The sequence below is a fragment of the Bartonella sp. MR100HLJHH genome (genome assembly GCF_042194215.1).
Lineage (GTDB): Bacteria > Pseudomonadota > Alphaproteobacteria > Rhizobiales > Rhizobiaceae > Bartonella > Bartonella grahamii.
Window position 1 is genome coordinate 57672 of sequence record NZ_JBHIMR010000010.1, and the last position, 47136, is coordinate 104807.

The following is a 47136-nucleotide window of genomic DNA, read 5'->3' on the forward strand; positions in this document are numbered from 1 at the left end:
GAGGAACCTTCGTTTTCTTGTTTACACACTGTGCTTCAGTACTCGAATGTTCTGCATTTTCAGAGACTCTGCTTAAAGACCAAATTGTAGCACTACCACTAGAACTAGCACACCTTTCTCTCTTCAGCAATTGATACTGATAGGTTCCACCATCGACAACTGTAATGTTCTTGCCCAAAAAATCTGCCAGAGTAAAATTAGCCCCTCCATCTTGGCTTCTATCGGTAATTAATGGAAGTTCAGTAACTAAACTATTCCTTTTTGAGAGAGAGCCTGTGATTTCAGCACCAGAATCTGCAACGCTTATTTTGTGATTACCTGTGCCCTCATCAACCGACAAGTAATCACTCGAATCCCCCGTAGCACTAATATTGAATCGAAAATGTAAATTCCCTGAAAGTTTCTCAACATGAAGTGAAATATGTCGTGGATCATACGGAATAGAAGTAAAAATAACAGTTCCATTATGCCCTCCTAAATCTTCAATTTCAATCTGAGGTTTTTCTCCTATATTTCGTTCACCAACCTCAAATATTATTTCATCAACTCTTGCCTCTATAGGAATCTTTTTCTTAGTGATATGGTTTGTCCTATCACCAGCGAATAAATAAAGTTCTCCGCCACCATTAATCCTTACTTCTCCAACGACTTCTTGTACACCAACATGGAACCACGATTTAGCAAAACTGTTAACTGTCAGACCATCCACCAACCCTTCAGGATATACAACTTGAATAGCATGATCTTTCAAATTAGTAGCATAAGATTCTCCTAACGCTAAGACGTGCTGTCTCCCATTCCCAGAGATCTCAGCATACATTGATTTTCCCCCCTCTTTTCTTTCTCCCGAATAAAGATTTTGTTCTCCGTTATCTCCTACTTTCGTATACCAAACCCACGCTCCATCATACACATTCTGCTGTCCCACTACTCCACCATCCCCTGAAACTGTAGAATTATATGCACTACTTTTTCTCTCCACGCTTGTAAGATCAAGATCTTTTTCTTCATGAATAAACTGCTTACCACCAAGGATTTCGGTACCTATCGCAGTTCCTCCGCGTGTAACTATTTGCATTCCCCCTTTTTTAATAGTGGAACCTATAGAAGTTGCTCCATTTTCAACAATTTCAACACCGCCATCTCCAATTTTACTCTTACTACTGGGAAAATTATTTGTAATCAGTGCTGAACCTTTTGGTATCTCTGCTCGATTTCCTACATGTTCTACTATTGTTAGCTCTCCATTCCTGTTTTCAACTGCATTTGCAACTTGTACAAGACAACTACTGATCATCAATACTGAAAAACTTAACTTATGTTTATACTGCATTATCGACACTCCACTCTCAATTATTTAGAAAAATATCCCACGGCTACGTAGGTAACCCGTCTTAGATTGTATCGTAATGTGTTTTATTTATGTTTAAAAACACTTTTAAAGTGTATTTTTTAATATAAACAACTTTAAGTTGTGCATCTATAAGCAGCTAGAAAGTTCTAACTTAAGGCAGAAAGTCTGAATAAAATTCAAACTGTTTACTTGAGTTCAAGGAACAATTTTCAATATTTGAAGTTATAGATGAAAAAAACGCTCGTGCCTTCAAAGGAGAGTATAAAGATATCCTTACTGTTTGAGAAGATCTCTACACTCTCGAGAAGATAAAATCGAGCGTTATCTGTTTAAGCTTGCAAAATAATTACATTCATAAAGTTAATCAAAATAATTACATTCATAAAGTTAATCAGCCGCGTACACACATATTTAGAAACTATAGCGTAATCCTAAAATAGCTTGAAGAGCATTCTTAATCTTATGTCCTTTTAGATAATGTGCTTCCGCATAAAGTGTCAGTTTATCATTGACCGAACCGTTTACACCAATTCCCAATTTACCTGCATTACCCGATAAGTCTGTAATAAATTTATGCTGGTTATTAATTGTCGTATAATTATCATTTACATTCTCACGCAACCAAGCTGCCATAATGTAAGCTGTTAATGAAGTTTCTGAATTCACAAAGAATTCATGTCCTGCAGTTAATCCAACTTCACTGCGGAATGAAACCAATGGGCTTAGATCACCTATCATTCCATTTGAAAGTTTTATTTTTTTACCTTCAACCTGCAAACCTGTTAGCTTGATATAAGGCTGCATCCAAGTATTCTGTGCCGGTGTAAAATAACAACCAATTTCAAATGACCCACCTATCGCCCACTGATTGTAATGACTTTGAATAGCTAAACCATGCGTGGAGATAGCTTTCAAATTATCTCGGTAATAATTATATTTCAAAACACCATCCATATACCATCCGCGATGATCAAAATAAGTTGCATAAGTTCCAATGCTATAAGAACTCAGATCACTATTACCACCTCGTGCATGAGAAATACGTGCTTGATCATAACTACCGAAACCACCAACATACAACTCTCCATGCCTTAATTCACTCAACTGATCAGCACCAAAGACTAAACCTGTCTGCCCAAGCTTAAAGTGTGTATGTCCTGTCGCAATACGTTCTCTGCTCTTAATCGCATAAGTCCATAGTTCGATATCTTTCCTATTTCTGTTCCAAATTTTTCTACCATTCCTTACAATTTGCAACTCATTGTTAAAAACAAGTCCAGGAACTACGGACAACGTTAACACTGCATCTGTAGAGGGTGTTGTTGATGTCTCACCAGGAACAAAAGGATTTGCCGGATCTGGAATAGAGGTTTCTGGTCCACTGAGGCGGTCTGCAGATAAAAACCACACTTTTCCATTTTCATCCTTTCTTTCTTTCAAGTCATACATATAAGTTCCACCATCAATGGCGTTAATTTTGTCACCCTTAAGATCTGTCAGCGTAAAATGTGCGCCACCACTTTGATCCATAATTAAATCACGCTTATTTGAAAAAGGATCCGTGATTTCAACTCCAGAATCAGCAACACTTATCGTATGATTCCCAGCACCTTTCTCAACAAAGAGATAATCACCACGGTTATGGGCAATCGTAGTATTGAACGCGAAATGTAAATTTCCTGAAAGATTATTCACATGAAGCTGAGAATAATATGGATCAGAACCTGTAAACGAAAAAATAACACTCCCTTCACCACTTAATTTTTGTATCAAAGAACTTTTTCCATCAAACTCATCAGTAATAGAGTACAGTTTTGTATTTTTTCCATTTAAAATAATATCTTCTACTATGGTACGATGTTGATCATTCCCAGCATAAAGATGAATCTGCCCAGAATGATTTACCTGTGTCTTGCCTTCTAATGTTGCCCCGGCATGCACCCATGATTTTGTTTCATCATTCATTGTTAGATTTTTTACAGATCCATCAGCATATATTTCCTGAATAGCGCTCTCATTTAAAGTAACTCCAATAGCCTTACCGCCTTTTAAGATACGCTGTTTACCACCGCTAAAAATTTCTGTGTCAAATGCAAAACCACCATTTTTAGCACTTTGAGATTTTTTTCCAACCTCTTGTACGCCCCCTCGCATAACTTTCGTATCCCAAACTTTTCCGCCATCATATACTTTTTGTTGTCCTAGTGTTTCATCTTGACCATAAATGACAATATGAGAAGCACTACTCCCTTTAACCTCTCCTCCAACATCCCCCTCCCCGAAAACAAGTTGCTCCCCACCATAAATTTTAGTCCCCTCTACTTTTCCTCCATTTCCAACACTTTGTTGTCCACCTTCTTTAACGACAGCATTTTTCGAAAAGCCTTGTTTTCCATTTAAAGCCTCAACATTTTCAGTTCCACCATGTTCAATTTTACTATTCTCACTGAGACCTCCTGCATACACATAAAGCTCTGCACCATTCCTTACAGTGTTATTAATGGACCGCCCTGGGCTATCACTCTCGCCATCATTTGAAATGTATGCTTTACCTTCATTATCAAGGACATAATTTTCTAACAGTGCCCCATCTTTAATGAAGATAAGTTCAGGTTTTTTAAGAAACGCAATATTTTGTTCTTGTACATTATATCCGACATTGTCACGACGACTGCTGTCAAGCTCCTGTTGACTCGCAAACACTCTAGCGCCCTTATCCTCAGTAAAATCGCTAGGCTTTTTTAACAAGTCTAATTCATTGCGCGTCCTTATAACAACATCATTAGATGCTCCAAGTATGCATCTTCCTGTTTTCATATCCTCATTGTATTGACCCTGAAATTTTTTGCCATTTTCATAACTTGAAGATTGACAAAAAAGTGGTACTCCCCCCTCATTTGCAGCAGCAGCTTGCACAAAACAGCTGCTCAACATGAGTATCCAACAATGTCGTTTCCATTTATATTGTAGAGCCATATCCTCCCCCCCTTCACGCCTGCATAGACACTAAACGTAATTAGCTCTACAAAACATATTTTCAACCTTAGATTACAAACAATCCTTCTTAAAAATCCTTCTTATCTCATAAAAAACTGTTCTTTACAGTTTTTTTAATACTTTTTTGATTAAGAATATAAGGGCGTTTTTATAGTGCTTCTTTAGCATTTCCTCGGAGTTTTCTTATCAAAGAAAAAGTAATGCATAATAAAGTATATAAGGGTATACAGCTACCATGAAAAGCGAAGCGGCATGCTCTGAAAAATTGTTCTCTGAACCTTCATTAAAGACCTTTAAAGACAATCATATATTTAAAGATAACTAAAAAATAACCATATGATTAGAAACTATAGCGTACACCTAAAATACCCTGAAGGGACTGTTTTGTTTTACGTCCTTTAACATAATGTGCCTCACCATATAACTTTAACTTCTCACTCACTAAACTGCTCAAACCGATTCCTAACTTACCTGCATTACCCGATAAGTCAGTGGTAAATGAATGCCGTTGATTAATCAATGTATGGTTGTCATTTTTATTCTCACGCAACCATGCTGCTGTAATATACGCAAGTGATGAGGAATCCACGCGAGAACCAAATTCATATCCTAAAGTTAAGCCAACCTCACTGCGTAATGAAGTGAATGGACGCATGTTACCTGTCATGTCATTCGATAACTTGATTTCTTTACCCTCAACTTGCAACCATGTAAATTGTCCATAAGGCTGCAACCAACTGCTCTTTGACGTCTTAAGTCGATAACCTGCTTCAAAGGAGGTGCCCACCGCCCATTGCCTATAACTTCCTTCAATCCCTAAACCATTCGTTGAAACTGCCTTTAGAGTATTCTGATAATGATTATATTTTAAAATACCATCTAAATACCATCCACTATGATCCAAATAAGTGACATAAGCGCCAATGCCATAAGCATTGATACCGCTCATACCACCCCGTGCATGCGCAATGCGTGCGCGGTCATAACTGCCAAAACCACCTATATAAAATTCTCCATTTTCCCACTCCCTTAAACTATTGATCCCTAAAACAATACCTGTCTGATCCAACTTAAAATCTATATGCTCTGTAGCAATACTCTCTTTAGACTTGATCGCATAGGTCCATAAAGCTGCATTCTTTTTACTTTTATCTAAAATTCCTCTTCCCGCACGCACGGTTTGCATTTCATTGTGAAAAACCATCGCTGGAACCACAGACATAGACAATACCGCATCTGTAGAGGGAGTGGTTAAAAAGTGAGAAACTGAAAGCGTCTCACTCAATTGTGGAGAAGGTTGTTCTTTATGAACTGGACGCAAAATCATCTGATCGGCTAAAGATTGTGAAGATTCTGAAACAATAGCCTGTTGCTTTCCGTCAGAAAAATGAAGAGAACTTGCTGGATATGCCCCTTCAATAATTTGACTTCCAAGAGTTGAAACAGTTAGAGATACAGAAGCTGGAGATTTTTGCCTTAAGTTTTGGCGGTTTTCTCTTCGATGTAGCAACTTAATAGCATGCTCTTTTGTAACTGTAATAGTTGAAAGAGAAGAAGCTGATTGATTTTGATTTAAATGCCACGTAGATCTACTCCTACTACGTGGCAAACTGTTGAGAAATGAAACATTATCAATAAATACCGCAGATAAATACCAAACTTTTTCACCCCCATCCTCATCAATTCTCTGTTTTAAACCATACATATAGGTTCCGCCATCAATAGTTTTAACATTTGCACCAGAAAAGCTTCTCAGAGTAAAATGTGCTCCTCCACTTTGATCAACAATTAAATCAAGTTCTGTTGAAGAAGGATCAACAATTTCAATACCGGAATCTACAATACTTATTGTGTGAGAACCACGGCCATTCTTGATAAAGAGATAATCACCCTCTCCTTCTGCAAGGCTGACATTAAAATCGAAATGTAGACTCCCAAAAAGATTATCAATATAAAGCTTAGAGTAATGTAAATTGGATTCTGTAGAAGTAAAAATAATATTTCCCACACCGCTTAGCTTCTTAATATAGGTTTCTGTGTTTCCATATCCAGTAGAAATAGAGTATAATTTAGCGTTTTCTCCCTCTAAATTAATATCGTCTACTGTTGTCTGATAATTTTTATATTCAGTATAAAAGCTATTATTTCCAGCATAAAGATGGACTTGTCCAAAATCATGAATCTTTATTTTTCCTTCCAACATCGCACCAGCAAAAACCCATGAATTGGCTCCTTCTTTAATTGTTAGATTTTTTACAATGCTACCAGCATGAACTTCTTGAGCAGCATGGCGGTGTAAAGTCACAATATCCGCCTCTCCCCCTGCTAATACCCGCTGTACCCCACCCGCGAAAACCTCAGTATTCACGGCTAAGCCACCACTTTTTTGTACAAAATCATCATCATCTGCGAACCATTTAGCAAGAGTTTGTATTCCTCCACTCATCACTTTTGTTCCCACAGCCATCCCATCATCATATACATTCTGCTGTCCCAGCGTGTCACCTTGACCATAAAGTGTCGTGTTATAAGTGCTGCTCCCCACAATTTCACCATTTACATAACCCTCTCCGAAAACAAGCTGCTCCCCACCATAAATTTCAGCTCTCAATGCGGATCCTCCTCCCTCCACTCTTTGTTTTCCACCCTCGTAAATAATCGTAAATTCTGAGATCCCCTGTTCCCCTACAATCTCTGAACCACCATTTTCAATTGTTGTATTCTTACTAAAACCACCAGTCTCAACATAGAGTGTTGCAGTTTCTGGAACTGTATTATTAATGGATAATTTAAAATCATCCGTTTCTCCATCACCAGCAATATAAACTATGCTATTGTCACCAAGTATGGAGTTTTGTAAAATTTTTTCACCTAGACCAGTAATGAAATCCTCTGCATAAAAATTGAAATCACCTGTATAAGAATCGGCTATAGAATCTTCCGAAGGAGAAACAGTATTTTCTTGCTCAAAAGAGTTATCTATAGGCAACTCCGTATGAGATGGAGAAAAGATAGGAGTAGAAATTTTTTCCGATGTAGATGATGTCGATAAAGACCAAATCTTTCCACCGTTATGATCTTTTTTCTTTAGAGCGTACATGTAGACTCCATTATCAACAGTAGCTATCTCTTCACCCCCAAAATCTATCAGAGTAAAATGCGCATTTCCGCTTTGATCATGAATTAAATCAAGCTCCAAAACTAAGTTCTGATTTTGTAGAAGAGAATTGGTCATTTCAGCACCAGAATCGATAACGCTGATGGTGTGATGACCTGCTCCTTTTTTTATAAGAAGATAATCACCGCGCTGTTCTGCAAAATTAGTATTAAACCTAAAATGTAAATTACCTGAAAGATTACCGACCTCAAGTTTAGAGTAATGTGGATTAAACACGGTAGAAGTAAAAACAACGCGTCCATCCCCGCTTAGATCCTCAATCAGAGAGCTTTCACCATCCATCTTGGAAGCAATAGAGTATAATGTGGTATCTTTACCATTTAAAACAATTTTTTCTACTTCAGTATGAGATTGCTCAGCACCAGCATAAAGATAAATCCGTCCAGAATCATGAATCATGGTGTTTCCTTCTAATGTTGCACCAGAATGCAACCACGATTGTGCTTGATCCTTAATCGTTAAATCTTTTACATAGCCTCCTAAATCTATTGCTTGAAAAGCATTCCCTTGTAAGAGAACACCAATCGCGATTCCTCCTGCTAAAACGTGTTGTTCTCCACCAGAAAAGATCTTCGTATCAAATGCAAAACTGCTATAATGGTCTAGATCTTTTTCCACAAAAAGATTTTGTACCCCTCCTTCCATGATCTTTGTGCTAAAAACCTCTCCATCATCATACACATTCTGGTATCCTAGCACTCCATTTTTACCAGAAACGACAGTGTTATAGGCGCTACTCCTTACCATCTCACCTTTGATATCAAACTTTCCTGAAACAAACTGCTCACCACCGTAAATTTGAGCCCCTTCAGCTTTCCCCCCATCTTCAACCTTTTGTTTTCCCCCTCTCTTAACTGTACTATCCTGTGAAAGACCCTGTGTTCTAATAAGTTCAGTACCGCCTCTTTGAATTGTCGTATACAGGCTAAAACCACCGTTATAAACCGAAAGCTTTCCAGCATCTTTAACTATATTACTAATTGAAGTCTCTCCATTGCTATCAACTTTCTCACTGTTACTATCAAAGCTAGGATCAGCAATCGTAACAATCATTCCCTTTTCAATTGTGCGTTCTGTGAGATCATTCGATAATGAAGCCATCGCAGATGGTTGCAAGTTAAAATCAGAAAATAAAGAGGTATTTTCCTCATCAAGAGCATAATTCGCATCTAAATACCAAATTTTACCATTGCTCTTATTTTTTCTATGTTTCAAACTGTACATGTAGGTTCCGGCATCAATAGCTCTGATTTTTTCACCAAAAGTATTTGTCAGAGTAAAATGAGCGTTTCCACTATGATCAGAAATTAATTTAAGCTTTTTGTGGGAAGGGGTTGTAACCTCACCTCCAGAATCAGTAACACTTATTGTATGATAACCTGAACCACTTTTTTTAATAACAAGATAATCACTAAGATGCTTGGCAAAGTTGACATTAAACTCAAAATGTAAAGAACCTGATAGATCATCAATATTAAGCTTAGAGTAATGCTTATCAGCCCCAAAAGATGTAAAAATAACTCTGCCACTTCCAGTTAAATTCTGGATATTAACCTGAGAGAGAGTAGCGTTATTTTTAGTTGCAATAGAGTATAACTTGGCATCTTCTCCATTTAAAATAAGATTTTCTACTTCCGTAACAGCTTCACCATTCCCAGCATAAAGATAGAGGTTGCCAAAATCATTAACATTTGTATCCTTATCTAATATTGCACCAGCAAAAACCCATGATTGTGCTTGGTGATTAATTGTTAGATTATCCGCGTATCCAGAATCATATATCTTCTGAGTAGCTCTATCATATAAAGTAACTTCGCTCGCATTCCCTCCTGCTAAGATATTCTGCGCACCATTTTTAAAAAGTTCGGTACTAAGTGCAAAAGCCCCCTCATTGATTGTAAAATCCTCATTTTCTGTATCAGCTGTATCAGTATCTTCTGAGAATCCATTATTAAAATTCTCTTTACCATCAAGATTCTGGACACCTCCTTTCATAACCTTTGTGTCAACAACCATCCCCCCACTATAGACACTTTGTAGTCCTAGGATTCCATCTTCAGCATAAATTTCGGTGTTATAAGCACTACTTTCCTTATCTTTACGCAACAAACCAGTTCCAAGAACCCCCTTACCAAAAATAATCTGCTCACCACCATAGATTTTAGCCCCCTCAGCATTTGCACCACTCTCAACAATTTGTTTACCACCTTTTTTAACAGTGGCATATTCTGAACTGCTCAGATTTTGGACGAATTCAATACCACCACTCTCAATTGTCGTATCCCTGCTAACACTTGCTGCATCAATGTAGAGTTTTCCACCTTCTTGAACCGTATTATTGATGGAATAGCCTGCATCTTCATATTTAAAGCTATTTATTTCAGAATCTTCAGAATCTTGATTAGTAATATAGATAGTAGCACCATCACTTATTATTGAATTTGTGAGTACTTCAAAGAATAGGTTTTCTAATCTCTCCCTTTCCTCTTCTGAAGACTTGCTTCCTTCTACTATCTGTTTATTCTCTATCCTTTTTGATCCCCTTTTTTTTTCTTTTAATCCCCTCACTTCCAATAACAATTTTTTTGTCTCTTCTAGATGTTCACTGATACTTACTGGTGTTAATAACTTTTCTTTTGGTGTCGCTACTCCATCTGCACTCGCAATCTTGACAAAAAAACCACTGGTCATTAATGCACAAAAACTTAATTTCAATTTGCGTTGCATTATTCACACTCCATAATTTCAAATTTAAATTCCCCCATTTAGAAAAAAGTGCATAGACCAAAACAACTCAATGCAATTGCTCAACCTCATGTTTTTTAAGATAATAAAGCATTCGATGGACTACACTCTGACAGATCAAATATACACCCTGTGTTTTAAAATGCATGCACAACTAAAAGGTTTAATTTCTTTTTGATACGCTTAAAAAGTGTTATAATTACATCTATGGAAAAATATTTTTGAGATACCAAAGGCTGGTCTATAAATAAGATTGATCCCTCAATAGATAAAAATGGCATTAAACATTAAAGGAAACAGTAATGTTATGAGAGCGGCCTTTATATCCACATATTTCTTCCTCTACAGCATTTAAAACAGTGTCTTTATTCTACTTAACTTGGGTAATCTAAAGAACACTTATTCATGCTCATCAAGCCATAATCATTGTTCTAATATATAAGAAACGTCATAATATCGACTCGACAGTGATTTGAAATTTTTATAATTATAGTCAGTTAACTCATCATTTGATTTGTCATATACTGAAAGGGACATTCTATTCATGTCTATAAACTTAGAAATGCAAGGTACAAGAAACAGAAATTCCCCTCGTCGCATTTTGTTTGCAAGCCTTATTGGCCCAACAATTGAATTCTTTGATTTCTATGTCTTTGCCACTGCCGCAGCTCTCATATTTCCTCATGTGTTTTTTCCAACACAAAATGATCAGATTGCCATTTTACAATCTTTCCTGATCTTTGGAGCAGCCTTTTTTGCCCGCCCCTTTGGATCAATTGTTTTTGGACATTTTGGAGATAAAATTGGAAGGAAAGCAACACTTATCGCTTCTCTTCTCACAATGGGTCTTTCAACAGTCATTATTGGTTTTCTTCCTACTTATGAAACCGCTGGGTGGTTTGCCCCTTTCCTCTTAACCTTGTGCCGTATTGGACAGGGAATGGGATTAGGAGGAGAATGGGGAGGTGCTGTTTTGCTCGCAACAGAAAATGCCCCTCCAGAAAAGCGCGGCTGGTATGCGATGTTCCCCCAATTGGGCGTTCCAATCGGTTTATTTTTATCTATTGCTGTTTATTTAGGTCTGTTGCATTTCCTTGATCATGAGGAACTTTTAGCTTGGGGATGGCGCATTCCTTTTATTGCTTCAGTTGTTTTTATGATTATAGGATTATGGGTCCGTCTTTCAATCAATGAAACTGTTCAATTCAAAAAAACTCTTGAAAGTAAAGAACGTGTCAAAGTTCCTATCATCGATGTCTTTTTAAAATGTCCACGAATCCTATTTCTTGGAATATTTTCTGGTATGGCAACATTTGTTTTGTTTTACTTGGTCACTGCATATTTGTTAAGCTACTCAACAAACCATCTGCAATTGCCATTTTATCAAGCTCTTCAAGTCGAAATTGTTGGTGCTATTTTCTGTGGAATTTTTACTGTCATCACTGGAAAACTCGCTGATCGTATTAGACGTAGAACTTTGATGATTTGGGTTACAATCATCACCGGTATCTATTCTTTTGCAATTCCTTATTTCTTAAATTCTGGAGTTATAGGAGTCCTTGCAATGTCTGTTATCGGTTTGTCTATCATGGGGATGATATACAGTCCTCTTGGTGCTGTTTTGGCTTCACCATACCCAACAGCAATTCGATATACTGGTTCTTCTATTACTTTCAACTTATCGGGTATCGTAGGAGCCTCTCTTGCGCCTTATATTGCAGAATATCTGGTACAACATTTTGATACATCTTATATCGGCTATTATTTGCTTCTTGCTTCTTTTATTTCACTGATTTGCTTCGTCGGATTTACAGATGATGAAATATCCAACTAAAATATAATAAAGAAGAATAAAATAAGTACTGGCAGCAAAAATGCTGCCAGTTTCGTTTTTAAAGACATGGGTTGCGGTATTTTCCACCACAATATTCCTGCGAACAAGGCACTCAAAAAGAAAAATAAAAAATCTGCAATATTGCTTATATAAGCAACAGTAAACATTCCTGATAGGATATGTGTTGTTCCCAACCACGAAACGCAAAAAAAAGCCAATATCACAGCCCATAAAACAAGCAAAATTCGATCAATTATCATGATGCCGTTTCATTTTTTTAATTGTAGGCCATATCTTTAATATGCCTAAAAGAAAAATCACAATAAAAACCCAACGCCCTCCCCCTGATCCTTTCGCAATAAAAAGCGCTGGATTTACTATTCCTATCAATCCTATAAAAATCAGAACAACAGAGATGAGACGCATTAAACCTGTTTTTCCCAACAACGATCTTCAGTCTGTTGCCAATACGTTAAATTATGATTTTCCATTTTATATTTTTTCCACTGTGCACGAACAAGACTCAACTGCTCATCATCTCTACCATCAAATATCACAACAAGCCGTTGATAAGTATCAATATTCGAACATACGGCTCCCTCTATGAGAAAACGAATCTTTGAATCATTCGGATTTTCTTGTCCTGTCGTCAAAAATACAGGCTGAAAGTTTGAATATTGATCACACTCAGTTCCATGTCCAATAAATGATTCATCCGCATAAACCCATAAATGCATATCTATAGAATCGCGTTGTTCTTCACTTACACATTGTATTGTTACCTTCCCAAAACGAGCCAATGCACGCTCTACAAGCGTTGGCAAAATATCTTTCAGCGTTGACTGCGTCAAATGATAGAATAGAATATCCAACCTCTTAAGCCCTTATCACCCTTTATAAAAAGCTAACATCTTTTTTAGAGAAACTTCCATACCCACAGTATAAAAGGAAACGGTTCAAGATATAACCCCTCTTTTTTGATTGAGATGCATTATCTTTTTGCACGTGTCTTTAAAAGACAAAAAATTTTAATTTCAACGTTAATAAAAAATTTTTTTAAGTTATTTTCTAGATTCTTTGTAGACTATAGTTGAAAATAAAATATAATGTACGGAAAATTTAAAGAGGACCTCATAGGCAATTTTATATTATTTATTTGGTTAAAATATCCAATTCATAGAAGGATATTTTTTCGAACTTTATTACATTTTAACCGAAAGCAGTAAAATATTTGCTATCGAATTAAAGACTGAGGATTTTCCCCAATTTATGCGTATTATTGAGTTCTACATCCTGAAACGTGTCCTTGTTTTGTTTAGTTCTGTTATGATTGCAGCAGTGGGCGTTAGTTGGACAGTACAAATTCTCGCACGGATAAACTTTCTCACAACAAGTAAACAAACACTCCTCACAGTCTTACAATTTTCACTCTCATTGGTCCCTTCTGTTGTTTTTCTTGTCATTCCATTTGCATTAGTAATCGCAATTACAACCATCCTTTCAGCAATGCATCAAGACTCAGAACTTGCTGTCATCAATGCCTCTGGTTTTCCTAAAAGTACTGTTTGGAAACCTATTCTTCTTCTTGCTATTGTTGCATCCTGTATCTCCTTTTCTATAGCTAATTTTGTTGTTCCTCAAGCGCGTCTTCATATGCGACAAATGCTAGCAAGCGCTCATTTTGATCTTATTAATCTATTCATTAGTGAAGGAAGCTTCCAAAAACTCGCTAATAACCTTTACATAGAAATTGGCGAACGAAATCCAAATGGAGCACTTAAACGCCTTTTCATTGCCGACCAGCGTGATCCTAAGACTGATCTTTTTTATTATGCAACAGACGCATCCATTGTGAGCAATAAAAACGGCAGTTTTCTGGTTCTCAATAACGGTGAAATAGAAAGAGTTAACCATCAAAATAACAGTGTTTCAATCGTTCAATTTAGCTCATATACTTTTAGCCTAGGGGAGTTTATCCCCAGTGATAAAGCACCTACTCTTTATCCAAAAGATCGGTCTCTTTCTTATTTACAAAATCCTGATCCAAAAGATCCCTACTATCAACGAAAACCACTCCAATATAAAGCTGAGTTTCACCGCAGATTAACCCAATGGCTCTACCCTATTGTTTTTTCACTTATTGCATTAGCAGCGGCAGGGGATGTATGCTCCCATCGACAAGCTCGTCATTCCGCAAATTTCTCGGCAATTACCCTTTCTTTTCTGGTGTATTGGATAGGATATTTTTTTGCAGAAAAAGCAAAGAACGATCTTGCATACGTTCCTCTCCTTTATATTATGCCCATAGGGACAAGTGCATTTGTTTTTTTTATGCTTTTAACGAATCATAAAATTGGGCTCCCCACAAAAGTTAATGAGATTATTCAAATCGCTTTTCAAAAAGTAATGAACAAATTTGAACATCGAAAATCTCAAGATTCCTCGGATGAAATATCATGATTGGGTGGACACTTGGACGATACTTTTTTATACGTTATCTTAAAATAACTTGTTATTTCTGGGGAAGCATTTTTGTCCTTGCTCTTTTAATCGATTTCACAGAGAACTCCGGTAGGCTGTCCTCCATTCCGCATCATACAGCAAAAGATGCATTTTTCCTCTCTGTTTTACGCATCCCTTTTATCATGCAACAACTTATCCCTTTCATTGCACTCTTTTCTGCAATGGCAACGCTTATCTCGCTCAACAAAAAACTTGAACTTGTGGTGACTCGTTCAATCGGTGTTTCTGCATGGCAATTTCTTATGCCAGCTTGTTTGGGAGCTTTTCTTTTGGGATTATTTTCAGTTCTTCTCATTAATCCACTTGCTGCATGGGGATTTTCTCAAGCAGAAAAAAAGATGACTGAATGGCGCAATAACAATATACTAACACCTCTTCATAATACAGGTATCCACTGGTTAACACAACGTACAAATTTAGGCAGAACAACCATTGGTGCTAAATTTATCACCGACCAAGGACTTTCTCTTATCGATGCAACCTTTGTACAATACAATGACAACGCAACCGTCAAAAATTGGATTAACACCCCAAAAGCAACCTTGAGTAATGGATCTTGGCTATTAACAAATGGAACAATCTATAAAATAGGGCATCCTCCTGAAAAAATTACCGTGTTGCAAATAAAAACCAATCTAAAACCTGAATTTTTAACGGAACGTTTAGCGAATCCCGCGACTATTCCATTTTACCAATTGCCAAAAAAAATTATGATTGCACGTTCATTTGGCTATTCTGCTAATAATTTTGATATGTATTTCCAATCTTTAATTGCATTACCGGCATTACTTGTGGCAATGACCCTCATTGCAGCAACTGTATCTTTAAATTTTACGCGTTTTGGGCAATCTAGAACGTTGATTCTTGGTGGAGTAATAGCTGGGTTTACGCTTTATGTTATTTCCGTACTCGTTCAAGCTTTTGGTAATGCTGGATATATTCCACCAATTATTGCAGCTTGGACACCCGTTGTTATTGCGTTATTCTTAGGAATCTCTTTTTTACTTCATAAAGAGGATGGCTAAGTGAAAGCATTAACACTTAAAAAAATTATTTTAACAAAATTAAGTGCTCTCGCTTTTACAAGTGTTATGGGGGTTATTTTAGGAGGCGCTTTGTCTTATTGTGCGCACGCTCAAAGCCTTATGTCTCCTTCCCAAAGTCGCATTCGAAATCCGGAACGTCCTCTTTTGCTCTCTGCGGATGAACTCATCTACAATCGTGATGAAAACACTGTTTCTGCACAAGGTAATGTCCAAATCGAATATGATGGCAATAAAGTTGTCGCTCAAAAAATTATTTACAATCAAAAAACAGGACGGCTTATAGCACAAGGGAACGTTGAAATTACTGAAAAGGATGGTAATAAAATCTATTCCAACCAAATTGATATGACCAAAGATCTTGGCGAGGGTTTTGTAAACGCCTTACGTATTGATACAGCCAACAATGTTCACTTTTCAGCCCAAAATGCTACACGCAAAAACAATCACATAACAGTCTTTGAAAATGCAACCTATACAGCCTGTGAACCTTGCTCTTATAAACCAGATAGAGACGTCCTATGGAAAATTAAAGCAAGAAAGATCATATGGAATAATAGCATCAAAAAAATTCGGTTTGAAAATAGCAGTTTTGAAGTTTTTGGTGTACCGATTATAAAATTTCCAAATTTTGAGATCTATGATCCAACTGTCAGGCGTGCTAGCGGTCTGCTTACTCCTCATTTTTTTTATACTGATTATCTCGGTATGGGGATAAAGAATTCTTATTTTTGGAATCTCGCCCCTCACTATGATTTTACCCTTTCTTCTACTGTTTATACCCAACAAGGGCTTTTAACCGAAGGGGAATGGCGTCAACGTTTTAAAATGGGCAGTTATAATATTCGCTTTGCTCATATATACCAAATGAAACGGCATAGATTTGATAATGATACGATTGATGCACAGCATAAAAACCGTTATATGCTGTCAACAAAAGGGGACTTTCGTATTAATTCACACTGGACTTATGGATGGGATATCCTTGCACAATCAGATCGGCATTTTAGTCGTGCCTATAAACTTGAAAACTATAGCAATCCTACACAACTTTCTCAGATCTATCTGAATGGTCTTGCAGGAAAAAATTATTTTGATATGCGTTTTTATCATTTTAAAGTTCAAGATTCAATATTGAATGATCCTCATTATGAACGTCACTCTCGGCAAGCTTGGGTCCTACCGCGCATCGATTATTTTTTCACACCAGATGAACCCATTTATAATGGAGAGCTTACCTTCCATAGTAATATGCAATCAATTTATCGTCGTCATACTGACTTCAGTTCTACCGACCAGAACGGAACCCCTCTCAACATAGTAAGACTTTCTGGTATGGCTGGAAATAGTTTGCGTTTAACAAACGAGCTTCAGTGGAAAAAGCGCTTCAACACGCACAACGGACTCATCTTAACCCCCCTTCTCTCTCTACGAGCTGATATCATTACAACCAATGCAAGCGAAAATTATACAGCTTCTACAGAAAAAAATTCCTCATCCGCAATTCATGGTTCAACAATTCGTGGCATGGCAACAGCAGGGTTGGAACTACGCTATCCCTTCCTTATTACAGCGGATCATTCTACACATATTATAGAACCAACCGCACAAATTTTTATACGCAATAATGAACAATATATTGGACAAATTCCTAATGAAGATGCTCAAAGCTTTGTCTTTGATGCAACCACTCTCTTTCAACGAGACAAATTTTCTGGTTATGATCGTGTAGAAGGTGGCACAAGAGCCAATATAGGTCTAAGATATTCTGGAAGCTTTAATGACAATTGGTCTCTTTATGGTCTTGTTGGACAATCCTTTCATCTAGCAGGAAAGAATTCTTTTGCAGAAAAGGACTTTGTCAATGTAGGTATTCATTCTAGCTTAGAGGCAAAACGTTCAGACTATGTTGCAATGTTTGGTGCAACCCATAAAAGTGGTTTTTCCTTAGAAACGCGTGGACGCTTTGACAAAAAGACAGGAAAAATCCGCCGTAGTGAAATCGAAGCATCACAAAAATGGCAAAATTTTTGGGCGGCTCTACAATATGCCTATATCGCAAAGCAACCAGATTATGAATATCCTCAAGAGCGCCAAGAAATTTCTTTTCAAACAGGACTTAAACTAGCAGATTATTGGTCTATTAATAGCAACACCGGTTATGATTTAGTATCTGGTACATTTGTAAAGCGAGGAATTAGCTTGAATTATACAGATGAATGTTTCGGGTTAACATTCGGTTATCAACAGGTAACGAATCCAGGCAGGAAAACACCCTTGCAAAACTTTAATTTCTCTCTTTCATTGCGTACGATTGCAGATATCGGAAAAAAGATAGATTAATTTATAAAGAGAATGTATCAGTCATTTAACTTATCATTGTTTTTATGAAAGAAAGAGTATATTTTAAGTTGTTGATGAGAATTAATAAACAATGCGAAAGCCTATTCACATGAATAAATTGAAAAAGCGTGTTCTTGCTTTATTTTATATTACGTCTTTGAGCGTAAGCAGCCTGCTAATAAATGGATTTTTGATTCCGACAGTCTTTGCGCAGACTTCTATTGTTGTTACAGTTAATGGCAACCCCATCACAAATTATGATATACAAAGGCGCCTTGCTTTTCTCAGATTACAACAAAAGCAAGGCAATTTGGTGGCACAGGCTAAAAAAGAGCTTATCGATGAAAAGCTAAAAAATATTGAAATAAAACGTCGTAATATTGAAGTAAGCAATGATGAAGTTGATAGAGCTTTTGAGAATTTTGCGACACAAAATAATATGACGATTGATCAGCTCAACCAGATTCTGATCCAAACTGAGATCACTGTGCAACACTTTAAAGATTACATCCGTGGACAAATAGGATGGGGGCGTCTTGTTAGCGCACGCTATCAAGCTGAAACAGGTATGATTAGCGAACAAGAAGCTGTACGCAGGATATTAAAAAATGGTGGTGTAAAACCTTCAACCAATGAATATACATTACAGCGAATTGTTTTTGTCATTCCTGCACATCGTCGTTCAGAAATTTTTGAAAGACGTCAAAGAGAAGCAAGCAATTTTCGTGCACATTTCCGTGGATGTGCCAATGCTCACAATCAAGCAAGAGGTATTTTAGACGTTACTATCCGCCACTTAGGAAAGTTTCTGGAGCCCCAACTTCCCAATGCATGGGAACAAGCTATTCTTGCAACGCCTGCTGGAAAAATGACAAAATTACAAGAAACATCTGATGGAATCGAAGCAATTGCTGTCTGCAAAATAAAAAGAGTTTCTGATGATTATGTCGCTCGACTAATATTTTCTCTTCAAGATAGTAAAAAAAGAAGCCCGCAAAAACTTGAAGAATTAAGCGACAAATATTTAGGAGAACTGCGGCGAGTGGCGCGCATTAAAAATTCATAATGGCTGCTCTTATTGTTAGCGGTGGTGATCCTGCCGGAATTGGTCCTGAAATAGTACTAAAAGCGTGGAGTTTGCGTGTTACGCGCCAAATTCCACCTTTTGTGCTTCTTGCTGATCCAGATGTTATTCGTTCGCGCGCTCGTTTTTTACAGATTGATGTTGAGGTGCAATCTGTTTTAATCAATAATTCCGCAAAAAATTTTCAAAACGCTCTTCCTATCATACCGTTAAAAAACAAACAAAGTGATCAATTAGGTATACCTTCATCGAATAATGCCGCTGGAATCATTGAAGCAATTCAACGCTGTGTTCAATTGATTCAAAATGGCCATGCATGTGCACTTATCACTTGTCCTATTGCAAAAAAGAATCTTTATGATGCCGGTTTTCAATTTCCAGGTCATACAGAATTTTTAGCCGATTTAGCCCATAAAGCTTTTCATAAATGTTATCATCCAGTTATGATGTTAGCAGGACCTCGATTAAAAACAGTACCAATAACTGTTCATATTCCATTTAAAAATGTTCCTTCACAGCTTACCCGTGATTTAATTGTTCAAACGGTACTTATTACTGAATGTGACTTAAAAACACGGTTTAAAATAACGTCACCCCGACTAGCTGTTGCTGGTCTTAATCCTCATGCTGGAGAAGGAGGTGCAATGGGAAAAGAAGATATTGAAGTTATCACTCCTGCTATTGAATATCTTAAAAAGAAAGGACTCAATATTGCAGGACCGCTGCCTGCCGACACAATGTTCCATGAATGCGCAAGAAAGGCATATGACGTTGCCATTTGTATGTATCATGATCAAGCCCTTATCCCTGTTAAAACATTAGACTTTGATAGCACTGTTAATGTCACGTTAGGTCTCCCTTTTATTCGCACGTCTCCAGATCACGGAACTGCTTTTGACATTGCTGATAAAGGGATAGCCTCTCCCGAAAGCTTTATTGCTGCTCTTAAACTTGCAAATCAACTTGCCGAAAATAGTTTAATACCATGCCAATAGATAATCTCCCTCCTCTACGTGAGGTCATTGATATATATGGATTACAAGCGCATAAATCTTTGGGGCAAAATTTTCTTTTTGATCTTAATTTAACATCTAAAATTGCTCATCACGCAGGTAATATAGAAGGAAAACCTGTTCTTGAAATTGGTCCTGGTCCTGGAGGTCTCACACGTGCCTTGCTAGCAAAGGGTGCCATTGTAACAGCAATAGAACGCGATGAACGCTGCATACCAGCTCTCTTAGAAATAGAAAAACACTATCCTAAAAAATTAAAAATTATTTGTAATGATGCACTGAAGCAAGACTTCTCAAAACTCTTTGAAACAAGCCCCGAAAAACCTCGCATTATTGCAAATCTTCCCTATAATATTGGGACACAACTCTTATTAAATTGGCTTTTGACTGAACCATGGCCTCCTTTTTATGAATCAATGACATTGATGTTTCAACGTGAAGTTGCCAAACGGATTACAGCTAAACCCCAATCTACTCATTATGGACGTCTTAGTGTCTTAACTGGCTGGCGTACCACTGCTAAAATTGCTTTTGATGTGCCCCCTCAAGCCTTCATACCAATACCTAAAGTAACTTCTTCCGTTGTTCATATTATTCCGCGAATACAACCTCTTGCCTGCTCTGCACAAAAACTAAGCCTCGTCACAAAAACCGCCTTTGGACAAAGACGAAAAATGCTTCGTCAAAATCTCAAAACACTTGGAGGTGAAGTGCTATTAGAAAAAGCTGGAATTGATGGAACACGCCGTGCTGAAACGCTCTCGGTTTCAGAATTTGTAACTTTAGCGCATCTAGTGCTCTAAAAAATTGCACTTTTTGTTATGCAACCTTTTTTAATCAAGACATTTATCGATCTTTTCAGCAATAAGCCCATCAACAAAAGAGTCAAGATAAGAACAGCGCTCGCGTTTTACGGTTTCAGCTAAATAAATTGATTTAATAAAAGATAAAGACTGATCTAAATCTTCGTTAATCACAACATAATCATAAGAACGCCAATGCTTTAACTCCGTTCGTGCATTTTCCAATCGTAAATTGATGATATCTTGACTATCTTCTGCTCGACGATGTAAACGCGAAACAAGCTCTTTCATTGATGGTGGAAGGATAAAAACAGATACAGTGTCTCCTAGCATCTTTTTTTGCAGCTGCTCGGTACCTTGATAATCAATATCAAATAACATATCACGGCCAGTACTCAATGCGTTCTCAACAGTTTCACGTAAAGTGCCATAATAATTCCCGTGAACTTCTGCCCATTCAATAAATTCATCTCTATCACGCTTATATTCAAACTCTTCCTTTGAAATAAAGTGATAATGCAGTCCATCTACTTCACTAGGACGCCTTTTCCTTGTGGTCATACTTACGGAAAGCTCTAATTTTCCATCTTTTAGAAGTAATCGAGAAATTGTTGATTTACCAGCACCTGAAGGAGAAGAGAGAATAAATAAAAAACCGCGGCGTTGATTTATTTTTATAGCACTCAATTTACTTTCGAAGACTGTCATTACATCACTCTACTTTGTTCATAAATGTTTCTCCAAAATTTGAATTATACATTATCTCAACCTTTCCCCTAATCAATGTGTTTTCTTAGCAGTTATCAATGTTATTCTGCTCTTTTTTGAGATAAGTTATTAGCAGTGTATTCACTGCTTTCTTAAATATTTTTATCCATACGCTAATCCCACTTGTGACAGACAAGAAAATGATTTTTTATCATTCTCATAAAAAGTTTAAAGAGAAAAATTTTACTATATTTTGCATTCTCATTTACGATGCAAAAAGATGTATTATCATTATAAATTCAATGTCTTGCCTTTAATTCTCGCCACTTGCGAACATTCACATTATGTTCCTCTAAAGTTCGAGAAAAAACATGCCCTCCTGAACCATCAGCAACAAAATAAAGTGCATCACTGCTTGGTGGATGTGCCACCGCTTTCAAAGAATCTCGACCTGGATTTGCAATAGCTGTTGGAGGCAAACCATTAATTTTATAAGTATTATATGGTGTTTGCTTCTCAAGATCTGAACGATAAATTGCACGACCTGATGGTTTTCCTTTTCCTCCAAAGAGACCATAAATAACTGTTGGATCCGATTGAAGACGCATATGCTTTGTAAGGCGGTTATAAAATACCGCGGCAACCATTGGTCTTTCTGCTGCAATTCCCGTTTCTTTCTCAACAATTGAGGCTAATATAACAAATTCATCAATTGATTTAATGGGTAAATCAGGTGAACGCGTAGCCCATATAGCATGAATTAATTTTGTCTGCCCTTCACGCAATCTGTTTACAATCTCTTTACGCGTTGTCCCCCGAATAAAACGAACAGTATCCGTCATTAAACAGCCCTCTGGAGGCAAAATTTTTGGAAGATCTCCAATCAAAATTTCATTCGCAGCTAATCGATCGAAAACTTGCTGAACCGTTAAACCTTCAGGTACTGTAAATGTATATTCAATAGATTTTCCTTTCACAAGAATATCCATAATATCCTGCATCGAAGAATGTGCCGGAATTAAATATTCACCAGCCTTCAGATGCGTTGTTTTTTGGTGATAACCAACCCCATAAACAAAAATATCTGATGATCGAATGAAACCACGTTTTTCTAGCAATGAAGCAATTTCACGAATTCCTGTGCCAGGATGGATAAGAACAATTTGTTCTTCCTCAATTTTTCCCTTTTCTTCAAAAATACTTTTTCCAATATAAAGAGGAATACTTATGGCGAAAAGAATAACCACAATCAGCATAAGAAAAAAATGACCGAGAATAACCAACGGATTACGGACGATAGATGATTTCTTTCGTTTTTTATGTACTAACATGTCATAACTATCTGCTAAATGATTCGAAGAGGAATCACTTACGTCCTTTAATGATTTTCCATTTTTCACATCGGACATAACCCCTCAATAGCGATTAAGGACAATATTATAATTTCTCATTCACCTTATAACAAAGTAGAAAACTCAAAAGCAGAAATTAAATAAAAATACTTATTATCCCCTAAAACGTCGCATCACCAACGATGCATTTGTCCCACCAAATCCAAAAGAATTAGAAAGAATCGTATCAATCTTTCGTTCACGCGGTTTGTGTGGTACAAGATCGATTTTCGTTTCAATCGATGGATTGTCAAGATTAAGTGTCGCTGGGGCTATATTATCCCGTATAGCTAGAACAGAAAAAATAGCCTCAGCGGCACCGGCGGCACCAAGTAAATGCCCGATAGATGATTTCGTTGATGACATGGATACTTGTGGTGCATAATTCCCTAAAACACGCTCAACAGCTGCTAGCTCTATGGAATCAGCCATCGTTGATGTACCATGAGCATTAATATAATCAAGTTCACTCACATTCACTTGTGCACGCTTAAGAGCAGCCATCATACTACGCTGAGCTCCTTCACCGCTTTCTGAAGGCGCTGTAATGTGGTAAGCGTCACCAGATAAACCATAGCCAATAACCTCAGCATAAATACGCGCTCCTCGTTTTTTGGCGTGTTCCAGCTCTTCTAAAACAACAACTGCTGCTCCTTCCCCCATCACAAAACCATCACGATCAGCATCATAAGGACGTGACGCCCGTTCAGGATCATCATTGCGACAAGTAGAAAGAGCTCTACAAGCTGCAAAACCTGCAAGAGATATCCGATTTATCGGAGACTCGGTCCCCCCTGCCACCATGACATCTGCATCACCAAACATAATCAAACGTGCCGCATCACCAATCGCATGCGCCCCTGTCGAACAAGCTGTTACAACAGAATGATTAGGCCCCCGTAAACCATATTGAATAGATACATAACCAGAAGCAAGATTAATCAAACGACCTGGAATAAAAAAAGGAGAAACACGACGAGGTCCCTTATCACGAAGCGTATAACCAGCTTCAACAATGCCCTCAACTCCCCCAATTCCCGAACCAATTAACACACCTGTACAAATCTGATCTTCATCACTCTTAGGAAACCATTCGGCATCTGCAAGCGCTTGGTTAGCAGCAGCCATTGCATAAACAATAAATGCATCAACTTTACGTTGCTCTTTAGGTTCCATATACAAATCAGCATTATAGGTTCCCTCTGTTCCATCCCCTAAGGGGATACGCCCAGCAATCTGGCATGGCAAATCTGACACATCAAACTCAGTGATACGTCGGACACCACTTCTTCCTTCAAGAAGTCGTTTCCAACTATATTCAATATTACCAGCTAATGGAGATACCAATCCTAAACCAGTAACAACAACACGTCTCATAACTTCTAACCTTGAACTAAACTTCACATCTCAAAGCTCTCTTTTCAAAAGAGCTCCGAAGAATATAGGCAAAAGCAATTTATGCCTTTGCCCTTTAGTAATCATGCAGAAGCTTTATCAATGAACTTGACTGCATCACCAACTGTAAAAATCGTTTCAGCAGCTTCATCTGGAATTTCTACCCCAAACTCTTCTTCAAAAGCCATAACGAGTTCAACCGTATCAAGGCTATCAGCCCCTAGATCATCGATAAAGCTTGCATTTTCTACAACTTTATCAGCATTAACCCCAAGATGTTCCACAATAATTTTCTTAACGCGCTCTACTGTATCACTCATGTTGAAATCCTCGAATTTATATTTTCCTATAATTTGGTTAACTATATCGGCTCATCTAATCAAGCAATAGATGCATTACTTTAAAAGATTTTAGCAATGATTTAAAACATCCTGTGGATATCCCCTACAAAATGAACTAATTTGACATTCCGACATCAATTGATCAACGACCATGTTCAAGAAATAGATGCATCTTTCTATTTCAATCGTTACTATCTAAAATAATACAAATCATAAATCAATGTGGAATAAAATAAATACTCAAATCATTGCCATTCCACCATTGATATGGAGTGTTTGACCTGTCGTATAGGCTGCTTCATCGCTTGCTAAATAAACAGCAGCAGCAGCTATTTCTTGCCCACTCCCCATACGCTTCATTGGAATCGCAGCCATAATTGCTTCTTTTTGCTTTTCATTAAGCTTGTTTGTCATTGCAGATTTAATAAATCCTGGAGCAATACAATTGATAGTGATGTTTCGCGAAGCAATTTCTTGTGCCAATGCTTTAGAAAAACCTATCAATCCTGCTTTTGCAGCACAATAATTCGTTTGTCCAGGATTTCCCACAACACCAACAACAGATGTAATGTTAATAATCCTTCCATAACGGCGGCGCATCATAGAATGTATTAATTCACGCGTCAAAAGAGAAGCTGCTGTTAGGTTAACTTCTAAAACATCATCCCAGTCTTTATCTTGCATACGCACAAAAAGACCATCCCTAGTGATTCCCGCATTGTTAACCAAAATATCGACGCCATCCATTTCTCTTTCTGCAACTTCAGCCAATTGTTTAATCGATTGGCGTTCAGAAAGATTAGCGGGAAATACAAAAACATTCTGCCCTAATTCTGCCGCCACTTCTCTAAGCTTTTCTTCACGTGTTCCATGAAGTCCAACAATGGCTCCTTGTGCATGAAAGCAGCGTGCAATTGCCTCACCAATTCCTCCCGAAGCCCCCGTTACAAGAGCTTTACGTCCTGTTAATCTAAACATTTTTTTAACTCCTTATAGATTAAACGCCAAGCATGCCTAGCGCTGATTCTATTTCATCAACTGTTCCAATTGTTACCCCCTTTATATCTTTGTTAATACGACGCGTTAAACCTGTTAATACTTTTCCAGAACCAACTTCAAAAAGCGTATCAACCCCATTAGCAGCGATCCATTCTATTGTTTCACGCCATCGCACTCTCCCAGTCACTTGTTCAACAAGAAGAGTAGTAATACGCTCTGGATTGCTCTCAGGTGCAACAGAAACATTAGCAATCAAAGGAACAATAGGGGGCATTTTGTTAACAGTCAAAAGTGCTTTCTTCATGGCATCAGCAGCAGGTTGCATTAAAGATGAATGAAACGGTGCAGAAACTGGAAGAAGAAGTGCACGTTTTGCACCTTTTGTTGATGCAATCTCTACCGCTGTCTCAACTGCTTTTGCTTTACCTGAAATAACAATTTGCCCACCACCATTATCATTAGCAATCTGACATAGTCCTTCTCCAGAAACAGTTTCGCAAATTTCTTCCACAGTGTGCTCTTCCAAACCAATCAGTGCTGCCATAGAACCTTCACCAACCGCGACAGCAGCCTGCATAGCATTGCCACGAATACGCAAAAGTCTTGCCGTATCTGTGAGAGTAAATGTACCAGCAGCACAAAGGGCCGAATATTCGCCTAAAGAATGACCAGCAACAAACTTTACCTTTTCTTCTATACAAAGCCCTAATTGTTGCATCACACGAATGACAGCCATGGATACAGCCATTAATGCCGGTTGTGCATTTGCTGTTAACGTTAAAACATCTGCTGGTCCTTCAAAAATGATCTTTGATAATTTCTCACCCAAAGCATCATCAACTTCCTCGAAAACCATCCGTGCGGCAATAAATTGCTCTGTAAGCGCCTTCCCCATACCAACAAGTTGACTTCCCTGCCCTGGAAAAATAAAAGCTGCACCCATTTATCAACTCCTAAAATTGTACAATTAAATTATTCTCTTTTGACCTTATTCATCCGCACAAATCAAGATAAAGCCCTTTATTTAAAACGAATACCACTCTTAAAATTATATTTTAAAGGCGGAATTTGATATAAAAACTTAGGAAAGTAGGGAGCTATAAACTGAATAACACCCAAACTTATGAGACTTCCTAAAATTGCACCTGCTAAAATATCAAAGGGATAATGTACACCCACAAAGATGCGCGCCCAACAGATCAAGCACAAAAACACCGTGGCAAATTTAAAAGCAACCTTGTATCGGTAAAAATAAAAGTTAGCTGCATAAGATGCAATGGTCAAGGCATGATTACTAGGAAAAGAAGCTGTTGCACGATGTTGAATAAGCGGTGTTGTCAACCCTACCACGAATGGGCGAGGATGAAAATAAAAAAGAGAAATGAGATAACCTATGAAAAGAGCAGCACAAATACTCATGCAAATGCTTAGCACGACACATCGTTCCCTCTCCCCACCACAAAACCACAATGCACAAAGATGGAGAGGAATAATATAAATTAAAAACTTTGCACAAAAAATACTAAACAAAACTACAATCGACCAAGCTTGATGATTGCCGACAAACATTTCAAAGAGTGTAACATCAATCTGGTTTAAAAAGTCCATTTTTCTCTCCTTTATGTTACAGTACTATCTTTTTGTAGACGAGGGAAATATATCAAGATTTAGCAAATCAATTTTTTTATGTGCATAAACTTGCTATTTTAAAAGATAACCTGTAGATATGAAATATTCGTTGCCGGCACTTTAGCTGGAGGTTGAACGGAGGGCTGTAAAATATCAGTAGGAAATACAATGTTTCCGGCCTCCCGTGTCTCCGCTCTCGGATGTCTCGAATCGTAAACGCGTCCTTTCTTCTTTGGATTTCCAAAAAAGACAAGTCGCAGAGGCTTTGCGCTAAAACCGGTAAGATTTAATTGAAGAAAGGCAAAACAACAATGGCTCTTTATGAACATATGTTCCTTGCCCGACAAGACATTACACCGCAGCAAGTTGATGAACTTTTGAGTCTCTACAAAGGTGTCATTGAAGCACATGGTGGGAAAGTTGGGCGTATAGAAAATTGGGGACTTCGTCCTCTTGCTTACCGCATTCGTAAAAACCGTAAGGCTTATTATACCTTGGTCAATATTGATGCACCAGCTTCGGCAATTGCTGAAGTGGAGCGTCAGATGCGCATCAATGAGGATATTTTGCGTTATATGACCATTCGCGTAGAAAAACACGAAAAAGAAAAATCTGCTATGCTCTCACACCTTGATCGCAATAGTCACATTGGACACGATGAAGAGCGTCCTCGTTTTCCACGTCGTCAACGTGAAAATGCTATAGAAGGGGTAGAATGATGACTGATACCAATCAAAACTCTGCACGTCGCCCCTTTCATCGTCGTCGTAAAACATGTCCTTTTTCAGGGACCAATGCTCCCAAAATTGATTATAAAGACATCAAGTTGTTACAACGTTATATTTCCGAACGTGGGAAAATTGTTCCTTCACGGATTACTGCTGTTAGTCAGAAAAAGCAGCGTGAATTAGCTAATGCTATCAAACGTGCTCGCTTTTTAGGCTTACTTCCGTACGTTATAAAGTAAACGCTCAATACGCTATGCAACTGGAGAGTTTCTCCAGTTGCTTTTCTTATATGATTAAAAAAATAGCTTGTTGCATCCTATGTTAAGCTATTACATGTCAAAGTTGGGGTATTGACACGCCCCTAACTGCAGAAAGCAGGACAGCAATAAATGAAAAAAAATCGTACCTATGAGATATTAACCGGTATTTTAGCAGGATTATTTGCTGTTGTAATAGGAATGGCAATCATCAGTGTTGCAAATATCGCGCCTTTTTTTTCTCTTCTTCTTGGCTGCTTTCTTTCATTGCCAATTTTTATTGTTGCGTTCGGTCAAGGAACATTAGCCAGTCTCATCGCCCTCATAAGTGCCACTGTTGTTCTTATCATAACCACTAATACCTATATTGCTCTTGGCTTGATGTTCTTATTTTTCCTTCCTGCTGTCTATGCTTCTTGGCTTCTTGGACTTGCACGACCAGCGCAAAAAGAAAACGAACTGATATGGTATCCATTATCATCGGTTATTTTTCATTTAACTAATTTTATCGCTCTTATAGCAACTTTCATTGGGCTCTATGTTCAAACCCGTCCTTCCACGCCCGTCATTGCAAAAAAAATCACCGAAAACATAGCACAAACTCTGCAACAATCACAGTCAATAAAAGAAGCCGATATACGCGCTTTTAGTGAGCTTTTAATGACGCATCCAGCAACTTTTACTGCTGTTTCTTTGACTCTTTATAGTTTGGTTTTTCTCATTGCTAACCTTTACTTTTCCATGATAGCAGCACAACACATGAAATGGCTGAAAAGACCTCGTGATGATTGGAGCCAAACTCTCCGCCTTCCAATTTCTGGAATTGTTATTTTCATTATTGTTTGCATAGCATCGATGATTGAGTTGAGCGCTTCTCTTAACTTGAGTACCCGTGTCTTTAGTACTGCATACACTGTCATCATATTAATTAGCGGTCTAGCATATCTTCACAATATTACAAAAGGGGTAAACGGTCGGATTATTATACTTTCTCTTGTTTATATTGCTATTTTAACAGTCGTTTTTACTCCACCTATTGTTTTCATGATGCTTTTGATGGGAATTTGGGCTGCTATTCAATATAATTTTCAATCACGCAAAAAACTCCACTAAATTTATTTGTTCGAAAGGAAAAACTATGGATATTATTTTACTTGAGCGCATTCCTCGTCTTGGTCAAATGGGTGATATTGTCTCAGTTAAAGATGGTTATGCGCGTAATTTTCTCTTGCCTCAAGGTAAAGCTTTACGTGCAAATGAAGCCAATAAAAAACATTTTGAGATACAACGTGCACAACTTGAAGCACGTAATCTTGAACGCAAAAGCGAAGCGCAAAAAGTTGCTGAAAAACTTGATGGACAATCATTCATTGTTGTTCGTTCTGCTGGTGAAACAGGACAACTTTATGGTTCTGTGTCAACACGTGATATTGCTGAAATTATAACAGATGAAGGCTTTTCTATTGGGAGAAATCAAGTCGAACTTAACCATCCAATAAAAATGATTGGTCTTCACACTATCACTCTTAGCTTACATCCTGAGGTTCAAATTTCTGTGATTATTAATGTTGCGCGTTCTACCAGTGAAGCACAACGCCAAGCAGAAGGTGAAACTCTCACTTCTGCTAAAGAAATATATAATATTCAAGAAGAATTATTAGAAGAAAGTCAGGAAGAATTATTGGCAGAAGAAATTAATGACAACGATATAAACAGTTCTCATCAAGAAGCTTAATTGCTATTTTTGCTTTCTGTTTTATATTTTTTATTCCATTTTAAATATTGCTCATAAAATACTCACACTTTAAAAGTGAGTATTTTATGGCCATCATACATAAAGAACCTAATTTTTATGAAAGCATTAGCAATATATTATTTAAAGGCATTACATGCCGAGAATGATGATATAACTAAGAGGAAATATCTTTTGTTTTCAGCATATAAAGCAAAAATAATTTAAAGTTCTACCTTTCAGGGTAAGGCTTGTATGAGCGGTAAGTTGATTGTATCCTCACATGATCTGAAATAATTTCAGTTATAAAAGAGTAATTCTGCTTACACAGATATTGGAATCTTAAGGTCATGTAACTTCAAAATACTTAAATTTAGAGTACCAAAACTTCCACTTTAAAATTACGTATTATAAAATAAAATAGATAGACGTAACACAAATAATATACAAATGATAAATGAGCAACGAAAAGAGAGCTTTGAAAAATTATATAATTTTAACTTAAAATGAAGGTTTGTAGCTCTATTCTTTTAATTATACGATTTTCAATTTATCGCCTAAAGTAGCTAGACTTGGAATTTTAGTGGAAAAATATTATGGAAGAAACTAACGTTGTTAATGTAGGCTCTTCAAAAAAAGAAGATTCTCCTTCTTTTCGGCAACTTCCGTATAATATTGAAGCTGAACAGGCATTGCTTGGTGCCATCTTTATCAACAATGATTCTCTTGACCGCGTTTCAGATTTTCTAAAACCAGAACATTTTTTTGAACCATTGCATCAAAAAATTTATCATGTTTTATCTCACCTTATTAAAACAGGAAAACGTGTAGATCCAGTTACAATCAAGCCCTATATCCAAATGGAAGAAAAAATTGGAGATATTACTGTCTACCAGTATGTTGTTCGCTTAGCCACAGAGGCAGTCACTATTATTAACGCTGAAGATTATGGACGCGTTATTTACGATCTTTTTATCCGCCGGTCTTTGATTAACCTTGGAACTCAAGTTGTCAATACAGCCTTTGATGCTCCTGTAGAGCTCACGCCTACCCAACAAATTGAAACTGTTGAAAATCAGTTATTTGAGCTAGCAGAAAAAGGGAAATATGGAGGTGGATTTGAAAATTTTAATGAGGCTATCAAAAAAGCTATCGATATGGCAAGTGCTGCGAAAAAGCGCTCTTCACAATTATCCGGGATAGCCACCCATATTAAAACACTTGATGAAAAAATGGGAGGATTACAAGCATCTGACTTAATTATCCTTGCGGGACGCCCTGGTATGGGTAAAACCTCACTGGCTACCAATATTGCCTTTAATATTGCTAATGCTTATAATCGTAATGCCAATATCCAAGAAAATGAAGGTGGCATTGTAGGATTCTTCTCACTTGAAATGTCCTCCGAACAGCTTGCAACACGTATTATTTCTGAACAAACAGAAGTCTCTTCTTCTGATATTCGGCGTGGTAATATTTCAGATGAACAATTTTCAAAAATTATTCGTGCGGTGAACCAACTACAAAAGGCACCACTTTATATTGATCAAACTGGGGGAATATCAATTACGCAATTAGCTGCTCGTGCGCGACGTCTCAAGCGACAACATGGCTTAGATATCTTGTTTATTGACTATATCCAACTCATGACAAGCAGTTCAAAGCGTTCATCAGAAAACCGTGTTCAAGAGATCACAGAAATTACCACAGGATTAAAAGCATTAGCGAAAGAATTGAACATTCCTATTATCGCTCTCTCTCAACTTTCACGTCAAGTAGAAAATAGAACAGATAAACGTCCACAACTTTCAGATTTACGTGAATCTGGTTCAATTGAGCAAGATGCCGACATTGTTCTGTTTGTCTATCGCGAAGAATATTATCTCAAAAATGAAGAACCAAAGTTAGGTAGCTTGGAACATACAAAATGGCAAGAAATAATGGACAAAGCTTTTGGAAAAGCTGATGTTATTATTGCAAAACAGCGCCATGGGCCGACAGGAATCGTGCCACTTGCCTTTCAATCTGATTTCACACGATTCAGTGATCTGGCCGATAGCAATTATCTTCCAGAGCAAATTGGTTAAATCAACATGGCGCGTAATCGTATTCAATTTATCTGCCAAAATTGTGGAACGGTCCATTCTCGTTGGGCGGGAAAATGTAGTGCTTGTGGAGAATGGAATTCCCTTATCGAAGAAACTATAAATGGCGGCATAGGAAGTGCTCCTAAGCAGAATGCTCGTAAAGGACGCATCGTCACACTCACATCTCTTTCTGGAAATATCGAAGATGCTCCACGTATTCATTCTGGTATTGCTGAACTTGATCGTGTTACCGGTGGAGGCTTTGTCCGTGGATCGGCACTCCTTGTTGGTGGTGACCCGGGTATTGGTAAATCAACATTGCTGACACAAACAGCCGCTGCTTTATCACGTAAAGGATATAATGTCATCTATGTTTCAGGTGAAGAGGCTATTGCGCAAATTTGTCTGCGCGCACAAAGGCTTGAAGCTAACAATACAGAAGTGAAACTTGCTGCTGAAACCAATGTTGAAGATATTCTGGCAACCTTAAGCGAACATAAAAACCTTGATATGGTGATTATCGATTCGATTCAAACCCTATGGTCAGATACAGCAGATTCATCACCAGGCACTGTCACACAAGTACGTATCGGTGCTCAAGCAATGATCCGCTTTGCCAAGAAAACAGGAGCCGCCGTTGTTCTTGTTGGTCATGTTACAAAAGATGGGCAAATTGCTGGTCCTCGAGTTGTTGAACATATGGTTGATGGCGTTCTCTATTTTGAGGGTGAAGGAGGACATCATTATCGCATTCTTAGAACTGTAAAAAATCGCTTCGGACCAACAGATGAAATTGGTGTCTTTGAAATGTCTGATAAAGGATTACGCGAAGTGATAAATCCATCCGAATTGTTTTTAGGAGAACGTAATGAAAAAGCACCAGGTGCTGCTGTTTTTGCGGGAATGGAAGGGACACGCCCGATACTCGTAGAAATTCAAGCGCTTGTTGCTCCTTCTTCCCTTGGGACACCAAGACGTGCGGTTGTCGGATGGGATGGAAATCGCCTTTCTATGATTCTTGCCGTTTTAGAAGCCCATTGCGGCATTCGTTTTGGACAGCATGATGTCTATCTGAACGTAGCAGGTGGATATCGCATATCAGAACCCGCTGCTGATTTAGCTGTAGCCGCTGCTTTGGTATCCTCTCTTGCCAATATCGCATTGCCAACGGATTATGTATATTTTGGTGAAGTCAGTCTTTCAGGAGCTACCCGCGCTGTTTCACATTCAGCACAGCGCATCAATGAAGCAAAAAAACTCGGCTTTCAAGGAGCATTTCATCCCACAACAACAACCGAAATGATGAAGTCGCTCAATTTTCAACAAAAAACTTTCTCCGACCTTCCCGAACTCGTTGCTACTCTTACCGTAAGTAAAAAATGATCTGCACCACAGATATGATAATATAGAAAAAACTCTATAAAATACAAAAGATCCTTGCTATAAGAACAAAAAATATATTTGTACACAGACTTATAAGAACACAACTTTATGTATAAGGAACAAACAAATGATCATAACAATCCTTGATGGAATTGTCGTAGTAATCATCCTGTTGTCCGCTTTTCTTGCTATGCTTCGAGGGTTTTCACGTGAAGTGTTATCGTTGATTTCTTGGGCAGTTGCAGCTATTACGACACTGTTTTTATTCAAGCCTGTCTTACCTTTCTTTGAACACTATCTCTCTAATAAAATGATTGCATTGATCACAACATTGGTCACGATTTTTATTATTGTTCTCATTATTACTTCAATTATTACAATGAAGATCTCTGATTTTATTATTGATAGTCGAATTGGTATCCTTGACCGTGCTATTGGTTTTATTTTTGGAGCACTTCGCGGTTTACTTATCATGGTCATCGGTATGTTGCTGATTAATGCACTGATTAAACCCGAGCTTCAAGCGAATTGGTTAAAAAATGCAAAAACAAGGCCTATTTTAGATTCACTAGGACAAAAAGTTTGGGAAATACTCCCAAAAGATATTGGATCTGTTCTCGAAAAGGCGGAAAATTTGTTTAAAGACAGCAATAAACATACGTATGAGCAACACTCTCATAAAAAGATAATTTTAAAAAATAAAGAATAGTTTTTCATGAGGAAAGAGAACTAAATGATGTAAAATGTGATATTAATGATTCCTCCGTATCACAACTGAAAGAATATGATGATAAAAAGTGATGTTTTCTGTCAAGAATTTTCGTTAGATGATGATACCCTTCATGAAGAATGTGGCGTTTTTGGTATTCTTGGGCATGAAGATGCAGCAACATTAACAGCTCTTGGACTCCACGCACTTCAGCATCGTGGGCAAGAAGCAGCTGGTATTGTTTCCTACCATAATAAAATGTTTCATCAAGAAAAGCATTTAGGTCTTGTTGGTGATCACTATACAAATCCTACAACACTTGCACGCTTACCAGGAAATCGCGCTATTGGACATACCCGTTATTCAACAACTGGAGAAGTAGCATTACGCAATGTTCAACCCCTTTTTGCTGAATTAAAAGCTGGAGGCATTGCTATTGCTCATAATGGTAATCTTACCAATGGTCTTACATTACGCCGTGAACTCATCGCTTCTGGAGCTATCTGTCAATCAACATCAGATTCAGAAGTTTTTCTTCATCTTATTGCCCGCTCACGTTATGAATCGTCCTCTGATCGTTTTGTTGATGCAATTCGGCAAGTAGAAGGTGGGTATGCTATGTTAGCGCTCACACGTACAAAGCTTATTGCTGCACGCGATCCAACAGGGATTAGACCCCTTGTGATGGGGGAACTTGATGGTAAGCCTATTTTTTGTTCTGAAACTTGTGCTCTTGATATTATTGGAGCAAAGTATGTCCGTGATGTTAAAAATGGGGAGATCATCATATGTGAAATACAAAAAAATGGGGAAATTACTAAAAAAATTATAAAACCCAAAAATGAAAAACCAGAAAAACTTTGCTTGTTTGAATATGTTTATTTTGCCCGTCCGGACTCAATCGTTGGAGGGCGTAGTGTCTATGCAACACGCAAAAATATGGGAATCCGTTTAGCACAGGAAGCCCCTTGTGAGGGTGATGTTGTGGTTCCTGTTCCTGATGGAGGAACTCCTGCCGCAATTGGCTATGCACAAGAAATTGGAATTCCCTTCGAGCTTGGTATTATCCGTAATCACTATGTTGGCCGTACTTTTATCGAACCAACACAACAAATTCGTGCTTTTGGTGTCAAGTTAAAACATTCTGCAAACCGTCCTGTGATTGAAAGAAAACGTGTTATTCTTGTTGATGACTCTATTGTACGTGGAACAACATCTCTTAAAATTGTGCGAATGCTCCGTGATGCAGGAGCAAAAGAAGTTCATATGCGCATTTCTAGCCCGATGATTTTCTATCCCGACTTTTATGGTATTGATACACCTAAAGTTGAAAGCCTTTTAGCAAATCAATATCCAGATTTAAAATCTATGTGTGATTTTATTGGAGCAGATTCATTAGAATTTCTTTCAACGGATGGATTATATCTTGCTGTAGCAGGGGAAAAACGGAATAACGCCGATCCACAATTTACTGACCATTATTTTACTGGATATTATCCTACGCAACTGGTTGATCAAGAAAATCTCTCCAAAACTCATCAATCATCTGTTCTTAAAACAAGAGATTAATGATGACAAAATGTGACTTTAGTCTCCATGGGCGTGTTGCACTTGTTACTGGCGCATCAAGAGGAATTGGCTATTATTTGGCACTCGAGCTTGCTGCACGCGGCGCTCATATTATTGCTCTTGCACGAACAGTCAGTGGACTTACTGAATTAGATAATCAAATCCGAGAAAAAGGGGCTCATGCAACCCTTGTTCCCCTTGACTTGCATCATATGGAAAACATCGATACTCTTGCTATCTCAATTGCCAAACGCTGGAAAAAACTTGATATTATCGTTGCAAACGCAGGAATCCTTGGAACACTCTCACCAATAGCGCATATAGAAAACACGGTATTTGAAGATGTTTTTCAAATAAATCTTTTCAGCCAATGGCGCTTAATGAAAGCTGTTGAGCCTTTATTACGTGAATCTGATGCTGGACGAGCCATTCTGTTATCCTCAAGCGTTGCGCATGCTGCGCGCCCTTTCTGGGGAGCTTATGCAGCCTCTAAAGCGGCTTTAGAGATGATTGCCCGCTGTTGGGCAGAAGAACTCAAACAAACCCCTATTAAGATTAATTGTGTCAACCCTGGTGCCACACGCACTGCCATGCGCGCTGAAGCTATGCCCGGTGAAGATCCACAAACTCTCCCTTCACCACAAGAGGTTGCAAAAAAGATAGTACATTTGCTATCACCTGATTTAAAGGAAACTGGAAAACTCTTTAATGTTCATAAAAATCGGTTTGTAGATTATCATGTACCTGATTGATCATCATCGGAGAAGTAAATCGTTTAACTCTCTCTTTTTCCTGTGCTTCTCAACAGAAGAATGAAACACTTTATGATTCTTGGATAGATTTAGCATCAGCCTTTTTCTCTTCTAAAGTAGCACGTTTATTATAAGCGATAAAACTACAGGGGAGAAAAATCATATAGCTAACAGCTGTAATCAATAAAGTTTTCCATGTGTAAGTCGCAAGAAAACCGACATAAATAACAATGACCAACATGCACGGTATAACGATATCGCGCCTTAAATTTTGATCAATTGTTTTTGCATTCCATACTGGTAAACGACTAATCAAAAGAAAAGCAATAATTACAGTATAAAGACTAAAAAATAATGCCCACCCCCAATTGGGGACCAAACCAAGAGCGCCTAAATAGGTAGGCAATAAAAGGAGTAATGCTCCTGCTGGTGCTGGAACACCAACAAAATAACTTTTCTGCCACTTAGGTATATTGGTGTTATCCAACATCACATTAAAACGTGCTAACCGCAAACAACAAGCAACACAATAAACAAGGGCTGCAACCCAACCAATGTGATTTGCTTGATTCAAGATAAAAGAATAAACAATAAGTGCAGGGGTAACACCAAAATTTATAACATCAGCAAGAGAATCCATCTGTGCCCCAAAAGATGAACTACCATCTATTAAACGGGCAATGCGACCATCAGCACCATCTAAAACTGCGGCCAAAAGCACCATTAAAATAGCAGCTTCATAGCGATGTTCAAAAGCCAAACGAATGCTGCTCATCCCTGCACAAATTGCTAAAATAGTAATGATATTGGGAATGACATACCGCATTGATGTAGGTGAACGCCGCCGACTTGCAACATCATCATGCTGCCCCTCAGGATTGAATGAAGAAAATGGCGAAAAATTTTTCATTGTGAGTCCTAATCGTATCTGAAGTCCGTTGTGGCACTCTTATCATCAAAAGAACCCAAAACTGTTTCTCCAGCAATTGCGGTCTGTCCAACTGCAACACGCAATTTCATTTCAGTTGGTATATAAATATCAAGGCGAGAACCAAAACGAATCAATCCAAATCGCTCACCAGTCATAACGGCATCGTTTTCTTTTGACCAACAAACAATCCGGCGTGCAACCATTCCCGCTATTTGTACGATACCGATTTTACCATGTTTGCTATCAATTACCACACCATTACGCTCATTAAACTGGCTAGCTTTATCAAACTCAGCATTGGTAAATCGACCTGGATGATAAACGATAGACTCTACTGTACCACTGATAGGAATACGATTAATATGGCATGAAAAAACATCCATAAAAATGGAAATACGGATCATTTCATCTTTCCCTAATCCTAATTCTTCAGGTGGAACACATGATTCCACAAATGAAATACGCCCATCTGCAGGCGACATAACCCAATTTGAATTTAAAGGGATCACACGATCTGGATTACGAAAAAAGTATATACACCACACCGTGAGAACGAGACCAAACCAAAACAACGGACTCCATATCCAACCAAGAATGAGCGAAATAACAAAAAACGCTACAATAAAAGGATAACCCTCTTTATGAACCGGTACAAAGCTATTATGGAAAGATTGCAGAATACTCATATAATTTCCTATTCATCGTAAACTCAAACAAGCAACAAATCTTTTTGTTCCTCTTGTGTCTTTTTATGTATTTAATCAATCACTCCATATAAAGATATAGATTACATTTTGCCCTATTTATTTTTTACGATTAACAACACTCGTCTCATCTTCTTCACGTATTTTACGTAATTTTTCTTCAGCTTTCGATGCTTCAAGCTGCTTATTCCACATTGAAGCATATAAACCTTTCTTGCGTAAAAGCTCTGTATGCGCCCCATTTTCAATAATACGACCACTTTTAAGAACCAAAATTTCATCAGCATTGATGACAGTAGAAAGACGGTGAGCAATAATCAGTGTTGTACGTCCACGGCTTACAATATCCAATGCTTGTTGAATTTCCTGTTCCGTTGCCGTATCAAGAGCCGATGTTGCTTCATCTAGAATAAGAAGTGGGGGGGCTTTTAAAAGTGTCCGTGCAATAGCCACACGTTGTTTTTCACCACCTGATAATTTGAGACCTCGCTCTCCTACCATAGACTGAAAACCTTCCGGTAAAATTTCAATAAATTTTGATATTTGTGCCATTTCAGCAGCTTTGCGCATTTCTTCATCTGTAGCACTTGGACGCCCATAGCAAATATTATAGGCAATTGTATCATTAAATAACACTGTATCTTGTGGGACCATGCCAATCGCTTCACGCAAACTCTTTTGTGTTACGTCACGAATATCCTGCCCGTCAATTGTGATAGAACCCGCGTCAACATCATAAAACCGAAAAAGCAACCGAGAAATAGTTGATTTACCTGCACCAGATGGACCGACAATGGCGACTGTTTTTCCTCCAGGAACTTCAAAATCAATATCTCTGAGAATCTGACGTGTCGAATCATAGGAAAACTTTACCTGATGAAAACGAATGGTCCCATCCCTTATCTCTAACGGTTTAGCATCCGATTTATCAACGATCTCCTTCTGAACATCTAAAAGATCAAACATTGCTTCAATATCCGTTAAACCTTGTCGAATATCACGATAAATTGAACCAATAAAATTCAGTGGAATGGAAAGTTGCATTAAAAGTGCATTAATAAAAACAAAATCACCCAAAGTTTGTGTTTTATAAAAAACTTCATAAGCTGACATCAGCATCATGATCGTCATTCCAATACCAAAGATAAGAGCCTGACCAAAATTAAGCCAGCTTAACGATGTCCAAATCTTTGTTGCGGCTTTTTCATAACCTACCATAGAAGCATCAAATCGATCGGCTTCTAGAGTTTCATTGCCAAAATATTTCACCGTTTCAAAATTCAAAAGAGAATCAACTGCACGCGTATTGGCCTCAGTATCTGCTGTATTCATTTGTTGCCGAATACGAATGCGCCAATCACTCGCCTTAATGGTAAACAAGATATATAATCCAACCGTTGCAACAACGATGAGAAGATAATGCCACCCATAACTTATGTAAAATACAAGTGCCGTTAATATAAACTCTAGAACTGTCGGTACTGTGTTCAGAATTGAAAATCTTACGATCGCTTCAATTCCTTTTGTACCACGCTCAATCACACGAGAAAGCCCACCAGTTCGGCGTTCCAAATGAAATCGCAAGGATAACTCATGCATATGTACAAAGGTTTTATAAGCCAATTGACGAACAGCATATTGACCAACAGTGGCAAAAAGAGAATCGCGTAATTGATTTAATCCAGCCTGCATAATACGTGCGACATTATATGCCAAAACGAGCATGATGGGAATAATCAAACTGGATGGGAACCATTCAGGTAGCTGAAAGCTTGAATCAAGCACATTCGTAGAATATTTAAAGAAATACGGTACAGATATGAGAACGAGCTTAGCCAAAACAAGATAAAATATTGCCCATAGCACACGTATTTTTAGATCACGTCGCCCTACTGGCCACATATAGGGCCATAAATTGTAAAGTGTGTGCAGAGTTCTGCCTGTATCTGATGATACAGTCTTTGTCATTTCATTGCGTTTCATAAAGTCCTTACTTCTCTATCATCCACACGAAAAAGGCAAAATCCCCCCCTGTGGTTGTTTATAGATTTATCTCTTCATTACGCTTCCAATAAGCTATACCCACTCGTTATTTAAAGTTAGACTGTTTTTGAAAAAGGAACAAGAAATAATCCACTATACAATTTATTATTTTTATCTGTATTTTCATACCACTCTGCTGCAAATAAATTTTCAACTTTTACATGGTTTTTTTTCAATTCTGCCTGAAGCCACTTTTTTGTTTTACCAATCTCTTTAAGTCCATCATCAATAACTTCACCATTTTCTATTAAAATCGTCGATTTCTTCCCTTCTTCCTTTTTAATGACAGTGAAATCACCATTGGTTTCCAAACGAACAAAAGCGGCTTCATGTAAGTGACACCCTTTAAGACGTAACATCGTAATGAGATCATTAACATTGATCCCTAAGTTCTTAATCTTATCTATTTGGAAAACCCCATCTAAAACTAATGTAACATTCCGCCCTGCAATAAGACGACGAAAAAAAACTGAATAGCGTGCAAAAAAATTAAAAGATGTAATCAAGGTTTGCCAGATGAGTAAAACAAGCAATAATTGAATGCTACTAATACTCTGATTATAAATAACGCCTCCAATAATACCTCCCATAACAAAATTACTGACCAAATCAACTGGTGTCATCTGACTAAGGCTCCCCCGCCCCGTCGTTCTTAAAATAAATAAGAAGGCAACAAGACCTACAGCCAGCTTAAGCGCGATATACCCATAATGATATAAAAATTCCATCAAATTTTCCTCCCTTTATTTATGTAAGCTGCTGGAATAGGAAAATTAAAATCGTTTTATTTCCCACACAGTTATGCGCTCACCACTCTGCGGATCCTTACTGTCTTTTAAAAGAACCCCCTCCGCTGCAAGCTCATCACGAATTGTATCCGCTGCTTCCCACTCTTTATTATGGATAAGTCGTAGTCTTTCAGCAATACGTTGATCAATAAATTTTGAATCAAGAAAAGTTTTTTTTATAAATAATGGGCAGTCTATTTCTTTAATCCATTCTTGTCGTAACAGTCCTAATAAATTCATCCCATTAGCAAGAGCCAGCGCATTCCCTTCTTTATAAAACTTTCGCAAAAGAGTCAGTGCTTTTGGAGTATTAAGATCATCACTGAGTGCATCTATCAAAGTATCATTAATTGCTTCATTGTTTTCCATCTCACTTTTTTTGCTGCGAAGCAATTCATACCAACGATATAGTTCGCCACTCGATTGTATTAAACGCTGCGCTGTCCAATTTAATGGTTCACGATAATGCGTTTGCAACATCGAAAAACGCGCAGACAAACCAGCCCAATTTTTCTTCATTTCATCGATTAAAATACCATTAAACTCCAAAAAATTATTCTCTAAAACAGAACGAATAGTTATGAAATTGCCAAAGCTTTTCGACATCTTTTTGCCTTCAACTTGTAAAAAACCATTATGCATCCAAAAATTTGCCATTCGCTCCGTCCCAAAAGCTGAACAACTTTGTGCAATCTCGTTTTCATGATGAGGAAAAATTAAATCAAGTCCACCACCATGGATATCAAAAACATTCGCGGTTGGATCATCACAAGTTAAACCACCGCCATAGGGCGCTAATAACTTTGCCATTGACATCGCAGAACATTCAATATGCCAACCTGGACGACCTAAAACAGGAATTCCGGCCGGCGATTCCCAACCTGGCTCCCCTTCCACAGAAGGTTTCCATAAAACAAAATCCATCTCTTCCCTTTTATAAGCAGCAACATCAATACGCGCCCCCGCCCTCATTTCATCTAAAGAACGATTTGCAAATGCCCCATAGTGGGGAGGATTTTTTATGCTACTTACAGAAAATAATATATGATTTTCCGCTTTATAAGCGTGCCCCTTTTCAAGCAATCTTTCAATTAAAGAGCGCATTTCCTCTAAATGCTCGGTTGCGCGCGGCTGACTGGTTGGTAATAGACAACCAAGTGCTATTGTATCTTGTTGAAACTGGCAATATGTACGTTCTGTTAATTGACGAATGGCGTCATTCAATGACAAGTTTGGATATTCAAAAGCTGCTCGTGCATTAATTTTATCATCAACATCTGTAATATTACGCGCATATAGAACATGCTCATTGCCATAAACATGACGCAATAAACGAAATAAAATATCAAAAACAATGACAGGGCGTGCATTTCCTACATGCGCATAATCATAAACTGTCGGTCCACAAACATAAAGACGTACTCTTGTCGGATCTATTGGTGTAAAATTTTCTTTTTTACGTGTCAGCGTATTATAAAATCGCAACTCTTTCATTATTGACTCCATAGACGATATTATGCACCGCTCCTTTTAGATGCATCTTATCTCAAATTATCGTATTACGCGGTTTAGGCTAAAAACTTTTTTCTTATAGTAAATTCTTCTTACCATTTTCCCATTGTATTCACGGCTGTATCCATCATTTATCATAAAAACAATCTATTTTATTTGATTGAACAAAAGCATTCTATCATTAGAGATGCTTTCCCTTCTTAAAGAAAACGAGCTTAGAAAAAATTCTATAGGCAACACAATATAAACCTATGTGAAAAATAGATAGCTTTCAGGAAGCAAATCTTAAATTTTTAACCACACAAAGCTTCGTCAGTATTTTCAATATTCCACAATGGGTTCCTTACTGCCTCTTACGCCCTATATTTTATAATCAATAATTGAGAATAATGTAGCAATTAACTCTATTTTTTTACACAGTTCTCATGACAAAATTATTTTATCTGTACAGAGTTTTATTCAAAGAAAGCAATAAAAATAATGCGTAATAGATTGATGAACATCATTATTTTAATATTTCTTGTCATTTCAATGCCAACCTTTGCGCAACAATCTCCACCTTATGAAAAAAAATTACTCCGACTAGCAGAAATTTTGGGATCATTGCATTCTCTCCAAAATCTTTGCGAGCCTCCAACAAACCAATGGTATGATTATATGAATGCACTAATTGAAGCAGAACACCCCATTCCACAAAGACGTGCTTATTTTTATGAAGCGTTTAATGAAGCGTATCGTGCTTTCTCAGAAAATTATCACCATTGTACCCAAGCAGCCATTGAAGCCAATCAAAGATACATAGAGGAAGGAAGAATTTTATCTGAAAACCTCCTCATGCATTATAAATAATTAATCTATGCAAAAAGTATCTTTCTCCATTTTAGCGATATCAATGATATTCCTCTCACAAATGCGGGGAGCAATAAACCAGCTCTGAAAATAGAGAAACTTTTAAAGAATAATGTCTCGATACGCTTTTATTCGTATGAGCGCCTTTTTCCCCATACAAAATCGTTCTTTGGCTTCCTCCCCACACCTCAAAGGATGAAGATTGTTAACTAAATTTGCTCTGTAAATAATCTAGGTTCTTGTTGAACAAGATTCCTCTTGGCTTCCCACTCATGTAATTTGCTTCATAGTTTCTACAAATAAGCCTAAGAATATTCACCACGCATAAAAAACACTTATGTGCCAAAGAGGCTGACATACCCTATATCATCACTCTAAAAGATGATATTTTACGGCATACTTTTTAATCTGTTTACACCAAAGTTTCCATAAATTTAACAGGCTCTCCTTGTGAAGGTGTGACAATTTCACCTTCCCACATAACGCGCATACCACGGATAATAGTCCCAACAGGCCAACCTTTAACTTTTTGACCATCATAAGGTGTCCAACCGGCACGCGAACCAATTAAGCCATTCGTAATAATTTCTTCTCTCTTAAGATCAACAATGGTTAAATCAGCATCGTACCCAACAGCAATGCGCCCTTTACAGCTTATACCAAAAATACGACTAGGGCCATGTGAAGTGAGATCAACAAAACGTTCAAGAGATATTTTTCCTTCATTCACATGTGTCAACATAATTGCTGCTGTTGTTTGCACCCCTGTCATTCCTGAAGGTGAAGAGGGATAAGGTTGAAGTTTTTCTTCAAGAGTATGAGGCGCATGATCTGAGCCTAAGACATCAATAATTCCTTGTTGAACACCGTACCAAAGAGCTTCACGGTGGCGCGACTCACGAATAGGCGGATTCATCTGAATTAATGTACCAAACTTCTTATAATCATCAGCCGTGAGAGTCAAATGATGTTGTGTCACTTCAATTGTTGCAACATCCTTATGTTTTTTTAGAAAATCAATTTCTTCTTCTGTCGAAAGATGTAACACATGAATCCGTGCTTTCGTCTCATGGGCAATTTTTACCAAACGCTGCGTACATTTTAATGCCGCAACTTCATCACGCCAAATCGGATGTGACGATGCATCCCCTTCAATACGCAATATTTTACGCTCTTTGAGCCTCGCCTCATCTTCAGAATGAAAAGCTGCACGACGGCGTGTATTCTTCAAAATAAGGCGTACACTTTCATCATCATCAACCAAAAGATCACCGGTAGAGGCCCCCATAAAGACTTTAATTCCAGCCGCACCGGGAAGTCTTTCTAACTCAGAGAGTTCATGGGCATTTTCACGCGTTCCTCCAACCCAAAATGCAAAATCACAATGCATTCGATGAAATCCGCGTTTAACCTTATCGTTTAATGTTTCTTCTGATGTTGTCAACGGATTGGTATTAGGCATTTCAAAAACTGCCGTAACACCCCCTAACACAGCAGAATACGAGCCACTTTCCAAATCCTCCTTATATTCATTTCCTGGCTCACGAAAATGCACTTGGCTATCAATAATTCCTGGTAAAATATGAAGCCCCGTACAATCAATGACCTCACTAGCCGATGCACATGTAAGGTTGCCTATTTCAGCAATACGACCATTTGTAATACCAATATCACGCTTGCTTCTTCCATCATGATTCACAAGTGTTGCACCTTTAAAAATTGTATCAAATGTTTTAAACATAGCCACGCTCCTTACATATTGCTCACTTATCGATTATGTAACTTTGAGCAGAAAGGCAAGAACCATGATTGAAAAACAAAATGCCATTTGCTTAAAAAACCGCGGGCTTATTCAAATTACAGGCGAAGAAGCAACAGATTTTCTACAATCCTTGATCACGACAGATGTAAAAAAAATCAGTCCACAGGAACTTTTCCCTGGAGCCCTTTTATCCCCACAAGGAAAGATTCTTGCTGATTTTCTTATCGGAAAAAAAGAAAATGGTTACCTGATTGATATCAGAATGCCTTTAGCTGATACGCTTCACCAACGTCTTTTGCTCTATAAGCTGCGTAAAAAAGTAGAAATTACACAACCATTACAAGAGCTTGTTACGGTTTCTTTGAATAATGAATCAGATACTTTAAATTTTGATTCAAGTTTTGTTGATAAACGCTTCCCACAACAAGAAAAAATAATACGAATCTATGGCAAAAAACCTTTTTTGACTTCAGAATATCATGATACATGGAATCAATTGCGTATCCGTTATGCAATTGCGGAAAGTGGTCAAGACTATGAAGTTGGCAAAGTCTTTCCTCATGATATTAATTACGATCAAATCAATGGACTCTCATTCAATAAAGGATGTTATATTGGACAAGAAATTGTTTCACGAATGCACCACCGCCGTGCAGCACGTCGCCGTATTTTTATTGTAAAAGGCCAGTGTGAATTAACCCCTCAATCTAGCATTGAAGCAGGAACAAAAGTGCTTGGCTACTTGGGAACGTGTGTAGAAAATGAGGCTCTCGCTTTAATGCGTATTGATCACGTCAAAGATTCTATGGACCATAACATCCCCTTTACTGTAAAAAACATTCCTGTCACTATAAACATTGCTGAAAATATGAATTTTACCTTTCCTGAAAATACTATAGAAAATATGCATGGCTAAAGCTGAATTATTAAAAAATGGAGAAGCACGCGCTTGGCAAAGAATGCTCTCTGGACGCAGACTTGATCTTCTCAACCCTTCTCCTTTTGATGTTGAAATTGAGGATATTGCCCATGGACTTTCTCGCGTGGCACGTTGGAACGGTCAAACACGAGGGGAGCATGCCTATTCTGTTGCACAACATTCACTTTTGGTTGAACAAATATTTCAAAAACTTTTTCCACAATCGGGAAGCAACGAATGTCTTTATGCTCTTCTTCATGATGCTCCAGAATATGTCATCGGCGATATGATTTCCCCCTTTAAAGCTGTCATAGGAACACAATATGAACGCATTGAAAAGGGCATCCAAGATGCTATCCACATGCGCTTTTCTCTTCCCGTTGATCTTTCTCAAAAACTTTTAAAAAAAATCAAACAAGCCGACCGTATCGCTGCATATTATGAAGCGATTACGCTTGCTGGATTTAGTACAGAAGAAGCCCTTCGCTATTTTGGCTCTCCCAATAATATTTTACCCGATGATCTTAATTTATACCCCTATTCTACCCAACAAATTGAAAACGCATTTTTAACTCGCTTCAATGCCTTGGATGCCCAAAGATTATAGACTCTTCGCATTGTTGATTCCCTATCATTAAAGACTCATCACACTGATTTATAATAATAATTCATTATTTTTTCATGTTGAATGAGAGCCCCTAATATCGTGAGATTCACTCATTTCAAATCTGTTTATATTGAATCAATCAAAATCATTCTCTTGCACGTCATAAGTGGGACCGGCATATGGGTAAAAACTTTTAAAGAAAGAATTTAAAATGTCTCTTATGAAGCGTAAAGATGCTAGTGCTCTGTAAATTGTACACTTCATAGGAGCTTTACCGTTATACCATTCACGGATAACATGTAAGTTTTATGTAAAAATAACTTGCTGTATTTATACAGCTTTTTTACAGTGATGGATACGTGGATAAAAGTTAGGGAATAGGATTTTCTAACATTTCTCTATAAAGCACGCTTCGCACAATGTT

Annotated in this window: 38 protein-coding genes (1 of these 38 cut by a window edge); 19 read left to right on the top strand and 19 right to left on the bottom strand. The window is 37.7% G+C overall.

Annotated elements, in window-relative coordinates:
* The 3 genes from bafA (ACFIJ7_RS07105) to bafA (ACFIJ7_RS07115) form a co-directional block, all read right to left on the bottom strand.
* Positions 1 to 1333: the 5' portion of a BafA family autotransporter gene (bafA, locus tag ACFIJ7_RS07105; RefSeq protein WP_375644906.1), read on the bottom strand. Its footprint begins 1238 nt before the window's first position; the window shows 1333 of its 2571 coding nt (coding positions 1-1333); its start codon is at positions 1331 to 1333; its stop codon lies off the left edge, out of view.
* A gap of 432 nt (positions 1334 to 1765) precedes the next feature.
* Positions 1766 to 4330: a BafA family autotransporter gene (bafA, locus tag ACFIJ7_RS07110; protein ID WP_375644907.1), complete on the bottom strand. Its 2565-nt coding sequence runs from the start codon at positions 4328 to 4330 to the stop codon at positions 1766 to 1768.
* Between the two features lie 361 nt (positions 4331 to 4691).
* The gene (bafA, locus tag ACFIJ7_RS07115; RefSeq protein ID WP_375644908.1) at positions 4692 to 10256 is read right to left on the bottom strand and encodes a BafA family autotransporter; all 5565 of its coding nucleotides are present in this window, start codon (positions 10254 to 10256) and stop codon (positions 4692 to 4694) included.
* A 562-nt stretch (positions 10257 to 10818) separates the two neighbouring features.
* Between bafA (ACFIJ7_RS07115) and ACFIJ7_RS07120 the strand changes: the two genes are divergently transcribed.
* Complete coding sequence (locus ACFIJ7_RS07120; protein WP_375636532.1) at positions 10819 to 12108, top strand: MFS transporter; 1290 nt, start codon at positions 10819 to 10821, stop codon at positions 12106 to 12108.
* Here ACFIJ7_RS07120 and ACFIJ7_RS07125 read toward each other — a convergent pair.
* Genes ACFIJ7_RS07125 through ACFIJ7_RS07135 form a run of 3 tightly spaced genes read right to left on the bottom strand, consistent with a single transcriptional unit; the run spans position 12105 to position 12980 of the window.
* Positions 12105 to 12368, bottom strand: a complete 264-nt coding sequence (locus tag ACFIJ7_RS07125) for a hypothetical protein (protein WP_375636533.1) — start codon at positions 12366 to 12368, stop codon at positions 12105 to 12107. The genes ACFIJ7_RS07120 and ACFIJ7_RS07125 overlap by 4 nt on opposite strands.
* A complete protein-coding gene (locus tag ACFIJ7_RS07130; RefSeq protein WP_012754972.1) occupies positions 12358 to 12534 on the bottom strand; it encodes a hypothetical protein in 177 nt (58 codons plus the stop codon). Before ACFIJ7_RS07130 ends, ACFIJ7_RS07125 begins: the two co-directional genes overlap by 11 nt.
* Positions 12534 to 12980, bottom strand: coding sequence for a DNA polymerase III subunit chi (locus ACFIJ7_RS07135; RefSeq protein ID WP_375636534.1), 447 nt, complete (start codon positions 12978 to 12980; stop codon positions 12534 to 12536). Before ACFIJ7_RS07135 ends, ACFIJ7_RS07130 begins: the two co-directional genes overlap by 1 nt.
* Before the next feature lie 397 nt (positions 12981 to 13377).
* Here ACFIJ7_RS07135 and lptF point away from each other — a divergent pair, with 397 nt between their 5' ends.
* The 6 genes from lptF to rsmA all read left to right on the top strand — a co-directional run bounded on the left by lptF (position 13378) and on the right by rsmA (position 20917).
* The gene (gene lptF, locus ACFIJ7_RS07140; protein WP_375636536.1) at positions 13378 to 14568 is read left to right on the top strand and encodes an LPS export ABC transporter permease LptF; all 1191 of its coding nucleotides are present in this window, start codon (positions 13378 to 13380) and stop codon (positions 14566 to 14568) included.
* On the top strand, positions 14565 to 15656 hold the full coding sequence (lptG, locus tag ACFIJ7_RS07145) for an LPS export ABC transporter permease LptG (RefSeq protein ID WP_375636537.1): 1092 nt from the start codon (positions 14565 to 14567) through the stop codon (positions 15654 to 15656). Before lptF ends, lptG begins: the two co-directional genes overlap by 4 nt.
* Positions 15657 to 18017, top strand: coding sequence for an LPS-assembly protein LptD (locus ACFIJ7_RS07150; RefSeq protein WP_375636539.1), 2361 nt, complete (start codon positions 15657 to 15659; stop codon positions 18015 to 18017).
* 109 nt (positions 18018 to 18126) lie between these two features.
* Positions 18127 to 19083 (top strand): SurA N-terminal domain-containing protein, encoded by a 957-nt coding sequence (locus ACFIJ7_RS07155; protein WP_375644909.1) that lies wholly within the window; start codon positions 18127 to 18129, stop codon positions 19081 to 19083.
* Positions 19083 to 20096, top strand: a complete 1014-nt coding sequence (gene pdxA, locus ACFIJ7_RS07160) for a 4-hydroxythreonine-4-phosphate dehydrogenase PdxA (protein WP_375644910.1) — start codon at positions 19083 to 19085, stop codon at positions 20094 to 20096. Before ACFIJ7_RS07155 ends, pdxA begins: the two co-directional genes overlap by 1 nt.
* Positions 20087 to 20917, top strand: a complete 831-nt coding sequence (rsmA, locus tag ACFIJ7_RS07165; RefSeq protein WP_273788483.1) for a 16S rRNA (adenine(1518)-N(6)/adenine(1519)-N(6))-dimethyltransferase RsmA — start codon at positions 20087 to 20089, stop codon at positions 20915 to 20917. Before pdxA ends, rsmA begins: the two co-directional genes overlap by 10 nt.
* A 30-nt stretch (positions 20918 to 20947) precedes the next feature.
* On the opposite strand, the gene gmk is transcribed toward rsmA, so the two are convergent.
* From gmk to ACFIJ7_RS07200, 7 genes are all read right to left on the bottom strand, one after another.
* The gene (gene gmk / locus ACFIJ7_RS07170) at positions 20948 to 21625 is read right to left on the bottom strand and encodes a guanylate kinase (RefSeq protein ID WP_375644911.1); all 678 of its coding nucleotides are present in this window, start codon (positions 21623 to 21625) and stop codon (positions 20948 to 20950) included.
* Positions 21626 to 21924: 299 nt separating this feature from the next.
* Entirely contained in the window at positions 21925 to 23034 is a 1110-nt protein-coding gene (gene mltG, locus ACFIJ7_RS07175) for an endolytic transglycosylase MltG (RefSeq protein WP_375644912.1), read from the bottom strand.
* Between the two features lie 96 nt (positions 23035 to 23130).
* Entirely contained in the window at positions 23131 to 24393 is a 1263-nt protein-coding gene (fabF, locus tag ACFIJ7_RS07180) for a beta-ketoacyl-ACP synthase II (RefSeq protein WP_375636547.1), read from the bottom strand.
* A 101-nt stretch (positions 24394 to 24494) separates the two neighbouring features.
* Positions 24495 to 24731, bottom strand: coding sequence for an acyl carrier protein (locus ACFIJ7_RS07185; RefSeq protein ID WP_004860281.1), 237 nt, complete (start codon positions 24729 to 24731; stop codon positions 24495 to 24497).
* Positions 24732 to 24992: 261 nt separating this feature from the next.
* A complete protein-coding gene (gene fabG, locus ACFIJ7_RS07190) occupies positions 24993 to 25730 on the bottom strand; it encodes a 3-oxoacyl-[acyl-carrier-protein] reductase (RefSeq protein ID WP_375644913.1) in 738 nt (245 codons plus the stop codon).
* A gap of 19 nt (positions 25731 to 25749) precedes the next feature.
* Entirely contained in the window at positions 25750 to 26694 is a 945-nt protein-coding gene (gene fabD / locus ACFIJ7_RS07195; RefSeq protein WP_375644914.1) for an ACP S-malonyltransferase, read from the bottom strand.
* A gap of 77 nt (positions 26695 to 26771) precedes the next feature.
* The gene (locus ACFIJ7_RS07200) at positions 26772 to 27359 is read right to left on the bottom strand and encodes an undecaprenyl-diphosphatase (RefSeq protein WP_375644915.1); all 588 of its coding nucleotides are present in this window, start codon (positions 27357 to 27359) and stop codon (positions 26772 to 26774) included.
* A 332-nt stretch (positions 27360 to 27691) separates the two neighbouring features.
* Between ACFIJ7_RS07200 and rpsF the strand changes: the two genes are divergently transcribed.
* The 9 genes from rpsF (at position 27692) to ACFIJ7_RS07245 (ending at position 36597) form a co-directional block, all read left to right on the top strand.
* Positions 27692 to 28099, top strand: a complete 408-nt coding sequence (rpsF, locus tag ACFIJ7_RS07205) for a 30S ribosomal protein S6 (protein ID WP_273788489.1) — start codon at positions 27692 to 27694, stop codon at positions 28097 to 28099.
* The gene (rpsR, locus tag ACFIJ7_RS07210) at positions 28099 to 28347 is read left to right on the top strand and encodes a 30S ribosomal protein S18 (RefSeq protein WP_012754957.1); all 249 of its coding nucleotides are present in this window, start codon (positions 28099 to 28101) and stop codon (positions 28345 to 28347) included. The genes rpsF and rpsR overlap by 1 nt, the downstream gene beginning before the upstream one ends.
* Before the next feature lie 150 nt (positions 28348 to 28497).
* The gene (locus tag ACFIJ7_RS07215; RefSeq protein ID WP_375644916.1) at positions 28498 to 29478 is read left to right on the top strand and encodes a hypothetical protein; all 981 of its coding nucleotides are present in this window, start codon (positions 28498 to 28500) and stop codon (positions 29476 to 29478) included.
* Between the two features lie 25 nt (positions 29479 to 29503).
* Positions 29504 to 30100: a 50S ribosomal protein L9 gene (gene rplI, locus ACFIJ7_RS07220; protein ID WP_375636556.1), complete on the top strand. Its 597-nt coding sequence runs from the start codon at positions 29504 to 29506 to the stop codon at positions 30098 to 30100.
* A gap of 593 nt (positions 30101 to 30693) precedes the next feature.
* The gene (locus tag ACFIJ7_RS07225) at positions 30694 to 32184 is read left to right on the top strand and encodes a replicative DNA helicase (protein WP_375636558.1); all 1491 of its coding nucleotides are present in this window, start codon (positions 30694 to 30696) and stop codon (positions 32182 to 32184) included.
* A 6-nt stretch (positions 32185 to 32190) separates the two neighbouring features.
* On the top strand, positions 32191 to 33567 hold the full coding sequence (radA, locus tag ACFIJ7_RS07230; RefSeq protein ID WP_375644917.1) for a DNA repair protein RadA: 1377 nt from the start codon (positions 32191 to 32193) through the stop codon (positions 33565 to 33567).
* 127 nt (positions 33568 to 33694) lie between these two features.
* Entirely contained in the window at positions 33695 to 34276 is a 582-nt protein-coding gene (locus tag ACFIJ7_RS07235) for a CvpA family protein (RefSeq protein WP_375636561.1), read from the top strand.
* 75 nt (positions 34277 to 34351) lie between these two features.
* Positions 34352 to 35845 (top strand): amidophosphoribosyltransferase, encoded by a 1494-nt coding sequence (gene purF / locus ACFIJ7_RS07240; protein ID WP_375628701.1) that lies wholly within the window; start codon positions 34352 to 34354, stop codon positions 35843 to 35845.
* Positions 35846 to 35847: 2 nt separating this feature from the next.
* Positions 35848 to 36597, top strand: a complete 750-nt coding sequence (locus ACFIJ7_RS07245) for an SDR family NAD(P)-dependent oxidoreductase (protein ID WP_375636583.1) — start codon at positions 35848 to 35850, stop codon at positions 36595 to 36597.
* Positions 36598 to 36667: 70 nt separating this feature from the next.
* On the opposite strand, the gene pssA is transcribed toward ACFIJ7_RS07245, so the two are convergent.
* The 5 genes from pssA to cysS form a co-directional block, all read right to left on the bottom strand.
* Complete coding sequence (gene pssA, locus ACFIJ7_RS07250) at positions 36668 to 37507, bottom strand: CDP-diacylglycerol--serine O-phosphatidyltransferase (RefSeq protein WP_375636563.1); 840 nt, start codon at positions 37505 to 37507, stop codon at positions 36668 to 36670.
* Positions 37508 to 37515: 8 nt separating this feature from the next.
* Positions 37516 to 38214: a phosphatidylserine decarboxylase gene (locus ACFIJ7_RS07255; RefSeq protein ID WP_375636564.1), complete on the bottom strand. Its 699-nt coding sequence runs from the start codon at positions 38212 to 38214 to the stop codon at positions 37516 to 37518.
* Between the two features lie 117 nt (positions 38215 to 38331).
* The gene (locus tag ACFIJ7_RS07260) at positions 38332 to 40215 is read right to left on the bottom strand and encodes an ABC transporter ATP-binding protein/permease (protein WP_012754947.1); all 1884 of its coding nucleotides are present in this window, start codon (positions 40213 to 40215) and stop codon (positions 38332 to 38334) included.
* Positions 40216 to 40331: 116 nt separating this feature from the next.
* Positions 40332 to 41003: a DUF421 domain-containing protein gene (locus ACFIJ7_RS07265; protein ID WP_375636566.1), complete on the bottom strand. Its 672-nt coding sequence runs from the start codon at positions 41001 to 41003 to the stop codon at positions 40332 to 40334.
* 45 nt (positions 41004 to 41048) lie between these two features.
* Entirely contained in the window at positions 41049 to 42557 is a 1509-nt protein-coding gene (gene cysS / locus ACFIJ7_RS07270; RefSeq protein WP_375644918.1) for a cysteine--tRNA ligase, read from the bottom strand.
* A gap of 498 nt (positions 42558 to 43055) precedes the next feature.
* Between cysS and ACFIJ7_RS07275 the strand changes: the two genes are divergently transcribed.
* On the top strand, positions 43056 to 43424 hold the full coding sequence (locus ACFIJ7_RS07275; protein ID WP_208439587.1) for a TIGR02301 family protein: 369 nt from the start codon (positions 43056 to 43058) through the stop codon (positions 43422 to 43424).
* A gap of 412 nt (positions 43425 to 43836) precedes the next feature.
* Here ACFIJ7_RS07275 and ACFIJ7_RS07280 read toward each other — a convergent pair whose 3' ends face one another.
* Positions 43837 to 45165, bottom strand: a complete 1329-nt coding sequence (locus ACFIJ7_RS07280; protein ID WP_375636570.1) for a dihydroorotase — start codon at positions 45163 to 45165, stop codon at positions 43837 to 43839.
* 64 nt (positions 45166 to 45229) lie between these two features.
* Between ACFIJ7_RS07280 and ACFIJ7_RS07285 the strand changes: the two genes are divergently transcribed.
* Together ACFIJ7_RS07285 and ACFIJ7_RS07290 are read left to right on the top strand one after the other, a co-directional pair.
* Positions 45230 to 46102: a YgfZ/GcvT domain-containing protein gene (locus ACFIJ7_RS07285; RefSeq protein ID WP_375644919.1), complete on the top strand. Its 873-nt coding sequence runs from the start codon at positions 45230 to 45232 to the stop codon at positions 46100 to 46102.
* On the top strand, positions 46095 to 46712 hold the full coding sequence (locus ACFIJ7_RS07290; protein WP_375636574.1) for a YfbR-like 5'-deoxynucleotidase: 618 nt from the start codon (positions 46095 to 46097) through the stop codon (positions 46710 to 46712). Before ACFIJ7_RS07285 ends, ACFIJ7_RS07290 begins: the two co-directional genes overlap by 8 nt.
* Positions 46713 to 47136: the final 424 nt, after the last annotated feature.

Bases quoted from the DNA above. Each gene is read 5' to 3' on its own strand.
- bafA (WP_375644907.1), bottom strand. From the start codon at position 4,330: ATGGCTCTACAATATAAATGGAAACGACATTGTTGGATACTCATGTTG.
- bafA (WP_375644908.1), bottom strand. From the start codon at position 10,256: ATGCAACGCAAATTGAAATTAAGTTTTTGTGCATTAATGACCAGTGGT.
- ACFIJ7_RS07120 (WP_375636532.1), top strand. From the start codon at position 10,819: ATGTCTATAAACTTAGAAATGCAAGGTACAAGAAACAGAAATTCCCCT.
- ACFIJ7_RS07125 (WP_375636533.1), bottom strand. From the start codon at position 12,368: ATGATAATTGATCGAATTTTGCTTGTTTTATGGGCTGTGATATTGGCT.
- ACFIJ7_RS07130 (WP_012754972.1), bottom strand. From the start codon at position 12,534: ATGCGTCTCATCTCTGTTGTTCTGATTTTTATAGGATTGATAGGAATA.
- lptF (WP_375636536.1), top strand. From the start codon at position 13,378: ATGCGTATTATTGAGTTCTACATCCTGAAACGTGTCCTTGTTTTGTTT.
- lptG (WP_375636537.1), top strand. From the start codon at position 14,565: ATGATTGGGTGGACACTTGGACGATACTTTTTTATACGTTATCTTAAA.
- ACFIJ7_RS07155 (WP_375644909.1), top strand. From the start codon at position 18,127: ATGAATAAATTGAAAAAGCGTGTTCTTGCTTTATTTTATATTACGTCT.
- pdxA (WP_375644910.1), top strand. From the start codon at position 19,083: ATGGCTGCTCTTATTGTTAGCGGTGGTGATCCTGCCGGAATTGGTCCT.
- rsmA (WP_273788483.1), top strand. From the start codon at position 20,087: ATGCCAATAGATAATCTCCCTCCTCTACGTGAGGTCATTGATATATAT.
- gmk (WP_375644911.1), bottom strand. From the start codon at position 21,625: ATGACAGTCTTCGAAAGTAAATTGAGTGCTATAAAAATAAATCAACGC.
- mltG (WP_375644912.1), bottom strand. From the start codon at position 23,034: ATGTCCGATGTGAAAAATGGAAAATCATTAAAGGACGTAAGTGATTCC.
- fabF (WP_375636547.1), bottom strand. From the start codon at position 24,393: ATGAGACGTGTTGTTGTTACTGGTTTAGGATTGGTATCTCCATTAGCT.
- ACFIJ7_RS07185 (WP_004860281.1), bottom strand. From the start codon at position 24,731: ATGAGTGATACAGTAGAGCGCGTTAAGAAAATTATTGTGGAACATCTT.
- fabG (WP_375644913.1), bottom strand. From the start codon at position 25,730: ATGTTTAGATTAACAGGACGTAAAGCTCTTGTAACGGGGGCTTCGGGA.
- fabD (WP_375644914.1), bottom strand. From the start codon at position 26,694: ATGGGTGCAGCTTTTATTTTTCCAGGGCAGGGAAGTCAACTTGTTGGT.
- ACFIJ7_RS07200 (WP_375644915.1), bottom strand. From the start codon at position 27,359: ATGGACTTTTTAAACCAGATTGATGTTACACTCTTTGAAATGTTTGTC.
- rpsF (WP_273788489.1), top strand. From the start codon at position 27,692: ATGGCTCTTTATGAACATATGTTCCTTGCCCGACAAGACATTACACCG.
- rpsR (WP_012754957.1), top strand. From the start codon at position 28,099: ATGACTGATACCAATCAAAACTCTGCACGTCGCCCCTTTCATCGTCGT.
- ACFIJ7_RS07215 (WP_375644916.1), top strand. From the start codon at position 28,498: ATGAAAAAAAATCGTACCTATGAGATATTAACCGGTATTTTAGCAGGA.
- rplI (WP_375636556.1), top strand. From the start codon at position 29,504: ATGGATATTATTTTACTTGAGCGCATTCCTCGTCTTGGTCAAATGGGT.
- ACFIJ7_RS07225 (WP_375636558.1), top strand. From the start codon at position 30,694: ATGGAAGAAACTAACGTTGTTAATGTAGGCTCTTCAAAAAAAGAAGAT.
- radA (WP_375644917.1), top strand. From the start codon at position 32,191: ATGGCGCGTAATCGTATTCAATTTATCTGCCAAAATTGTGGAACGGTC.
- ACFIJ7_RS07235 (WP_375636561.1), top strand. From the start codon at position 33,695: ATGATCATAACAATCCTTGATGGAATTGTCGTAGTAATCATCCTGTTG.
- purF (WP_375628701.1), top strand. From the start codon at position 34,352: ATGATGATAAAAAGTGATGTTTTCTGTCAAGAATTTTCGTTAGATGAT.
- ACFIJ7_RS07245 (WP_375636583.1), top strand. From the start codon at position 35,848: ATGACAAAATGTGACTTTAGTCTCCATGGGCGTGTTGCACTTGTTACT.
- pssA (WP_375636563.1), bottom strand. From the start codon at position 37,507: ATGAAAAATTTTTCGCCATTTTCTTCATTCAATCCTGAGGGGCAGCAT.
- ACFIJ7_RS07255 (WP_375636564.1), bottom strand. From the start codon at position 38,214: ATGAGTATTCTGCAATCTTTCCATAATAGCTTTGTACCGGTTCATAAA.
- ACFIJ7_RS07260 (WP_012754947.1), bottom strand. From the start codon at position 40,215: ATGAAACGCAATGAAATGACAAAGACTGTATCATCAGATACAGGCAGA.
- ACFIJ7_RS07265 (WP_375636566.1), bottom strand. From the start codon at position 41,003: ATGGAATTTTTATATCATTATGGGTATATCGCGCTTAAGCTGGCTGTA.
- cysS (WP_375644918.1), bottom strand. From the start codon at position 42,557: ATGAAAGAGTTGCGATTTTATAATACGCTGACACGTAAAAAAGAAAAT.
- ACFIJ7_RS07275 (WP_208439587.1), top strand. From the start codon at position 43,056: ATGCGTAATAGATTGATGAACATCATTATTTTAATATTTCTTGTCATT.
- ACFIJ7_RS07280 (WP_375636570.1), bottom strand. From the start codon at position 45,165: ATGTTTAAAACATTTGATACAATTTTTAAAGGTGCAACACTTGTGAAT.
- ACFIJ7_RS07285 (WP_375644919.1), top strand. From the start codon at position 45,230: ATGATTGAAAAACAAAATGCCATTTGCTTAAAAAACCGCGGGCTTATT.
- ACFIJ7_RS07290 (WP_375636574.1), top strand. From the start codon at position 46,095: ATGGCTAAAGCTGAATTATTAAAAAATGGAGAAGCACGCGCTTGGCAA.